The organism is Endozoicomonas acroporae (assembly GCF_002864045.1).
GTDB classification, from domain to species: domain Bacteria; phylum Pseudomonadota; class Gammaproteobacteria; order Pseudomonadales; family Endozoicomonadaceae; genus Endozoicomonas; species Endozoicomonas acroporae.
Window position 1 is genome coordinate 1 of the sequence record NZ_PJPV01000160.1, and the last position, 40,692, is coordinate 40,692.

General features: G+C 47.0%; 32 protein-coding genes and 1 tRNA gene. 21 read left to right on the top strand and 12 right to left on the bottom strand.

What is annotated here, in order from left to right; all coding sequences use genetic code 11:
• Window positions 1–156 precede the first annotated feature (156 nt).
• From CX664_RS21190 to CX664_RS21210, 4 genes are all read left to right on the top strand, one after another.
• Window positions 157–480: a hypothetical protein gene (locus CX664_RS21190; protein ID WP_101748652.1), complete on the top strand. Its 324-nt coding sequence runs from the start codon at window positions 157–159 to the stop codon at window positions 478–480.
• A 402-nt stretch (window positions 481–882) separates the two neighbouring features.
• Window positions 883–1,806 (top strand): hypothetical protein, encoded by a 924-nt coding sequence (locus CX664_RS25885; RefSeq protein ID WP_163372055.1) that lies wholly within the window; start codon window positions 883–885, stop codon window positions 1,804–1,806.
• Between the two features lie 409 nt (window positions 1,807–2,215).
• Window positions 2,216–3,025 (top strand): hypothetical protein, encoded by an 810-nt coding sequence (locus CX664_RS21205; protein ID WP_146000197.1) that lies wholly within the window; start codon window positions 2,216–2,218, stop codon window positions 3,023–3,025.
• A gap of 542 nt (window positions 3,026–3,567) precedes the next feature.
• Window positions 3,568–4,338 carry a hypothetical protein gene (locus tag CX664_RS21210; protein WP_146000198.1) on the top strand — a complete coding sequence of 257 codons (771 nt, stop codon included), beginning with the start codon at window positions 3,568–3,570 and terminating at the stop codon, window positions 4,336–4,338.
• A gap of 17 nt (window positions 4,339–4,355) precedes the next feature.
• Here CX664_RS21210 and CX664_RS21215 read toward each other — a convergent pair.
• Window positions 4,356–4,432, bottom strand: a tRNA-Arg gene (locus tag CX664_RS21215).
• 113 nt (window positions 4,433–4,545) lie between these two features.
• The gene (gene ung, locus CX664_RS21220; protein ID WP_101748657.1) at window positions 4,546–5,232 is read right to left on the bottom strand and encodes a uracil-DNA glycosylase; all 687 of its coding nucleotides are present in this window, start codon (window positions 5,230–5,232) and stop codon (window positions 4,546–4,548) included.
• Between the two features lie 219 nt (window positions 5,233–5,451).
• Here ung and CX664_RS21225 point away from each other — a divergent pair, with 219 nt between their 5' ends.
• Window positions 5,452–6,375, top strand: coding sequence for a Ppx/GppA phosphatase family protein (locus CX664_RS21225; RefSeq protein ID WP_163372051.1), 924 nt, complete (start codon window positions 5,452–5,454; stop codon window positions 6,373–6,375).
• A gap of 236 nt (window positions 6,376–6,611) precedes the next feature.
• On the opposite strand, the gene CX664_RS21230 is transcribed toward CX664_RS21225, so the two are convergent.
• From CX664_RS21230 to prfB, 3 genes are all read right to left on the bottom strand, one after another.
• Window positions 6,612–7,334 (bottom strand): TetR/AcrR family transcriptional regulator, encoded by a 723-nt coding sequence (locus tag CX664_RS21230; protein ID WP_241693334.1) that lies wholly within the window; start codon window positions 7,332–7,334, stop codon window positions 6,612–6,614.
• Between the two features lie 450 nt (window positions 7,335–7,784).
• The gene (lysS, locus tag CX664_RS21240; RefSeq protein ID WP_101748661.1) at window positions 7,785–9,305 is read right to left on the bottom strand and encodes a lysine--tRNA ligase; all 1,521 of its coding nucleotides are present in this window, start codon (window positions 9,303–9,305) and stop codon (window positions 7,785–7,787) included.
• A 13-nt stretch (window positions 9,306–9,318) separates the two neighbouring features.
• Window positions 9,319–10,417, bottom strand: a protein-coding gene (prfB, locus tag CX664_RS21245; RefSeq protein WP_101748662.1) for a peptide chain release factor 2 whose coding sequence is annotated in 2 segments (ribosomal slippage) — window positions 9,319–10,341 and window positions 10,343–10,417 — 1,098 coding nt in all. Because the reading frame shifts where the segments join, the coding sequence is not laid out codon by codon here.
• A gap of 456 nt (window positions 10,418–10,873) precedes the next feature.
• On the opposite strand from prfB, the gene glk reads away from it, so the two are divergent.
• On the top strand, window positions 10,874–11,848 hold the full coding sequence (glk, locus tag CX664_RS21250; RefSeq protein ID WP_101748663.1) for a glucokinase: 975 nt from the start codon (window positions 10,874–10,876) through the stop codon (window positions 11,846–11,848).
• Window positions 11,849–12,203: 355 nt separating this feature from the next.
• On the opposite strand, the gene CX664_RS21255 is transcribed toward glk, so the two are convergent.
• Window positions 12,204–12,587: a hypothetical protein gene (locus CX664_RS21255; protein ID WP_101748664.1), complete on the bottom strand. Its 384-nt coding sequence runs from the start codon at window positions 12,585–12,587 to the stop codon at window positions 12,204–12,206.
• A gap of 389 nt (window positions 12,588–12,976) precedes the next feature.
• On the opposite strand from CX664_RS21255, the gene CX664_RS21260 reads away from it, so the two are divergent.
• From CX664_RS21260 to CX664_RS21295, 8 genes are all read left to right on the top strand, one after another.
• Window positions 12,977–16,426, top strand: coding sequence for a hypothetical protein (locus tag CX664_RS21260; RefSeq protein WP_101748665.1), 3,450 nt, complete (start codon window positions 12,977–12,979; stop codon window positions 16,424–16,426).
• A gap of 318 nt (window positions 16,427–16,744) precedes the next feature.
• Window positions 16,745–18,892: a hypothetical protein gene (locus CX664_RS21265; RefSeq protein ID WP_146000199.1), complete on the top strand. Its 2,148-nt coding sequence runs from the start codon at window positions 16,745–16,747 to the stop codon at window positions 18,890–18,892.
• 50 nt (window positions 18,893–18,942) lie between these two features.
• Window positions 18,943–21,273, top strand: coding sequence for a hypothetical protein (locus CX664_RS21270; protein ID WP_101748667.1), 2,331 nt, complete (start codon window positions 18,943–18,945; stop codon window positions 21,271–21,273).
• Window positions 21,274–21,485: 212 nt separating this feature from the next.
• Window positions 21,486–23,861, top strand: coding sequence for a hypothetical protein (locus CX664_RS21275; RefSeq protein ID WP_101748668.1), 2,376 nt, complete (start codon window positions 21,486–21,488; stop codon window positions 23,859–23,861).
• Between the two features lie 41 nt (window positions 23,862–23,902).
• On the top strand, window positions 23,903–26,206 hold the full coding sequence (locus CX664_RS21280) for a hypothetical protein (RefSeq protein ID WP_101748669.1): 2,304 nt from the start codon (window positions 23,903–23,905) through the stop codon (window positions 26,204–26,206).
• 151 nt (window positions 26,207–26,357) lie between these two features.
• Window positions 26,358–27,050, top strand: coding sequence for a queuosine precursor transporter (locus tag CX664_RS21285; RefSeq protein WP_219622251.1), 693 nt, complete (start codon window positions 26,358–26,360; stop codon window positions 27,048–27,050).
• Window positions 27,047–27,700: an SDR family NAD(P)-dependent oxidoreductase gene (locus CX664_RS21290; RefSeq protein ID WP_101748670.1), complete on the top strand. Its 654-nt coding sequence runs from the start codon at window positions 27,047–27,049 to the stop codon at window positions 27,698–27,700. Before CX664_RS21285 ends, CX664_RS21290 begins: the two co-directional genes overlap by 4 nt.
• A 76-nt stretch (window positions 27,701–27,776) precedes the next feature.
• Entirely contained in the window at window positions 27,777–28,040 is a 264-nt protein-coding gene (locus CX664_RS21295; protein WP_101748671.1) for a DUF6482 family protein, read from the top strand.
• A 69-nt stretch (window positions 28,041–28,109) separates the two neighbouring features.
• Here CX664_RS21295 and CX664_RS21300 read toward each other — a convergent pair whose 3' ends face one another.
• Window positions 28,110–28,352 carry a DUF5062 family protein gene (locus CX664_RS21300; protein WP_101748672.1) on the bottom strand — a complete coding sequence of 81 codons (243 nt, stop codon included), beginning with the start codon at window positions 28,350–28,352 and terminating at the stop codon, window positions 28,110–28,112.
• Window positions 28,353–28,558: 206 nt separating this feature from the next.
• Here CX664_RS21300 and CX664_RS21305 point away from each other — a divergent pair, with 206 nt between their 5' ends.
• Together CX664_RS21305 and CX664_RS21310 are read left to right on the top strand one after the other, a co-directional pair.
• Entirely contained in the window at window positions 28,559–29,419 is an 861-nt protein-coding gene (locus CX664_RS21305; protein WP_101748673.1) for a PA4780 family RIO1-like protein kinase, read from the top strand.
• A 666-nt stretch (window positions 29,420–30,085) separates the two neighbouring features.
• On the top strand, window positions 30,086–31,363 hold the full coding sequence (locus tag CX664_RS21310) for an L-lactate MFS transporter (protein ID WP_146000200.1): 1,278 nt from the start codon (window positions 30,086–30,088) through the stop codon (window positions 31,361–31,363).
• Between the two features lie 173 nt (window positions 31,364–31,536).
• Here the strand turns inward: CX664_RS21310 and CX664_RS21315 are convergent, their stop codons facing one another.
• The gene (locus tag CX664_RS21315; RefSeq protein WP_101748675.1) at window positions 31,537–32,304 is read right to left on the bottom strand and encodes a hypothetical protein; all 768 of its coding nucleotides are present in this window, start codon (window positions 32,302–32,304) and stop codon (window positions 31,537–31,539) included.
• Window positions 32,288–32,881 (bottom strand): hypothetical protein, encoded by a 594-nt coding sequence (locus CX664_RS21320; RefSeq protein ID WP_101748676.1) that lies wholly within the window; start codon window positions 32,879–32,881, stop codon window positions 32,288–32,290. The genes CX664_RS21315 and CX664_RS21320 overlap by 17 nt, the downstream gene beginning before the upstream one ends.
• A gap of 222 nt (window positions 32,882–33,103) precedes the next feature.
• Here CX664_RS21320 and CX664_RS21325 point away from each other — a divergent pair, with 222 nt between their 5' ends.
• A complete protein-coding gene (locus CX664_RS21325; protein WP_101748677.1) occupies window positions 33,104–33,373 on the top strand; it encodes a hypothetical protein in 270 nt (89 codons plus the stop codon).
• Between the two features lie 197 nt (window positions 33,374–33,570).
• Here CX664_RS21325 and lolD read toward each other — a convergent pair whose 3' ends face one another.
• The gene (gene lolD, locus CX664_RS21330; RefSeq protein ID WP_101748678.1) at window positions 33,571–34,269 is read right to left on the bottom strand and encodes a lipoprotein-releasing ABC transporter ATP-binding protein LolD; all 699 of its coding nucleotides are present in this window, start codon (window positions 34,267–34,269) and stop codon (window positions 33,571–33,573) included.
• On the bottom strand, window positions 34,262–35,506 hold the full coding sequence (locus tag CX664_RS21335) for a lipoprotein-releasing ABC transporter permease subunit (RefSeq protein WP_101748679.1): 1,245 nt from the start codon (window positions 35,504–35,506) through the stop codon (window positions 34,262–34,264). Before CX664_RS21335 ends, lolD begins: the two co-directional genes overlap by 8 nt.
• A 255-nt stretch (window positions 35,507–35,761) precedes the next feature.
• On the opposite strand from CX664_RS21335, the gene CX664_RS21340 reads away from it, so the two are divergent.
• Complete coding sequence (locus tag CX664_RS21340; protein ID WP_101748680.1) at window positions 35,762–36,103, top strand: hypothetical protein; 342 nt, start codon at window positions 35,762–35,764, stop codon at window positions 36,101–36,103.
• Between the two features lies 1 nt (window position 36,104).
• On the opposite strand, the gene CX664_RS21345 is transcribed toward CX664_RS21340, so the two are convergent.
• Window positions 36,105–37,052 (bottom strand): helix-turn-helix domain-containing protein, encoded by a 948-nt coding sequence (locus CX664_RS21345; RefSeq protein ID WP_101748681.1) that lies wholly within the window; start codon window positions 37,050–37,052, stop codon window positions 36,105–36,107.
• A 173-nt stretch (window positions 37,053–37,225) separates the two neighbouring features.
• Here CX664_RS21345 and galE point away from each other — a divergent pair, with 173 nt between their 5' ends.
• Genes galE through galK form a run of 3 tightly spaced genes read left to right on the top strand, consistent with a single transcriptional unit; the run spans window position 37,226 to window position 40,505 of the window.
• Entirely contained in the window at window positions 37,226–38,242 is a 1,017-nt protein-coding gene (gene galE, locus CX664_RS21350; protein ID WP_101748682.1) for a UDP-glucose 4-epimerase GalE, read from the top strand.
• Entirely contained in the window at window positions 38,239–39,297 is a 1,059-nt protein-coding gene (locus CX664_RS21355) for a UDP-glucose--hexose-1-phosphate uridylyltransferase (RefSeq protein WP_101748683.1), read from the top strand. The genes galE and CX664_RS21355 overlap by 4 nt, the downstream gene beginning before the upstream one ends.
• 56 nt (window positions 39,298–39,353) lie before the next feature.
• Window positions 39,354–40,505, top strand: coding sequence for a galactokinase (gene galK, locus CX664_RS21360; RefSeq protein ID WP_101748684.1), 1,152 nt, complete (start codon window positions 39,354–39,356; stop codon window positions 40,503–40,505).
• The last annotated feature ends 187 nt before the right edge of the window (window positions 40,506–40,692 follow it).

Genomic DNA, 40,692 nt, shown 5'->3' on the forward strand with positions numbered 1-40,692 from the left:
TGGCTCCAGTCTATATTAAGTAGCTAACCATATGGAATCATATATTTCTGACTCCTTGTTCAGGCACTCTGCTTCGTTACAACTCTGGTCACATAGCTACGGCTATGCTCCCTCCGTTGTGCCTCGCATAGCACCTGCCCAAGTAGCCAGAAATATATGATTCCATATGGCCAGCTACTTAATCAGCTCAATACTGAATCACACCCAGCCTTATACCAACAGTTTTCTGTTGCTTCAGCTGTACCTGAGGTACAAATTTTAACTAACGTGTCTAAAGAAACATCTTTTGCTCAGTCTTCCAACTTATTTACCCATATGAATAGATATGGCCTTAAAACTATAACGCCTGAAGATACAGCAGTCTTTATCGGTACTGATGATCTTGAAATACCAGAATCAGTTCTTAATCAATATTTCCCCTTGAGCTCCAGTGATAAACCTGAAGATGAAACATTATCATTAATACCAACACTCGATTAAACAGTGATCACACTCAAAAAAATACATCACCTGCCGGAAATAAGTTGGATATTACAACTTCGGCTTCCGAACCGGGTAAATATCAGACCATCTCTCAAGGTAAGACTTGCCAGAAGGCTTACACAAGATCTGTAAAGCGGAAGGCTACCAAAGAGCTTACTATAAAGCCTTCAAGAATACCGGCGATAGAGTACAAGCAAGAATCGCTGGCAAGCAAGCTTCTACCTTGATAAGAGAATCACATAAAGCAAAAAATTTATAATAAAAAGTTCAACTATTGGAACCAAAACAGTAAATCAGCCAAAAACGTCAGATCACTTGAGATAAATTAGTTTTTTTGAGGCAGGAACTTTTTTAAAAAAATAGCGGTCTTAATCTATAATTCAAGAGTGCAATAATTCAATGGACAGACTTAACGTAGACTCACCCTTCACTTCTGTCTCTTCCTGTTTTCAGGATTCTTCAGACGTAACTGTAATACCACCTGATGATTCCAGTCCAATGCCAAGCATGACTGGCCATTATGTGCGGAAACATGATCCACCTCAAAAATTTTTTTTAGTCGATAGATTGTTTAATCAGGTCACGCTACCATCACCATGCTCACTTAATGATTTTTCAATATCTTATTCCCCATTATTTGAAAAAGAAATAATGCGCCCGGATCTTTATTCACCAGAGCCACCTGATGAAATTTTTTCTTGCGATCATTCATGCACAGATCAAACATTAACAAACGCAGAAAAAACCGCCCATCAATTACCTCCGAAAAATCCATTGGCAGGTTTGTCTCAGCCGTCATCACGCTCAGAGACTACACCTGATCTGTTGCATAAAGACACACAAGAGCAAGTTATAACTGCAACCATTGAGAGTAAGACACATGAATCGTGCAGTTCTGAGGAACCCCTGCCCCTGACACACGCAGAAGCTCACAAACAGTCCGGAAAAAGGAAGGCAGACGAGAAAGGTTATACTCAGCCCAAAAATACCAAGGCTTATAAGAAAACATACCGTGAGTCCAAGGCAGGAAAGGCTCGCATCAAAGCTTACCGTGATTCCGATAAAGGAAAGGCTAGCATAAAGGCTTACCGTGGGTCCTGCAAAGGGAAGGCTTCCCTAAAGGCTTACTCTCAATCCCGGAAACGAAAGTCTTCCAAACAAAACTGGGCAAAGTCCGAGAAAGGGAAGGCTTACATGAAGGCTTACCGGAAGGCTTACAATTCAGTTATGAACGGAGTCGATGGTAATCGGGAAAAGGCAAGAATTGCCGGAAAGGCAGCTGCCGCCATTATCCTGGATTCGTATCGCGCAATGAAAAAATGAGCTTGATTCAAGCTCTAAGTAGTTAACCAAATGAAATCATATATTTCTGACTAAGTGGGCAGTCACTCTGCGGCGTTGCAACTCCGGTCACATAGCTACGGCTATGCTCCCTACGTTGCGCCTTGCATAGTAACTGCCCACTTAGCCAGAAATATACGATTCCATTTGGCCAACTACTTATGTTCTTTCCATTTATTTTATAACTTGATCAAACAGTCATACTACGAAGTTTGCAGAACTACCGGCAATCCAGAACAGGCAAGAATCGCTGACAAGCAAGCTACCACATTGATAAGAGAATTGAATAACACTAAAAATTAACGGGCATTACTTAAAATTCAGCGATGAACTTTTATAAGAAAGAGCAGTCTTACTATAAAATTCAACAATTCAACAATTCAATAATTCAATGGAAATTTCTGATTTTTCTGCTCAATCAAACATTACTTCTGAGCCATCCCCTTATTTTAAAGGTAATAGTTATGCTTTTTCTAAAGTATCGGTTCAGGCTTTCTCCCGTGAAGTTATCGAAGCAGCTAATATTCTATGTTCGATGCGTATTGATACAACGAACAAATATGACTCTCAGTCTCCAACGGTGATTTTTCCTGAATCATCTGATAATCCAATGCTTGGAAAAAGGTCAATAGCAATCATTAATAACCCTGCAAACGAAGAGCCACCTGTAGTGAGTCCTTTATCTCAAGCCAACACTCTCGAAGATACTATATTAATGTCGTATAAAAGCATCATGGTCAATGATAAAGGATACGATAATGCCAGGAGGAACCAAGCCAGATACGAAGTATCTGATAAAGGTAAGAAAACCAAAGCCAGATACGAGGCATCTGATAAAGGTAAGAAGGCCAAATCCAGATACGAGGCATCTGAAAAAGGCAAGGAGACCAGAGCCAAGTACCGTACGTCCGACCAAGGTAAGATGGTCACATACAGGGCCAGGGCCAAATATTATTCATCCGTCAAAGGCAAGGTGAAAAAGGCCATTTATAGTGCACAGTTAATGGCCTATAAAAAAGCTATAAGAAAAGGCTTTAGTGAAAAAGTAGCAAGAGAAAAGGGAAAAGAGGCAGCTAATGCAAAACAAGCAGAACTTTCTTCATTGCTCCCCCATCCTCTGCAGTTTAATGAAAGAACAAATATCAATAATCCGGTTCAAACCCAACCTATCTTGAGTGGACGGCCAAAAAGCATAAAGTAAGCAAGTGTTGTTCTCTGTACTCTGGATAGATAGGCAGCAAAACTTTATATTTGGTTGACATAAATATTGATCAGTTTTTTTCCGGAAGGAACTTTTTTATAAAATAATGGTCTCAGCCTTTAATTCGACAATTTTATAATTCAATGTATCTATTTAATAACTTACCCCCATCCGAGCCTGCCTGTTCTGACACTCGTTCCTGTTCATTATATTCAATAGGGCAATTGATTCCACCTGACCATAACGATCAGCAGCCTTCATATCATGGTAAGTCTGTTCATGTGCTGGAATTATCTTTACCTGCTTACCATAATCAATCGGATTTTTGCCAAAATAATGTTGGTTCTTTTCATTCCCTGCTTGAATATGATATTGATAATCTGATTCTTACCGATCCAGCAGCCACTTTCGGCAATGAACTACCTGACATACAACAATCAGACCTTGATTACTATGTACCCTGGGATTCTGATAATGCACTTGTTGAGGCCAGGCTAGCACCAGAAACAGGTGTCCCTTTTATTCAACAGGCATTCTTATCGGTGAGTGAGCCTGAAACCAGAAATCCAACACCTACGAGCCATGGTTATCCAGATGATCAGATAATCAATCTTTCTACCGCACCTTTTAGCCCACAAAATCTTAATCAAACGACAAGTTATAGCCAAATACCCCAAACAGAGGTGTTCGCTGACGGTAACGCTGCAATAGTTGAGGGTCAAAGGAAGTTTCGCAATGACCCCGTCAGCGATGCATGTAAAAGGCAGAGAATCAGGAACTCCCAAAGGGTGCGTTACAAAGATCCCGCTTATGCAGAGCATTTAAAGAGAAACAGGGAGTACCAAAGGAGGCGTCGTAAAAACCCCGTTGATGCAGAATATTTAAGGAAGAAAAACAGGGATTACCAAAGGATGCGTCGCAAAGATCCCGCTAAAGCAGAGCTTGACAGGGAGAGAAGCAGGAACTATTACAGGAAGCGTCTCCAAGATCCTGCTAAAGCAGAGCTTGACAGGGAGAGAAGGAGGAACTACCAAAGGGAACGTTTCAAAGATCCCGCTTACGCAGAGTATAAAAGGCAGATAAACAAGGAATACCACAGGAAGCGTAGTAAGGATCCCGTTTACTTAGAGCGTAAAAGAATGCTGCAAAGGGAGCACATTAGACGCCGCAAACAGAATATTTTCGGTCAAGCAAATCGCCAAAGAGAGATTAGCAACCACCATGCTTACCTGGCGTATGAATGGGAGCTTCGAAAGGCTGCGCTTGACAGGAGATCAACAACTTCAATCAGCCAATTCAGCTGCAACCCCTGATGAATTATTTCTTTTGATGGCGCGCTCGGGAGGATTCGAACCTCCGACCGCCTGGTTCGTAGCCAGGTACTCTATCCAGCTGAGCTACGAGCGCGTATAGACTGAAAAGATTGCAAACTGTGTGCTACAACTGCCTGCATTGAGTGGCATGGATCATACATAAACCAATACCCTGTGTACAGTACTCATGGAACAAAATATCACCGGTCAATTCAGGGGTGGCAGTCGCCAGTCTATAGGCTGTATTCCATGACTGACCAGATAATCATTGCTCCTGGAAAAAGGTCGGCTGCCAAAAAAGCCTCGATAAGCTGATAGTGGCGATGGGTGAACAGATGTCAGAACCAGGTGTTTACCGGTATCAATAAACCGCCCTTTTTTCTGTGCGTAGCTGCCCCACAATAGAAAAACAATATGCTCTCGCTGCTCATTTAACGTAGCAACAATCCGGTCAGTGAATGTCTCCCATCCCCTGCCCTGGTGGGAAGCGGCCTGCTTATGCTCGACAGTCAACACACTGTTGAGCAGTAACACTCCCTGATGGGCCCAGTGTTCCAGAAATCCATGATTGGCTGGCGGAATGCCCAAATCTGACTCCAACTCTTTATACATGTTAACCAGCGATGGAGGAATGGCGATTTTTGGACGTACCGAAAAGCTTAACCCATGAGCCTGACCCGCCCCGTGATAAGGGTCTTGCCCAAGAATCACCACTTTGACCCGCGCAAACGGTGTCAGGTCCAGGGCCCGGAAATATTCTGCTCCCCTGGGGTAAATCATCTTGCCCTGAGCCTTTTCATGTTGCAGAAAGCGGCGCAGGGTCTGCATATACTCTTTGGTAAATTCATCCTGAAGCATGGCTTTCCAGGAAGGCTCCAATTTGATGTCTGGCATCACCCTACCTCAAATAACATTGACAAATAAATTACCTCCAACCGCATAAGAGCCAACTACACTCTTTGCCAGCCAACGCACTTTAGCACAGCAACACCTTTACTAATAACAACTCAGTCTTCGTTACGGATCGCCTTCAATACAATGCAAACTTTTAATAAAGCATCGATCAGAATTTCTGCGGTTGCAGCCCTTCTTTTTAGCTGCCAGACCCTGGCAATGCTCGAACGCAGGATGGCCATCGAAATCAATGCCAATTCTATTCACTTCGCCATCGCCGACGTAAACAATAAGACCGACAAAGTCTACCGGCACCTTGATTACGGTTCTCTGGATGCGGGTTTCTACGATGACCTGTCAGCCAGCGACAACGGTTTTTTCAGCAACTTTATGCTAAAAAAGGCTCAGAGACTCTTTCAAAAACTGCGAACCCGGCAGGAACATTTCAAGGCAGTGCAAGTAAGAGCCATTGCTACTGACATTTTCAGGGAGGCTCATAACGCCGAAGAGCTGGTGCAGAAGATACGGCGTACAACCGGTATCGATATTCGCATTCTCTCCCCTGAAGAAGAAGATCGAATGGATTTTTTCTCTGCTTTAACGGCGACCGATAATTCTGAAACGCCCGTCGTCTGGGATATCGGGAAGGAGAGTTTTCAGTTGATTATCTCCGATCCTGAAGCTGGCCCATTTGCCCACAAAGGTGATTTTGGTTCTGTTTCCTTTATGGAATACCTGAAGGAAGTTGTCCAGAATAAACCAACACATTTGCCGGGGTCGTTATCCCCCATATCAACTGAAGAGCTCGAAGCAGGTATCACCTTCGCACGATATCTTGCTCGCAGAACGCCGGTTATTATTCGCAATGAACTGAAGAAAGATCAGGTTAAAATCACCGGTATCGGCCCGGTATTTCAGGAAGGCTTCGCAGAAGATATCACCATGCACCAAATGTCTTTGGACAAGGGCAAACTGGAGAGATATATCCTGGATCAGGCCTCATCCATCGGTACCAATGAAGCCAGTCTTTCAAGTGCAATTCTGGTATTTGGTTTCATGGAAGAGCTGGACATTACGCAGATGTTTATCTCCGACCACAACAGCACTGTCGGAATGCTCGAATTTCCAATCCTCTGGCATTAATAAACGTTTTCAGATCGACGCTAAGATTCTCTCAATGGGTTTCGGATGTAACTCACAAAGAGTAAAAGGAAAAGAAAATATTTTCTTTTGCTCTTCGTCGATTGTGATCTGTACCTTTCCCTTTCATGCATTGAAAGAGTCGTGAAAGCCTGAAGAATCATGAGAGTTTACATGGTTCTGCGGGCTTTCCCACGGTGGACGAAGTTGTGTCACAAAGGCAGATTAAGATGGCCGTACTAACTGTATACACCCAGCATCAACTCTATCTGACGCTTGAGCATTACCCGGAGCCGGTCCACTGTTGTTTCGTCTTCAAAACCTGCAATTAATCCCTGGTACTCAACATGAATGATAATACTGCCAAATAGTTCAGCATCAATATCAGGATGGTTAGAGCCGATTTTTGCAAAGAATGTTTTGAGACTGTCGAGAAAGAACTTCTGGTGACTGAAGGCAATGGGCCTCAGGTTTTCGTTACGCAGGCATTCCTGCTGGAAAGCACGCTCTGCGATCAGGTAGTCTCGATGCTCTGCCAGTTGAATCAGAACATACTCAATAGCAAGATCACTGATCCGGTCAGCAAATACCTGACGACTGGCCTGATCCGATGGCACAAGCTCTTTCATGGCCATTTTCAGCATACTGTCAGACTCTTCCCAGTATGCCTTGAACTTCTGGGCACCCATCTCCACAAACAGAGTGAAGGTGTCAGTGATCAGATCCGTAATGTCTTTGAAATAATAGGTGGTTGCAGAAAGAGGAACATTGGCTTCCTTGGCAACAGCACGATGACGGACACCCCTGACTCCATCTCTGACAACGATTCTTAATGCCGCCTCAAGAATTGTACGACGACGCTGTTCACTATTGGCACGACTGGTTTTTCGCCCCTGGTATTTCAGTTTCATATCACTGTCGTGCTTACCAGAGCTTTTCATGCCTTCTGATGAGGAATCCATTGTTGAGACCATATTAAGACTGCCTTACAGTTGCCTGATTGTTTTATAGCGTTCGTCCAGTACCGTCGCTTGAACAAGCATCTTAGTACAGAAATCAACCATACGTATGAAAACCGGCCCTGCCACTATTCAGGGTTATCAGACCGCCATACCTGGAGTACTTCCCATCCTTATAGACCGATTGGACCGAGCGTATGGCAAACTCCTGGCTTCACCAGCAAAGCGCATCAACTCAACTTCAGGCTCCCGGATACTACATGAGCAGGCTTGGCCTGCTCATGTCATCAATCCTGAACTATCAGTGACTCAGAAAATAACTGAGTTAAGCAGGTAAATATTAATACGGTAACCAAACGGCAGGTTCATATAACCAATGCAAACGATACCTGCATCGTCGATTCACATATTTGACAAGTACAAACTTAAGCACAATTACTCCCGGGTCAATATCTACTGAGGACGCATATGAGGGAACAGCAACACATCCCTGATTGACGGCGCATCCGTAAACAGCATCACCAGCCGGTCAATACCAATACCCTCTCCGGCAGTGGGTGGCAGACCGTATTCAAGTGCATTGATATAGTCTGCGTCGTAATGCATTGCCTCATCGTCCCCGGCATCCTTTTCAGCTACCTGTTGTCTGAAGCGCTCAGCCTGGTCTTCTGAGTCATTCAACTCAGAGAAGCCATTAGCGATTTCCCGACCCCCCACAAAGAACTCAAAGCGCTCAGTAACAAATGGGTTGTCGTCATTTTTACGGGACAGAGGCGACACTTCGGTCGGGTAATCCGTGATGAAGGTAGGGTTAAGCAAGTGATGTTCCACCGTTTCATCAAAGATTTCCATCTGAACCTTGCCAAGCCCCCAGATCGGCTTCACATCAATGCCCAGTTTACCGGCAACCTGTGTGGCTGACTCCAGGTTGTCAATATCAGCGGCATCAAGATCCGGGTTGAAATGCAAGATAGATTCAAATACCGACATCCGCGCAAACGGCTTGCCAAAATCGATCATCTGCCCCTGGTACTCGAACTCAGTTTTACCCAGAACGTCCTGAGCCAGCTGTTTCAGCATGGCTTCAGTGTGATCCATCATGTCGGTGTAATCCGCGTAAGCCTGATAGAACTCGATCATTGTAAATTCCGGGTTATGTCTAGTAGACAGCCCTTCATTGCGGAAGTTCCGGTTAATCTCAAATACCCGTTCAAAACCACCAACGACCACACGCTTCAGGTACAGTTCCGGGGCGATACGGAGGTACATATCGATATCCAGCGCGTTGTGATGGGTCACAAACGGTCTGGCCGTGGCACCACCGGGAATCACCTGCAGCATCGGCGTCTCAACTTCCATAAAGTCCTGACCCAGGAAGTAGTTACGGATACCCTGAATGATTCTGGAACGGATCTTGAAGGTTTCCCGGGAGTGTTCACTGGTAATCAGGTCAACATAACGCTGACGGTATCGCTGCTCGGTATCGGTGAGGCCTTTGTGCTTTTCAGGCAGTGGACGCAGAGACTTGGTCAGTAGCTGGACAGCACTCATATCAACGTAAAGGTCGCCTTTGCCAGAGCGCTGAACAGCACCTTCTACACCGATAATATCCCCCAGGTCCCAGGTCTTGATGTCATCCAGGGTCTCTTTTGGCAGCTGTTTGCGGTTCACATAGAGCTGGATACGGCCAGACATATCCTGCAGTTCCATGAACGCGCCACGGTTCAACATAATACGGCCAGCCACTTTAACGTGGTGGTTCAGGCCTTCCAGGGCAGCCTTGTCATGATCCTTGAACTGCTCCTGAAGATCGCCAGCCAGCGAATCACGACGGAATTTATTGGGAAATGCCACCCCTTTTGCGCGAATGGCCGCCAGTTTTTCCCGGCGCAGGGTAACCAGGCGGTTCTCTTCATGGGCTTCAGCAGCCTTTTCTTCCTGCGCCTGTTGCGACAAAAAATGTTCTTCAGACATAATATTCTTCCAGTTACAGGCCTTTTTTCAGGCTCGCCTCAATGAACTTGTTCAGGTCACCATCCAGCACAGACTGGGTATTCCGGGTTTCTACCCCGGTACGAAGATCCTTAATACGGGAGTCATCCAGTACATAGGAGCGAATCTGACTGCCCCAGCCGATGTCCGACTTGGAATCTTCCATCGCCTGAGACTCCGCTGTTCTCTTTTGCATCTCCATCTCATAAAGCTTGGCCTTCAGCTGCTGCATGGCCTTGTCTTTATTCTGGTGCTGGGAACGCTGATTCTGACACTGTACAACAATTCCCGTTGGCCCGTGGGTAATACGCACGGCGGAATCGGTGGTGTTGACGTGCTGCCCACCGGCACCACTGGAACGGTAGGTATCAATACGCAGATCCGCCGGATTGATTTCGATATCAATATTGTCATCAATCTCAGGAGAAACGAAGACGGAAGCAAAGGAGGTATGGCGACGATTACCGGAATCAAACGGTGATTTGCGCACCAGGCGATGAACGCCGATTTCCGTTCTCAACCAGCCAAACGCATAATCCCCGTTAAACTGAACCGTTGCCGATTTGATCCCTGCCACTTCACCGGCAGAGACTTCAATGATGTCCGTTTTGAAACCGTTGGCCTCACCCCAGCGCAGGTACATTCTCAGCAGCATATTGGCCCAGTCCTGGGCCTCAGTACCGCCGGAACCGGCCTGAATATCCAGAAAGGCGCTGTTAGGATCCATTGCACCGGAGAACATACGACGAAATTCAAGTACTTCCAGTTTCCGGGCCAGCTCATCAAGCTCATCCACAACGCCCTGGACACCTTCTTCGTCTTCTTCTTCTACCGACATTTCCAGCAGTTCTTCAGAATCCCCCAGGCCACTGGTCAGCTCATCAATGGTAGAAACAATCGCTTCCAGGGTGGAACGCTCCTTGCCCAGCTTCTGGGCGTACTCCGGATCATTCCAGACGTTCGGGTCTTCCAGCTCCCGCTCTACTTCCTGCAACCGCTCACTCTTGTGAGCGTAGTCAAAGATACCCCCTAAGCACGTCAGTACGCGCTCTCAGGTCCTTGATACGCTCCTTAATGGGATTGACTTCAAACATTGCCCTATATCACTCACTTTTTCAGGTGCACACGGCACCACCTTTAATACTGCTATAGCCCCATCAAGAGCTGACCAATACCAGCCGCTCTGAAAATACAATGGGAATGAAATTGGCAACACATGGCTGCCTATGAAACACTGCTCACAACAACAGCTGGCCGACAAGGCCATTACCAAAACCTGTAATACAACTGAGTGATTTTACAACAATAGCCTGTTGGTTGGAATTGCTCCGATATCCAGCCAACAGGACCTGTCGACGCTGTCTTGCCAACATGGGGATCCAAACACTGCATACCCGCCCATTGACTCATGTCATGACATCACACTACGCCTTTACTCAACAGTAAGGTAAACTCCCGCCCGCTACTTCACCCTCACCCGTAGCCAGAGCCCCAAAGCCTTTAGCAACAGGATCGTCTGCTCTGGGTACCTAACAGAAGCACTCTTCATTATGTCACGTGACACTTTATTGAATGACTCAATGGCACTGGTAGCGGATATCGGTGGCACCAACGCAAGGTTTGCACTCTCACTGGATGGCAAGCTGCAAACAGACTCGGTACAAGTGCTGGCCTGTAATGACTACGACAACCTTGATCATGCGGTCAGCCATTACCTGAAGCATCAGCAAGTCGCCGTGGATCATGCCTGTATGGCGTTTGCCTGCCCGGTGAGTGGCCAGATGATAAAAATGACCAACAACCATTGGGCATTCAACCCGTCTGACATGAAAGACACGCTGAAGTTGCGGTCCTTCAAAGTGATCAATGATTTTACCGCCCAGGCGCTTGCCCTCCCTGCCCTGCCTGAAAACACGCTGGTCAGGATTGGCCACGGAGAGGCAATCCCGGGGGCCACCAAACTGATTATTGGACCAGGCACGGGCCTTGGCGTCGCTGCATTAAAGAAGGTAGGCGATCATTGGCTGCCTCTGCCCGGAGAGGGCGGACATGCGGCGTTTTCTCCCATATCCCCCATGGATAAGGAGATTCTCGGTATTCTTCAGCAGCAGCTGGGCTATGTTTCCTGGGAATCGGTACTGTGCGGTTCTGGTATTGAACGGCTGTATCAAGCCCACAGTATGTTGTCTGGCCAAACACAGACACTGAAAAATCATGAGATCACGGCCCAGGCCCTGAACGGGGAACCCCTCTGTCGCCAGACACTACTGCATTTCTGTGAACTGCTGGGCAGGGCCGCCAGTAATGCGGCACTGACCACCGGAGCCCAGGGGGGCGTTTATATTGCTGGCGGTATTATTCCACGCTTTCCTGAGTTTTTCGCTCAGTCGGACTTTAGAACCTCATTCGAAGTTAATGATAAGATGGCCTGCTATCTGGCTGCTATCCCAACCAGTCTGGTTATTCACGACAACCCAGGCCTGACCGGTGCGTGTGAAGCATCAGGCAACCCATTCATCCATTGATTTTTCGTGGCTGCCCCTGATCCGGGTCAGCTTCCAGGGATATTGGAAGAGCAGCAATTCGTCCACAACTGCCAGACAAATATTGTTGACTGAGAGTGAATAATCGACCGGTCAATACCTAGGAGGCTGTCCGAGAATAGACTGCCCTACTGCGGCGACAGCAAATTGGTCTAAAAATCCGCTTTTGTTCGGCAAATAGCCCCGCTATTCACCTCACAAAACGAAATTTTTATCCTCAATTTTCTGCCATCCTCGCTACGGGGTCGCCTAGACGGGCGCTATTCTCGGACAGCCTCCTAGACAGTGAGTCCCGGTACAGGTTATTACTCTCAGAAGAAGAACAATTACTTTATTTTCAAACAACCTGCTCAGGGTCATGACTGATAACCTCTGTAAGCTGTACAGGTGATTCCGTCGGGGCTACATGCCAATAGTGAACATACACATTCTCGGCGACAATACCTGCAGCACCACCTAAGACAAAAGCTGAAAAAAAACCTGCAAAACTACCTGCATAAACACCGGCAACCGCCGTAACAGGATGTCCGACACTAATTGCAACACCACAGGCTGTAGGCAGGCTAAAAGCCAGATTAACAGCTGTTCGTTCCAACAGTGAAACAGTTCGTCCCATACACGTACACTGAATAGATAACTGATCTGGGATATCTGGTAAATTAGAGGCTTCCTGAGTCTGAGGCATTTGAATAATTGATGAAATTGATGTGGATGCTTGCATTAAATTACCCTCAAAGATGTCTAGATCTTTAAGAGCCTGAATTTAGAAATTAGTTCCATAATTTTAGTGTTCCCAGCTTCGAAAGCCCCCCGTAATCCACCTGAAACGGAACCTGTTCATCATTTTGAGGTCTGATAGCGATATTTACAGTCTAATGTGAGCAGGGCTTTATTCTGAAAGCAACCACATCAACCTACGCCCACCCAAAGCCTGCTGACCGGGTTCGCCAACAAACCGTTTCAAGCAGGGTTCCTGACCGCAACGGAAGTACATTTAATGGCAAAAGCGTCTCAAACCATCAATTCCACAGGGGTATAGCCCCACACCGGGATGATCCCAAAGGTATTGAGGACGCTTTTTGGAAAAAGCAACCATTACAGGGACGGCAAGTGACCCCCACTGTGGTGCTTAACGCCTATGGAAAAGACAGAACCTCTCTCAGAGCTGGCTTTTTTCTGTCAAAACTTTGCTTACAGGAAATTCTACTCAACCGCAGAAAAGTGACCCCGGATCAGGTCATTCAGGAATTCGCCCGGAAGCCAGATCGAAATAGGTATCTGGTGGCGATAACGCGCTTCAAAGCAGAATGTTGTCAGAAAGGCCTGCTGTTGAAAGGCCGGCGGATCTCACCGGATGAGGTGGCCAACGAGTTTCAGGCCGCCCGGGCAACACTGGAGCTGGCTCGCTTTATGGAAGAATGTTGCCTGAAGGGCTTGCTGTTAAAGGGCCGACAGGTCACACCGGAAGCGGTGGTCAGGGCCTTTCCGGATAGTCTGCCAGGCAAACTGGGGATCGCGCGCTTTATGGAACAATGTTGCCTGAGGGGTTTGCCGTTCAATAGCCAGCAGGTGACACCGGGCGAAGTGGCTAACGCTTTCCCGGATAGCCCGGAAGGCAAACTGGGAAAAGCACGCTTCAAAGCGGAATGCTGCCTGAAGGGCCTGATATTGAATGACCAACGGGTCACACCGGATGCCGTGGTCAGGGATTATCAGGCAGCCAGAGCAACACTGGAGATAGCGCGCTTCAAAGCAGAATGCTGCCTGCAAGGCTTGCTGTTGAAGGGCCAGCAGGTCACACCGGATGTGGTGGTTAATGATTTCCCGGGCAGTGTGCAAGGCAAACTGGGTATTGCACGCTTCAAAGCGGAATGCTGCCTGAGAGACCTTGCACTGCATGGCCAACAGGTCACACCGGACGAAGTGGTTAAGGATTTCCCGGATAGTCCGCATGGCAAACTGGGTATTGCACGCTTCAAAGCGGAATGCTGTCTGAGGGGCCTGGTGTTGTATGGCCAGCAGGTCAAGCCTGATGCCGTGGTCAACGATTATCAGGCAGTCAATGCGACACTGGAGCTAGCGCACTTTAAAGCAGAATGTTGCCTGAAAGGCCTGCTGTTGAAAGGCAGGCACGTTACATCGGATGAGGTGGTTAAGGATTTCCCGGATAATCCGGAAGGCAGACTGGGGCTGGCGCACTTTATGGAACGATGCTGCCTGAAGGGCATGGCATTAAATGGTCAGCAGATCACACCGGAAGCGGTGGTTAAGGGGTTCCCGGATAGTCCGGAAGGCAGACTGGGGACATTACGCTTCAGCGAACAATGTTGCCTGAAGGGCCTGACGTTGCTTGACCAGCAGGCCACACCAGAGGTGGTGGTTAAGAATTATCAGGGGGCCGGGGCAACACTGGAGCTGGCGCGCTTCAAAGCAGAATGTTGCCTGAGGGGGCTGATGCTGAACGGCCAGCAAGTCACACCGGATGCGGTGGTTAAGGGTTATCAGGCAGCCGGGGCAACACTGGAGCTGGCACGCTTTAAAGAGGAATGTTGCCTGAGAGGTCTGGTGTTGAATGGCCAGCAGGTCACACCGGATGTGGTGGTGAAGGCTTTCCCGGATACCCGGGAAGGCAGACTGGGGATAGCGCGCTTTAAGGAACAGTGTTGCCTCAAGGCCCTGGCGTTGAATCACCGGCAAGTCACACCGGATGAGGTGGTCAGGGGTTTCAGGGTGGCCAGAGCGCCTCTGCCGCTGGCACGCTTCAAAGTGGAATGTTGCCTGAGGGGACTGGCGGTTAATGGCCAGCAGGTCACACCGGATGCAGTGGTTAAGGATTTTCCGGAAAGTTCGGACGGCAAACTGGGAATAGTTCGCTTCAGGGATCAATGTTGTCTGAGGGGCCTGGCGTTCAATGGTCAGCAGGTTACACCGGAGGCGGTGGTTAAGGATTATGAACGCGGTGGCTGGTTGCTCGAAAGAGCTGTTTTTTATTCTCAGCTGGCATTGAATGCAAGAGAGTTGAATAGCGTCTGTCCGGATAATCGGAAAGTACTGGCAGCGTTTAATGAAGTACCCGGGGATCACTCTGCAAAGCAAATCAGGTATCTGATTCAAAAGTTGAAACAATCTCAAAAGTACGAGGAAACCAGCGAAGCTCAGGAGACTCTTCAAGAGGCCTGGCAAATCCTGAACAGCGTATCGGTCAAAGACGATGAGCACGATCGACTGCAATGTCTATTGAAATTCATGGCTATGCAACATGGTCTACTAATTGATCATCAGGTGGTGTCAGCGAAACAGGTATTGCAATCCATCACACCCCTGAAGCACTCATTCAAGAATTCACGTATACATTTTTTCTTCCTCGCACACTGTTATATCACCAGCCAGTCTATTAATGGACAAGTCATCCATAAGGAACAGGTTCTGAATTGCCTTCAGCATTTTCCGGAAGGAAGCAAACGGCGCCATGCGTTGGTCTCCTGGTTTGAGCAACGCAACTGCGAAGTTCATAACGCCAGGATCATTGACAGTATGCTGTATAAATGGGCAAATACCATTGCCTCAGGGGGCGATAGTCCCCAGGGATACGCAGCCTCTGCCAGTCAACACAAAGCGGCTGTTCCCGTGCGCAGGAAGTATCCCGTAGCAACAGCAGGCGGACCGGGCTTCCCGGAAAGGCAGGCTTCCCGGTTAAATGTGCTCATACTGAAAACACTGGAGATCATCCAGGAAATCAATGATGCCTGTGACGTTCCCGCCATACTGGTGACTGGTTCATACGCGCGTTTTTTACAGAACCTCTGCTCATCATTCAATGATATTGACATTATTTGCACGACAGATGAGTCTGCCAGAACCCTCTTTGAAAAGCTGCAGGTACTTAACACCGACAGGGATTCAGAAATCCCCAAGAGCATGACCATCAGCCGGGTTCCGGGATGTCCGTTGATTAAACTCCCGACAGCTTACAATATTCAGCTTAAAGACGGTGATCTGGGTATGAAAGTAATGGACCTTCAGGTCAGTGTTGACGCCCTGGTAACAGACAGAAAGACAGCACGGTTGGCCATTGACGTTCCTGGCGTGAGCAGCCCGGTGTGGTGTTTGTCGTTTGCTGAAGAAACCGGATTACTGAACAATACGCTGGCATACCTTGCCGATCACCTTGACCTGCTGACAGATCGGTTGCAAAGAGGTGAGATATTTTCAATACCACGAACCATTCTGTTTAATTTTCCACAAAACCCGGAGGAGCATATTTATGGCCTGCTGATGCGCTCCCTGCTCACCCTGAATAAAGCCAGGCAGTTCATCGCTCTGCACTGTGAAAGCAAACCCGGAAAACCTGACTGCCAGACTCACCAGCGGCAAAAACAACAACAGCGCCTGCTGGTGCTGACTGAGAATCTTCAAGTGAAATTGAATAGCCATATTTACCGTCAAGCGTTTGAGCACAGAGTTAACAGCTGGCTATTGACAGCTCCGCATGAGAGTGATTACGAGATCAAAAGAAAGGACTTTATCACAACACTGCTTTCGATGATGCAGCCTGAATAACATCCAGGAGGCTTGCATAAAATGATAAGCACCCCTAAAAAGAAGTATGCCCTGAGCTTTCCAACACCTTAAGAAATGACAACAATCGCTGCCATTAAGAGGTTGCAAAATAATATGCTTGTATCCACTGCTACCCATCAAAATAGACGACTTATTGATTATAAAAAAGCCCCGAAAAACCGCCAGTACAAAAGAAAACAGCAACAGGAAAACAACAATCCCTCGAAAAAGGTCAAACTGGATACTGCCCGGATAAATCATCAGGGACATGTTAAACAGACCGGGGTAAAAAAGAAACTACCGGAATACCAGGTGGCTATGGCAAAAAGTCAGCCTGTTCAGCAAAACTCTCAGATAAGTAAACTGCAGATTGATTCAAAGCAGAGCACTGAAAGTCATTCAATTCCCACAATACTGAATAGAGTACTGGATGATATTCGTAAAATGGATATTGAGTACGCTATAGGTCCTGATAAATCCGCTCAAATGCCAAAGCATAAGAGATTATCCATTCACGGAAATTTCACCTGTGTTGAAAAGATTTATCAACACTTACTGGTACCAAAGATTCATCACTTGATACAGGAATTTTCCCCAATTAATGACTTAAAACAACGGCAGACAAAATACGCCATGCAAATAGCAGAGTTAGTCAAAACCTACAAAGTAGCCCAATGTGATGAGATGACTCATTTAATGGCTTCCTATTGCCTGGAAAATCCGACCATCAGCCTGTTCAAAATGGTTATCAACTTTTTTTTTGCAAGAACCGGGTCAAAGAAAGGAAAGCTGGATAGATCCACCACTCATGTCTGTTTGATGGTATGCCCAAAACTTTCAGGTGATAGTGTGCAGATGCAAAGCCAATGGTATGAAGCGGGATACAAACATGCCTATAGTGATCTGCATTGTGCTGACGGGAGCTACCATCAGCCGTCCTATATGGCTACTTCTGATCTTTACATTGCGGATCCGTGTCAGCATGAATATTGGCCAGGAAGCCAGTGGCAGAAATTTATCAGCAGTATTGCCGATCAATATCTCACACCAACGGGTAAAGATTTTAAGAAAATAAAGGTACAAATAACGCGTTATCACTCGGAAACTGCCGTTAACGAGCTACCGGCCGCCGATATACAGACAGTACCAGTTAACAGGGCTACCACAGACTATTCAGCCATGCCCGCCTATTTTTATCTTGAAGAGTTCGCAAACAAATTAAAGAAAAAAGTTCAGGGAGAAAGACAACGGGCTATTGAGATCACCAAGCAAAGACTGGTAAGAAATCGTGTAAAGATCCCGGCTTTCGACACCGTAAAATCAAAACACAGAAAAAAATGGTCAACAAATTTAATACGTGTTCTGGCCTGGAAAATGAACCTTAATGTTAACGTTCTGTGCCGTGAAGATCTGGCTATTATAAATCCAAAATCAGAGGACTATTATCAATATATAATTGACTTTTTAGGTCAATCAATAATCGAATCTTCAAAACATGTTAGCAATATGACCAACAGCTTTAACAAGTATGGATTTCCATTTCCTGAACCATGCAGTCGATGTTTTTTACCATCAAAAAAGTGGCTGCCGGGCCATATCAGGCATCTGCTTAGAGTAGCCAAACCTGAACGATCATTTTCGGACGGCGAACTGATTAAAGTATTGAGAGTACTGAATCCTGTGGAACTACAAGATACCTATTTACGTTATTTACATGAGTATTTGCAAAATAAGCTGGTTGACAACCAGGGGCCCCGAATACTGGAAAATGCCCTGAGCAGCATTAAAGATGGGCCCCACCCCATCCCCCTCCCTGCCATTGCAGGATTCACCAGCTGGAATATATTGACTTTACGAAAACTGGCTGATTTATGTGTAGAAAAGTTTGGCGGCATCTGGGCAAAAACGGTTACTGCCTACCCTTCTGTTAGCAAAAGAGAAGTGATACCAACCTCACCCGATGAGTTTTCCGCCTGGTTTCTCAATAAACTTACCAATAATCAATTTCATTTCAGTAATTTCGATGGCAAGCTAAAGACTGCAAACCGGATTGTTCATATCACCCCGATAGAAGGTATCACATTTAACCCCGTACCAAAGAAGGCTGACTGGATATTGTACTATGTCTATCAATACGGTTTTGACAAAAAAGAGATTTTCCATCAGACCTCTTCGACAACACTCTATCAAATGCTGAAACGCATTACCTCACGGGAAAAGCACTCAGAATTATACGATAGATTATTGTATCTCAGCTCAACATGGAGTGACCTCAAAGCCAGCAGTTATTTGACAACCTTGAGAGCACATAACATCAAACTGCCCGATGATTTAATGTATTGTACAGCCAAAAGCAGGATGATTAAGATGCATGCAAGGGCGGAAAAACTGAAGGCATCAGGCTGGCTGGCAGCGGATATAGACCTGTCACAGCATAAAACATCAAAACATAAACACGTTTTCTAACGGCTTGAGACATCATAACAATCACTGCCATTAAGAGGTTAAATCATAATATGCTTGTATCCACTGCTACCCACCAAAACACACAGCTTATGGATTATCAAAAGCTCCAAAAAAACCGTCAAAAGAAAAGAAAACAGCAACAGGATAACAACAATTCCTCAAAAAAGATCAGATTGGAAACCACCCGGATCAATCATCAGGGGCGTGTTAAACAGACGAGAGATCAAAAGAAACTACCGAAATACCAGGTTGCTATGGCAAAAGGTCAGCCTATTCACCAGAACTCTCAGAAAAGTAAACTGCAAGTTGATTCAAAGCAGAGCGCTGAAAGTCATTCAATTCCCACAATACTGAATAGTGTACTGGACGATATTCGAAAAATGGATATTGAGTATGCCATAAGCTCTGATAAATCCGCTCAAATGCCAGAGCATAAAAGATTATCCATTCACGGCAATTTTACCTGTGTTGGAATGATTTATGAGCATTTACTGGTACCGAAGATTCATCATTTGATACAAGAACTCTCTCCTGTTAATGACTTGAAACAACAGCAGACCAAATACGCCAGGCACATAGCAGAGTTAGTCAAAACCTACAAAGTAGCCCAATGTGATGAGATGACTCATTTAATGGCTTCCTGCTGCCTGGAAAATCCGGACATCAGCCTGTTCAAAATGGTTGTCAGCTTTTTTAGTGCGAGAGGCATAGCAAAGAAAGGAAGGATGAAAAGATCCACCACGCATGTATGTTTGATGGTATGCCCAAGTCTTTCAGGTGATAGTGTGCAGAGGCAAAGCCAATGGTATGAAGCTGAACACAAACATGCTCATAGTGATCTGCGTTGTGCTGACGGGAGCTATCATCAGCCATCCTATATGGCTACTTCCGATATTTACATTGCTGATCCATGTCAGCATGAATTTTGGCCAGGAACGCAGTGGCAGCAATTTATCAGCAATATTGCCGATCAATATCTCACACCAACAGGTAAAGATTTTAAGAAAATAAAGGTACAAATAACGCCCTATCATTCGGAAACTGCCGTTATGGAGCTACCGGCCGAAGAAATACAGACAGCACCAGTTAGCAGTGATACCACAGACTATTCAGCCATACAGGCCTATTCTTATCTTGAAGAATTTGTAAAGAAACCAATCAATAAACCACGGGCTGCTGATATCACCAAGCAAAGACTGGTAAGAAATAGTGTAAAGATCCCTTCATTTGAGACCGTAAAATCATCACACAGGAAAAAATGGTCAACAAATTTGATACGAGTTCTGGCCTGGAAAATGAACCTTGATGTTAAAGTTCTGCACCGTACGGATTTAGCCATCATTAATCCAAAATCAGAGGACTACTATCAATATATGATTGATTTTTTAGGTAAATCAACCATTGAATCATCAATGGATGTTATCAAAATGACCAAAAGCTTTAACAAGCATGGGTTTCCATTTCCTGAACCATGCAGTCGATATTTTTTACCATCGGAGGAGTGGCTGCCGGGCCATATCAGGCATTTGATTAGGCTAGCCAAACCTGAACGATCATTTTCGGACTACCAACTGATTAAAGTATTGAAAGTACTGAATCCTGTGGAACTACAAGATACCTATTTACGCTATCTACATGAGTATTTGCAGAATAAGCTGGTTAAAAACCAGGGCCCCCGGGTACTGGAAAATGCCATCGGCTACATTAGACGGGGAAACATCCCTCCCCCTGCCATTGCAGGAATTACCAGCTGGAATATATTGACATTACGAAAACTGGCTGATTTATGTGTGAAAAAGTTTGGCGGCATCTCCGCAAAAACGGTTGTTCCCGATCCTTCTGCTGGCAAAAAAGAAGTTATACCAACCTCACCCGATAAGTTTGCCGACTGGTTTCTCAACAAACTTACTAACTGCCAATTTAATTTCAATAGATTCAATGGCGGCCTAAAGACTGCAAACCGGATTGTTCATATCACCCCGATAGAAGGTATCACATTTGATCCCGTACCGCAGAAGGCAGACTGGATGTTGTACTATGTCTATCAGTACGGCTTTGACAAAAAAGAAATTTACCACCAGACCTCTTCAACAACACTCTATCAATTGTTGAAACGCATTACCTCACCAGAAAAGCACACAGAATTATACGATAGATTACTGTATCTCAGTTCAACATGTAGTGGTCTTCAAACTCACCATTATTTGAGAAAATTGAAAGAACACAACATCAAACTACCCGATGATTTAATGAATTACACAGTCAAGGGCCGGATGATTGAGATGCAGGCCAGAGCGGAAAAACTGAAGGAATCTGGCTGGCTGACAGCGAATATAGACCTGTCGTACCATAAAACATCAAAACATAAAAAAGTTTTCTAACGCCTGGAGAAATCATAACAACCGCTGCCAATAAGTAGTTAACCAAATGAAATCGTATTTTCTGACTAAGTGGGCAGTCACTCTGCGGCGTTACAACTACGGTCACATAGCTACGGCTATGCTCCCTACGTTGTGCCTTGCATAGTAACTGCCCACTTAGCCAGAAATATACGATTCCATTTGGATAACTACTTAACAGGTTAAATCATAATATGCTTGTATCCACTGCTATCCATCAAAACACACGGCTTATGAATTATCAAAAGCCCCCAATAAACCGTCAAAATAAAAGGAAACAGCAACAGGATAACAACAATCCCTCGAAAAAGGTTAGGCTGGACACTACCCGAATTAATCATCAGGGGTGTGTTAAACAGACGAGAGATCAAAAGAAACTACCGGAATACCAGGTTGCTATGGCAAAAGGTCAGCCTATTCACCAACACTCTCAGAAAAGCAAACTGCAAGTTGATTCAAGGCAGGGCGCTGAAAGTCATTCAATCCCCACAATACTGAGTAAAGTACTGGAAGATATTCGTAAAATGGATATTGAGTATGCCATAACCTCTGATAAATCCGCTCAAATGCCAGAGCATAAAAGATTATCCATTCACGGCAATTTTACCTATGTTGATAAGATTTATAAGAATTTACTGGTACCAAAGATTCATCACTTAATACAGGAATCTTCCCCTATTAATGACTTAAAACAACGGCAGACCGAATACGCCCTGAAAATAGCAGAGTTAGTCAAAACCTACAAAGTGGCCCAATGTGATGAGATGACTCATTTAATGGCTTCCTGCTGCCTGGATAACCCGGCCATCAGCCTGTTCAAAATGGTGATCAACTTTTTTTTTGCGAGAACCGGATCAAAGAAAGGAAAGCTGGGTAGACCCACCACTCATGTATGTTTGATGGCATGCCCAAGGCTTTCAGGTGATAGTGTGCAGATGCAAAGCCAATGCTACGAAGCTAAACACAAATATGCTCATAGTGATCTGCATTGTGCTGACGGGAGCTATCATCAACCAACCTATATGACTACTTCCGAGATTTACATTGCTGATCCGTGTCAGCACGAATTTTGGCCGGGAAGCCAGTGGCAGCAATTTATCAGCAATATTGCCGATCAATATCTCACAGCAACAGATAAAGATTTTAAGAAAATAACCGTACAAATAACACCATATCATTCGGGAACTACGGCTAATGAGCTAACGGCTGCAAAGGTACAGGCGGCAGTACCCGTTAACAGTGATTCTACCGACTATTCAGCCATGCCTGCCTATTTTTATCTTGCGGAGTTCGCAGCCAATACAGCGAAAAAAGCTGAGAAACTAAAACGACGGGCTGCTTTGGTCACTAAGGAAAGACTGGTAAGAAATGGTGTGAAAATCCCTTCATTTAACACCGTAAAATCAAAGCACAGGCAAAAATGGTCAACAAACTTAGTACGAGTTCTGACCTGGAAAATGAACCTTGATGTTAAAGTTCTGCACCGTAGGGATTTAGCCATCATTAATCCAAAATCAGAGGACTACTATCAATGCATGGTTGACTTTTTAGGTAAATCAACAATCGAATCACCACAACATGTTATCAATATGGTCAAGAGCTTTAACAAATATGGATTTCCATTTCCGGAACCATGCAGTCGATATTTTTTCCCATCCAAGGAGTGGCTGCCAGGCCATATCAGGCATCTGGTCAGAGTAGCCAAACCTGAACAATCATTTTCGGACTGTGAACTGATTAAAATATTGAGAGTACTGAACCCTGTAGAACTACAAGATACCTATTTACACTATCTACATGAGTATTTGCAAAATAGGCTGGTTAAAAATCAGGGGCCCCGAATACTGCAAAATGCCATCAGCACCATTAGACAGGGGAACATCCCCCTCCCTGCCATTGAAGGAATCACCAACTGGAATATATTGACATTACGAAAACTGGCTGATTTATGTGTAAAAAAGTTTGGCGGAATCTCCCCGGAAACGGTTGCACCCTATCCTTCTGTTGGTAAAAAAGACGTGATACCAACCTCACCCGATGAGTTTGCCGATTGGTTTATCAACAAACTTACCAAATATCAATTTAATTTCATTAATTTCGATAGCACGCTAAAGGCTGCAAACCGGATTGTTAACATCAGTCCAATAGAAGGTATCACATTTAACCCCGTACCACAGAAGGCAGACTGGATGTTGTACTATGTCTATCATTACGGCTTTGACAAAAAAGAGATTTACCATCAGGCTCCTACACACACAATCACTCAAATGCTGAAACGCATTACCTCCCGGAAAAAGCATTCAGAATTATACGATAAATTATTGTATGTCAGCTCAACAGCTTCTGGCCTTCGATCTCTCAGTATTATCAGGAGCCTGAAAAAACACAACATCAAACTACCCGATGATTTAATGGATTATTCAGTCAAAGATCAGGTGACTGAGATGCATGCAAGAGCAAAAAAACTGCAGGAATCTGGCTGGCTGGCAGCCGATATAGACTTATCGCATCATAGAATATCAAGACATAAAAAAAGGATCGGGAGCAAGTTTATGAAATATCCGGGTTAAGAGATCACAACAATCGCTGCCATTAAGAGGTTAAATCACATATGATTGTACCCACTGCTACCCATTACAAAACACGGATTATTGATTATCAAAAGCCCCCTGAAAACCGTAAAAACAAAAGAAAACAGCAACAGGATAACAACAATCCATCGAAAAAAGTCAGGCTGGACGTAAACCACCAGGGGGGTGCCACACAAACGGGAGTAAAAAAGAAACTCCGGGAATACCAGGTTGCTAAAGCAAAAAGCCAGCCTGCTCACCAAAACTCTCAGAAACGTAAACTACGGATTGACAAAAATCAGAGCACTGAAAGTCATTCAATTCCCACAATACTGAGTAAAGTACTGGACGATATTCGTAAAATGGATATTGAGTACGCCATAAGCTCTGATAAATCCGCTCAAATGCCAGAGCATAAAAGGTTATCCATTCACGGCAATTTCACCTGTGTTGAAAAAATTTATAAGTATTTACTGGTACCAAAGATTCATCACTTGATACGAGAACTTGCTCATGTTACTGATTTGCAACAACAGCAGACCAAATACGCCATGCAAATAGCAGAACTAGTCAAAACCTACAAAGTAGCCCAATGTGATGAGTTGACCCATTTAATGGCTTCCTGCTGCCTGAAAAACCCATCCATCAGCCTGTTCAAAATGGTTATCAGCTTTTTTTTTGTCAGAAACGGAGCAAAAAAAGGCGTTGTGGAAGGAACCACCACTCATGTATGTTTGATGGTATGCCCACGTCTTTCTGGTGAAAGTGTGCAGACACAAAGCCAATGGTATGAAGCTAAACACCGATCTATTCGTAGTGATCTGCATTGTGCAGACGGGAGCTATCATCAGCCATCCTATATGGCTGCTTCCGATATTTACATTGCTGATCCGTGTCAGCATGCATATTGGCCAGGAAACCAGTGGCAACAATTTATCAGCAATATTGCCGATCAATATCTATCACCAACGGGTAAAGATTTTAAGAGAATAAAGGTACAAATAACGCCCTATCATTCAGAAACTGCCGTTAAGGTTCTACCGGCCGTAGATATACAGGCAGTACCAGTTAACAGGGATACCACAGACTATTCAGCCATACCGGCCTATTTTTATCTTGCAGAGTTCGTAAATAAACAACAGGCTACTGAGATCACCAGGCAAAAACTGATAATAAATAAAGTAAAGATCCCTTCATTCAACACCGTAAAATCAGCATACAGGAAAGCATGGTCAATACGTTTAATACGAGTTATGGCCTGGAAAATGAAACTTGATAGTAAAGTTCTGTACCGTCAGGATTTAGCCATCATTAATCCAAAATCAGAGGACTACTATCAATATATGATTGACTTGTTAGCTAAATCAACAGTCGAATCATCAAATCATGTTGCCAATATGACCGACAGCTTTAACCTCCATGATTTTCCATTTCCTGAACCATGCAGTCGATATTTTTTACCATCAGAAAAGTGGCTGCCAGGCCATATCAGGCATCTGCTCAAAGTAGCCAAACCTGAACGACCATTGCCGGACTGGGAATGCATTAAAATATTGAGAGTTCTGAATCCTGTGGAATCACAAGATACCTATTTACGCTATCTACATGAGTATTTGCAAAATAGGCTGGTTAAAAACCAGGGGCCCCGAATACTGCAAAATGCCTTCAGCACCATTAAAAAGGCTAACATCCCCCTCCCTGCCATTAACGGAATCACCCGCTGGAATATATTTACATTACGAAAACTGGCTGATTTATGTGTCGAAAAGTTTGGCGGCATCTCCGTAAAAATGATTACTCCCTGTACTTCCGTTGACAAAAAAGAAATTATACCAACCTCACCCAGGGAGTTTGCCACCTGGTTTCTCCATAGACTTACCAGATATCAATTTCATTTCAGTAATTTCGATGGCAGGCTAAAGCGTGAAAACCGGATTGTTAACATCAGTCCAATAGAAGGTATCACATTTAACCCCGTACCACAGAAGGCAGACTGGATGCTGTACTATGTCTATCATTACGGCTTTGACAAAAAAGAGATTTACAATCAGGCATCGACAAGAACAATCTATCAAATGCTGAAACGCATTACCTCCCGGAAAAAGCATTCAGAATTATACGATAAATTATTGTATGTCTGCTCAACAGGTTTTAGTCTTCAATCGCTCACTGCTATCAGGAGACTGAAAGAACACAACTTTAAAATACCCGATGATTTAATGGATTACACAGTCAAAGAGCAGGTGACTGAGATGCATGCAAGAGCGAAAAAACTGAAGGAATCTGGCTGGCTGGCAGCGGATATAGACCTGTCGCACCATAAAAAATCAAAACATAAAAAATAAGAGCACTCCATAACCGATAAGACAACACTCGATGTTCTGATGGCCGGTGGCACCCATAATTCGGTATATGTTGGTATTGAAAATTGCTCTCAAACATCCGTTAATCGGCACTCGTAACAACATAACAAGCAGTTGATATCTGAGGGTACACTTGAACGAATTACTATTGATTGGCCAGCTGCTGTTATTTTACGGCATGGTCATTTTAACTTACCGCCTGTTCGGCAAAATGGGGCTTCTCTGTTACACCGTGCTGGCCATCGTGGCTGCTAATATTGAAGTACTGGTGCAGATCAATGCCTTCGGTATGGAGATGACCCTGGGCAATATCATGTTTGCCTCCACCTTCCTGGTGACCGATATCCTCAGTGAGGTGGGTGGTAAAAAATGGTCTGACTACGCAGTCAATGTCGGCTTCTTTACCTCGGCACTGTTTATTGCCATTTCCCAGAGCTGGCTGTATTTCATGCCCAATTCCCTGGATTTTGCCATGCCGCATATTCAGGCCATCTTCAGCAACACGCCTCGCCTGATGATTACCGGCCTGCTGGTTTATGCCATTACACAGCGCTTTGATGTGTGGCTTTACCACAAAATCTGGCACTGGACCGGGCTTATCGAGAATTATCTGTGGCTGCGCAACAATGTGTCCACCATGATTTCCCAGTTCCTGAATGCGGTTCTGTTTACTTTCGGAGCGTTTTACGGGACGTTCCCGGTGCCGGACCTGCTCAGTATCATCATCACCAGCTATGGTATCTTTGTGGTGACCAGCCTGTGTGATACTCCTGCCGTGTATCTGTGCAGAAAGATCAAGGTCAGGGAAATATGGGAGCGTACATGAAAGTCATTATTACCGGAGCCAGTGCCGGTATTGGCCTGGCGGTTTGTCAGCGTTTTTTGCAAGATGAGCGCATCACCGTGGTGGGTATCGATGTTAATCCCGGCGAACTGGTTAACGACCGTTATCACCATTTTTTAGCCGATGTGGCGAACCCGGAATCGCTCCCTGACATTAAGGGCGTAACACATCTGATCAACAACGCCGGGGTGCAAAACACCACACAGGACATCGCCATCAATTTAGGCGGGGTGATGAACTGTACCAGGCTGTACGGCTTGCAACCGGCGATTCAATCCATTGTCAATGTTGCCTCCGCCAGTGCTCATTCCGGTGCTGAATTTCCAGAGTATGTTGCCTCCAAGGGCGGTGTTGTCGCCTACACTAAATGGACTGCGCTGCAGGTTGCTCAATACGGTGCCACCTGCAACAGTATTTCCCCGGGAGGCGTGCTTACCGAATTGAACAGGCCGGTCATGGACGATCCTGAAAAATGGCAGGCCATCATGAATGAAACGCTACTGCCCAAATGGGCCAGTTCTGAAGAAATAGCGCAGTGGATTTACTTTATGGCGATCATCAATCGCAGCATGACCGCACAGGATATTCTGGTGGATAACGGCGAGATGGCGAAGGCTAACTTTGTCTGGTGATCAATACCAGAGACAGCCTCCCGGAACCGGTTAGGCTGCCGTTTTCTTCATCAGCGGGCAAATAAGGAGAAGATCAATGACCCTTAAAGAACTGAAAAAAGCCTTCAAAGAAAACCCTCTGCCTGTCGAGCTGCTGAGTCAGGAAGGAGATATCTATTTATGCCGGGTGGACGGGAAGCACCTGCTGAGTAATCACGATACCACCCCCACTATTTTCCATAGCATTAGTGAGGCAAAAGAGATCCTTGGGGATGATATTGCTCGTCACTTGCAGCTGGTTTATTCCGAAACCTATGATGAAATGATCCATCCTGAAAATCAGGCCAAATCGTCAAAATGAGCCCGGGCGAGGTATTCGATAATACAGTGTGGCCCGCAAAACCTCCTTGCAAATGATACAAGGCCGTGATCAACCCAACTTCTGTTTAGATGCCCAGATTGCCAGTTTGTGCTTCATGGTCACCTGGGATACCTGATCCTCTGGCAGAGGCTGGATGAGGTTATCATGGACCAGCAGCCGGTATATATATTCGATTTTCTCATTGGCAGAATCGGTCGCCTCAAATTCCACAACCCCCCGCTTCTCACCATACTTCATGCCATATTCAATGGCCTTCTTTACCAGCTCTTTTTCATTCTTCAGTTTCTTCATTGGTGCCTCATTCAATCCAGTGGTGTATTAGCACATTAGCTTTTATAAACCATTTATGGCAAATCAGGAGACTGACCAGCAACACTATTACCGGTGCTGGGTTTATTCCGAAATTCCCAAACGCATCAGCCTGTCATGCGCTATTTCCAACGGTTATTACCAAAAGCGCTATTCCCTAGCGGGTTCAAATAAGGTAAAAGTTCCTTATGAGAACCCCGAAACGAATCCAACCCCTGGTTGATGAAGGACTGGTGGATGAAGTACTCCGCCAGCTAATGAGTGGTAAAGAAGCCGATGTCTATGTGGTGCGCTGTGGCAATGATATCCGCTGCGCCAAGGTTTATAAGGAAGCGGCAAAACGCAGCTTTAAAAAGGCCGTCCAATATCAGGAAGGCCGCAAAGAGCGCAACAGTCGCAGGCAGCGAGCCATCGAGAAAGGCTCCAGATATGGCCGGAAACAGCAGGAAGAGACCTGGCAGAGTGCCGAGGTAGACGCCCTGTTCCGCCTGGCCAGAGTGGGCGTAAGAGTCCCACAGCCTTATATCTGCCTGGATGGCGTACTGTTGATGGAGCTGGTGACGGATGATGAAGGTCAGGTTGCCCCGCGCCTGGGTGAAGTGACCATGTCCGCCGAACAGGCCCGTGAAGACCACGCCACCATGATGCATTATGTCATGCTGATGCTCTGTGCAGGCCTGGTTCATGGTGACCTGTCGGAATTCAATGTTCTGGTGGATGACTACGGCCCGGTGATTATCGACCTGCCCCAGGCCGTGGATGCCTCGGCCAACAACCATGCCCGCTCGATGCTGGCCAGGGACATCAACAACATCACGGAATACTATGGACAGTTTGCACCGGACCTGTTGAACAGCCAGTATGCCAAAGAGATGTGGGCACTCTATGAAGATGGCGAACTGACCCCGGAAACCGAACTGACCGGCCTGTTCACCGAAGCGGAGCAAGCCGCCGATGTGGACTCAGTGCTGGCCGAAATAAAAGCGGTTCTGGCTGAGGAGCAGAAACGGCAGGAACGTCTGAGAGAATCTGATAACCCTGATGCCTGACTGAGATGGAAGCCAGCCCTACCGGTCAGGTGGGGCAGGCCCAATCAAAACAATGCCCAAGCGTGGGCGGCGCAGTGCCAATCGATCAGTTACTTCATTTAACTGGCAGCATGTTAATGATGTTACTGAATATCTGATTAGCCCTTTGACAACGTGTTTCAGGGAAATATCAACAATGATACAAATAATATCATTTTTAAAAACATAACACCCTGTAATTACGATAAAGATAACATCTTTTTTAATTGATTGTTATTTGACCTCTGTCAATCTTTCCAGTTGATTTAACAAATACAATCAGAATCAGAGCTTTTATCTCAGCAATGGTTATTTTTCTTACAGGACTGTTTTGAAAGCCATGATAGAGAATATATGCAGAAAATATTGATAACAGGAAACAATTGAAACAACACCTTCTTATTGTTTTCGAAAATTAGTTACAGGTGGTATCGCCATCTGAAAAGCAGGCAGGCAAAATCCTTTGCAAGGATTAACGAACAACAATGCCCTGTGCTACTTACTTTTTTTCTTTGCCGTGGAAAATTGTTTGTTTATTGCTGTTATTTGTTTTTCGCTTTTTATTTAACAGTGGTACAAGCTGTTTTATTTTGGCATTGAGATTTGGATAACAAACAAAGCATTCGGTTAGTGACAGAAATTATCAACTTGGCTTTAAGTGAGGCATTAATGGCAACTGGTAAGAATCGTGGCTGGGTCGTAGTGACGGCTGGCCTGGCGATTAACTTAATGTTCGGCAGTCTTTACACGTGGAGTATCTTCTCCGAGAATTTTATTAACACTCAGGGCTGGACCGCTTCTCAGGCATCCACGCCCTACGCAGCGGCCATTGCCGCGTTTGCGCTGGTCATGCTGGTAGGTGGTAAGCTGCAGGATCGCCTGGGGCCGCGCGTTGTGATCACCATCGCAGGTCTGTGCACTGCGGCAGGTATGTTCCTGTGCAGTGCCATGCCCACCGAGACCGGCGTTATCCTGGGTTTTGGTGTTCTCAATGGTGCAGGAATCGGTCTGGGTTATTCCGCAACAGCTCCGGCAGCAGTGAAATGGTTCAAACCGGAGCAAAAAGGGTTAATTGTCGGTCTGGTTGTCACCGGCTTTGGTTTGGCACCGCTGTATGCGGCTCCGCTGGCCAAATACCTGATCGCAGAATATGGCCTGTTTGCCAGCTTTAATATACTGGCGGTGTTCTTCGGTAGTGTGATCGTTACTGGCGCCCAGTTCATGAGTGTTCCGGAAACCACAACAGGCATGGCGACTGCGGATAAAAAGGCCAAAGAGACCCCGGTTGTTGCTGATGGCCCACAAACCGGTGAGTACAACTGGAAGCAGATGATCAGGACGCCACAGTTTGCCATGTTGTGGCTGATGTTTCTGGCAGGTTCCATGACCGGTCTGATGATGATTGGTCATATTGGTAACATTGCCAAGCTGCAACTGACCGATACCTTTAACATTACCCTGCTGGTTCAGGCGTTCTCTGTCGCCAATGCTTTGGGCCGCCCGGGTGCTGGCTTAATATCTGACAGGATCGGTCGTGCCCGCACCATGAGCATTCTATACACGTTGCAAGGTGCTGTGCTGTTGATGTTCGGTGGTTTTGATACCTTTAGCATGATCCTGATGGGTTCATTGGTTATCACCTTCGGCTATGGTGCAATGCTGGCAGTATTCCCGTCTGCAACGGCAGACTTCTTCGGTACCCGGAACCTGGGCTTTAACTACGCTATCCTGTTCAGCGCGTGGGGTGTTGCGGGCATGGCCGGTCCGAAACTGGCAGGCTATCTGCTGGACACCACGGGCGGTTATGAGAGCACCTTTATGATCTGTGCCGGAGTAAGTTTTGCAGCGGCTGCCATTGGTCTTATGGTCAAACCACCGAAAAAAGCGGCTGATTTTGTGGGAGTGCAAGCTGCCCAGGCCGCTTGAGTATTTTAATAAAGATCTTGATGGATTTCGGTAGGTTCTGATCAACAACACCTGAAATCCAGATAGAGCCGCTTGACCACGCTTCCTGATTAAAAGCCCGGCATTTTCCGGGCTTTGTTTTTCCCACTTGCCACCAGGACATGGCCAATAATAAGCAAACAATATCCGCAACTTTACGACCTGAAACCCGCATACAATAAACCAGTCCTCAGCGTAATTGACCTGGGGCTTTCACAGTCCTTGTTGCACCAATGCAATAACGAGTTTTCAACAGTCTGGATGGCAATGGGCCCTCCTGCGCCAAATTTTCCAATGCAGAAACCGGAACCTATGTAAGTCATGGAATGAATCCACTCTTGCGTATAGGTATCTGACAGATTCAGATAGCTAAATGGCTTAACTGTTTTTATATCATTGACGACAGTATCGTTATAACAGGTCATCACTTTTTTAACAGAGAATCTGTTGACTCCGCAGTGTAAAAAATGTTCAAACTGATGACAGGATGATTGCTGATTCTTATTGTCTTCGGAAGTCGTACAGTAGCTTTCCCCTTGTGAAATCCACTTGATAAATCGTTTCCCCCAGGCGACTGGAGGGTGATATTCATATTCCCTGTCATTCTGGTCTTTGGCAACAAAAGAAATATCATCATCCTGATCTTGAAAAAGCGACCTTACGTATTCATCAGCGCCCTCACCACAAATTGCTTTATAAGCCCTCCCTCCAATTTCAAAGCTGTGCATTATTGTTTTATTGGTAATAGCGGGATTAATTAATGATTGATGTGTCTGTATAAACGATTCCTTTATATAAATTTTAACAGTCTTTGCATGGCCCGTTTTCTTACCGGCAAATAAGGTGTTACTGCTGTCCTTCTGACGACTGTTTGCTGTCTGCCTGGGGTGAAGCTCCGTGATTGCGTTAGAGGGTATATTCATTATTTATGGCTTCGTGATAACTGGGGGGTGCATCGTGCATGGGTTCATACGGCGGTAGAAGGAGAGGAGGAGCAATTATGTCCTGAGCCATGGACAAATTGTTATTGTGAAACAAGGGTTGGGTATCGATAACCTCAGCTTCGGTAACCGGGACCGGTGTCTTCTGGTCTTTTGCACCAGTACGATTAGAAAGCATATTGGCCGCAATATGGTCATCTTTTTTGCCAGTACAGGTTGATAGCTGCTCACGGTTCGCGTAAAGATATCCCACCAGACCTCCTGCCAGGCCTCCGCCCATTGCCATTGCTCCGGTAATGCAGTAACAGCCACAAGCCTTAACAGTCAACGTACAACAAGCGTCTACACCCTTTGCGCTGGACATAGCGAGGCAACCTTTATTGATGCACTGCATGGCGTAGCCAACATATTGTGTACCACTGCAACCCGTTACCTGGATCCCCTTATAAATACCAAAACCGCAGCCCACCAGACTCCCGTAGTCATGGCCAACATCAACGCAGGCTTTCGGGTCCGTCATGGACCTGTGGATATTTTGGGTAGTGGGTGCAGTCAGCATGCTACTGTTTCCTCTTGCTTATATCTCCCCCAAGAATCCCTTTGACATATTCTTGCCCGAAAAATTCCCCGCCAGACACACAGATTCAGTATTCACCCTGTCGAATGTAGACAGAAAGTGCCTTTTACGAGTTTTGCGACAACGGATAAATTATTCGGACTAATCCATAGCAGGCCATGGACGATAAAAGTAAAGCCGGAAACAACATCACAGGGACGAACCATGATCATCAGAACTGCTACCACCATAACTCTTATTGCCGGATTAGCCATCAGTGCCGCATCAGCCATCGCCAACGAGAGAAGGGTCACTGGAGGTGATAATGCCTACTACATTGCTGACCATTCAGGCCCGACCTTCAGTTCCACTGACTTTGTCTGGCCAGAGAGCCGATTCAAAGGGGGTGACGGTTATGACGGACCCGAAGATAACAGCAGCGCCTTTGAAGTTTATGTCATCCATGAAGAGAAAAAAGGCGGTGATAATCAATAAGTAGCTAACCATATGGAATCATATATTTCTGACTCCTTGTTCAGGCACTCTGCTTCGTTACAACTCCGGTCACATAGCTACGGCTATGCTCCCTCCGTTGTGCCTCGCATAGCACCTGCCCAAGTAGCCAGAAATATATGATTCCATATGGCCAGCTACTTAGTTGATCCAAAAAAGCCCTCAGAAGAGGGCTTTTTTTATACTACAGGGACAAGATGCCCATCTTCCAGGCGCAATGCCCGGTCCATCTGCCGGGCAAATACCATATCATGGGTCACGACAATAAAACTGGTGGTCAGCTGTTCACTGAGGGATTTCATCAACTCATGAATCTTGCTGGCGGTATGGGGATCCAGATTGCCCGTTGGCTCATCCATCAGAACCAGGTCCGGACTGCCGACCAGTGCCCGGGCAATAGCCACCCTCTGCCGCTCACCACCGGAAAGTTCCGCCGGCTTATGGCTGGCCCGTTTCGACAGCCCCACCATGCCCAGCATTTCTTCCGCTCTCATGGTTGCCTGCCCCACGGATACCTCTTTACGCAGCAGTAAGGGCATGGCAACATTTTCCAGGGCAGTAAATTCTGGCAGCAAATGATGGAACTGATAAACAAACCCCAGGTGACGGTTCCGCAATTCGCCCTGCTGTTGTTCAGATACCTTCATCAGCTGATGGCCACAGAGTATTACCTCACCGCTGGAAGGGTGATCCAACCCGGCCAACAGCTGAAGCAACGTTGTTTTTCCTGAACCGGAAGTACCGACAATCGCTACTCGTTCAGCGGGTGATACCAACAGGTCTATGCCTCTGAGCACCTCCAGTTTTTCAGGCCCTTCAGCAAATACTTTGGTTAGCCTGCGGCACTCCAGAACTGCACGGTTTTCGGAATTATTCATAACGAAGTGCCTCCGCAGGCTGGGTTCTGGAGGCTCGCCATGCCGGATACAGGGTTGCCAGGAAACTCATCAACAAGCCGGAGACACTGATCACCGCCACATCCTGCCACATTAATTCCGATGGCAGGTAGCTGATAAAGTAAACGTCAGGGCTCAGAAAGTGAATGCCCAATAATTTTTCCAGGGCACCCACAATTTCGGAAACATTCAACGCACCGGCAATGCCCAGGGCAACCCCCAGCAGCGTTCCGATAACACCAATCAGGGATCCCTGAACCATAAAAATCCCCATAATCATTTTGGGGGTCGCACCAAATGTGCGGAGGATGGCGATATCCCCCTGCTTATCGGTCACCACCATGACCAGCGTGGAGACAATATTAAAGGCGGCAACGGCAACAATCAGGGTGAGAAGCAGGCCGACCATGGTCTTTTCCATCTGAATAGCCTGAAACAGACGGCCATGGCTACGGGTCCAGTCCTGAACGTAGTAGCGACCGGGTAAGGTAATCGCTACATCCCAGGCCAGTTTCGGTGCGGCAAACAGATCATCCATCTTCAGTCGTATACCTGTTACCCCTTCAGGCACCCGCAGAAAACGGGCCAGGTCTTCACGATGGGCGTAGGCCAGGTTGCCATCCACATCGGCACCTACCGAGAAAGTACCAACGACAGTGAATCGTTTCAGGCGAGGCAAAACACCCGCCAGGTTGACACTGGCTTCAGGCAGAACCATGGTCACTTTGTCGCCAACGGACAACCCCAGATAATTGGCCAGAATATCACCCAGCAGAATACCAAACTCTCCGGGCTGCAGGTCTTCCAATGCGCCCTGCTTCATGTGATCGGCAATAATAGAGACCCTTCTTTCGTAGCCGGGATCAATACCGTAAACCAGCGTTCCCCGTACCAGATCACCATTAGCCAGCATACCCTGGGCATCGACAAACGGTGCAGCCGCTTCGATGCCTTCTTTGTCCGGGATGGTATTGACCAGCGCCTGCCAGTCTTCAATACCACCACCGGCAGCCGTGATGGTGGCATGGGGAACCATACCCAGCACTCGCTGCTTTAGCTCCCGATCAAAACCATTCATCACTGACAGCACAATAATCAGTACCGAAACACCCAGCGTCAGCCCCACCATGGATGTTCCGGAGATGAAGGAAATAAAATGATTCCGTCGCTTTGCGCGGGTGTAGCGCAAACCGATAAAAAAAGGTAATGGTCTAAACATTTATTCTGCCAGTATTCCTTGCGCCATCGGCGTGTCAGGGGCGGATTGGCCACTTGTTTGAAAAAGCCAGTAAACTGGCATTATGCCATAAAGCCGCATAATTCCCGTCGAATTTTCCCGGGCAGATGCGGATTGTGGCTGGGACAATAATTAGAACGCACTTTCAATGAACCTCTGGCAGGAGTAGTCTCTTTGCGCTGGTATACAAGATTAACGCTTCAGCCTTCTTTTCGAGTCAAGCAGGACGCAAATATTATGAAAACACTTGTTGGTACTCTTTCTGTGACTGTAGCAATTATTTGTTCGTCGTCTATTGTCCAGGTCACTGCCAATGAGCTTGCTCCCGACCAGACTCCGTATTCCGAAGGTATCACTGTGACTCCCGTGGGCAGTCAGTCCCGGCAGTTGCGTCAATCTCTGGCTTTACCGAAACATGGTCAAACCATGGATGAAGTCAGGGAGATGCTGGGCAACGCCAGCCAGACGGAAACCATTGGTGAACCCGCCATCACCCGCTGGTATTATCCAGACCGGAAATTGACGGTGTACTTTGAAGGTAAACGGGTATTGAGGTCAGTGGTTGATAACACGCCCTGAGTTATAAAAGCTGTTTTCTGAATTGCCCTGGCGGTATACCAAAATAACGCTGAAAAGCTTCATAAAAGCGGCTGAGAGAACTGAAACCACAGGCATAGCCAATATCGGCAATGGGCCGCTTGCTGTCCATAAGCAGCAGTTGAGCTTTCTGCAGGCGCTGAAACTGCAGATACTGCTTGATAGAGACCCCCATCACACTGGTAAACAGGTTGGTCGTATAATTCTTATGCAGGCCTAGATGAGCCGCCACATCGGCGGTTGAAATAGGCCGATGCAGGTTTTCCCCGATAAAGTGAATCATGGTAGAAACATGGTGAGCACCTTTCAAACGACCACTGCCCGGATGACCGGCAGCCGGTGCCTGCTCAAGATGGTCTTCGGAGGAGACACTTTCCGAGTGATCCCACCCCTGAAAACTGATGCGCTTTAACAGCAGTGACAGCTCACCCAGAATAATCTCCTTTAATTCCGGGTGATCGCTGCGAAAATCCTCATGCCAGCGACTCAATCTCATGACCAGGTAGTCATGGTCCGGCTTTGCCAGGGCAATAGCGCCGGTCATCACCTCCTGTCGGAGTTGTCCCATCAATGGCCACTGAAGAAATTCCGGTAAAGGGATATAGAGGTTATAGAGTGTGCCTTTCCCCGGATTTTTTTCCACCAGGCCCACCAGTCGATGGGGCATGTTGGCCCAGAAGATGGCCAGCCGATTTTCAGGAATGCGCTGCTCCCTGCCATTGACAATATAAGTGGCCGAGCAACCCAGCAGATAGTTCAGCTCAACATGGCCATGAACATGGCCACTGTCCATAATATAAGGGGCCCGGTTTTCGATATAAAAAATATCCCCCTGAATATCGGAAATCGAGCCGGGCATGGGGACCACACCTTCGGTTCTGCGACCGGTTCCACGACATTGCCTGACCGACAATAGCTGCTGACTGTTCACAAATATTGACCCTTATCAAAAAGCCCCACAATGATACCCATTGCCGTGGCACAAATCTTTGTTTTCGGGAAAAACCGAAAAAAAACCGTAAAAGAAATATCCTGCTGCCTGTTCGTAAAATGACCACAATCGATTATTTACCAGGCAGACAAGCTGCCTGAACGAGGTAGACAATGAGTATCCTGATCACCGGCGGGGCTGGCTACATCGGTAGCCACACCTGCCTGGAATTATTGAATGCCGGTTATGACGTGGTCGTCGTAGATAACCTGTGCAACAGCCATGAGACCGCGCTACACCGGGTGGCAAGCGTGACGGGTAAGCAGCCCGCTTTTTATCCTGTGGATATACGCGATAAAGAGGCCCTGCGCACCGTATTCACCAGACACACCATTGAAGCAGTGATTCATTTTGCCGGGCTAAAAGCCGTTGGTGAGTCTACCCGGATACCGTTGGCTTATTTTGATAACAACGTCAACGGAACAGTGAAACTTCTGGAAGTCATGGATGAGTTTGACGTACGACACCTGATCTTCAGCTCTTCTGCCACCGTGTATGGCGACCCCCATGAAGTGCCGATCAGGGAAGACTTCCCGGTTGGCCAGGTTACCAATCCCTATGGACGCAGCAAGTTCATGGTGGAGGAGATCCTCCGTGATACGGCGGCTTCCGATGATCGATGGAATTTCAGTATTCTACGCTACTTCAACCCGGTGGGTGCCCATGAATCCGGCCTTATCGGCGAAGACCCCAGCGGTATACCCAACAACCTGATGCCGTATATTGCCCAGGTGGCCGTTGGCAAGCTGGAGCAGCTCAACATATTTGGCAACGACTACGCGACCCATGATGGTACCGGTGTGCGTGACTATATCCATGTGGTTGATCTGGCCCTTGGCCATCTGGCGGCATTGCGTACCCATTGGACCGATCAGGGTGTCCACACCTACAACCTGGGTACCGGCAAAGGCAGCAGTGTCCTCGATATGCTGCACGCCTTTGAAAAAGCCTGTGGCAAACAACTGCCTCACCAAATCCAGCCACGCCGTCCCGGGGATATCGCCCAGTGTTACGCCGACCCTGCCTATGCAGAACAAAAGCTGGGCTGGAAAGCCACCCGCACCGTTGACGATATGACCATCGATACCTGGCGCTGGCAGTCAGAAAACCCGAACGGATTTAACCAATGACACCATTTAATCCTGTTGATCACCCACACCGTCGATTCAACCCGCTGATTGGCGACTGGGTACTGGTATCTCCCCATCGTGCCAAACGCCCATGGCAGGGGCAGGTGGAAAAAACAGCGCCGGACTTTCGTCCCGTGCATGATCCTGAGTGCTTTCTCTGTCCGGGAAATGACCGTATTACCGGTGACCATAACCCGGACTACACCGATCCCTACATTTTCCCCAATGACTTCCCGGCACTGCTGACGGATACCCCGGATGCCACCAGCGGATCAGACCTGTTCCAGAGCAGCTCTGCCAAGGGGGAAGCACGGGTGATCTGTTTTTCACCGGATCACAGTAAAACCCTGCCACAGTTGACCGAACAAGAAATCCGCAAGGTAGTTGATACCTGGGCAGAACAGGTTATCGAACTGGGACAGACTTACCCCTGGGTGCAGCTGTTTGAAAATAAAGGGGCCGTGATGGGCTGTTCCAATCCCCACCCCCATGGGCAGATCTGGGCCAGCAGCTTTCTCCCCAACGAAGCACGCAAAGAAGACGACAACCAGCGTCAATGGCTGCAGGAAAAAGGCACCAATCTGCTGGTTGAATACGCCCTGCGGGAATCTGAGTCCGGTGAACGTACCGTCGTTGAAAATGATCACTGGATCGCCGTGGTCCCTTATTGGGCAGCCTGGCCGTTTGAAACGCTCCTGCTGCCCAAGCGACAGGTGCTGCGCATGCCGGATTTGACCGAAGTGGAACGTGATGCCCTGGCCGACATCCTGAAAAAACTGACGACAAGGTACGACAATCTGTTCCAGACGTCATTCCCCTACTCTATGGGCTGGCATGGTGCGCCCTGCCATCAGGGTGAGGTCAATGCCGATGATAGTCACTGGCAACTGCACGCTCATTTCTATCCACCACTGCTGAGATCAGCAACCGTTCGCAAGTTTATGGTGGGATTTGAAATGCTGGCAGAAACCCAGCGTGACCTGACCGCGGAACAGGCTGCCGCCCGTCTGCGCGAACTGTCCGATGTGCATTATCTGGAAAGCAGCTCTCTGTAAAGAAGCGCTGAGCCCGCAAAAAGCCTTTAAGATTGCTCCGAGTTATGGAAAGTAAGATGAACCAGAAACAAACCCTGACTGAACTGTTCGAGAAAACCTTCGGTCATCAGCCAACCCACTATTTCCAGGCACCTGGCCGGGTCAATCTGATTGGTGAGCACACCGACTACAACGATGGTTACGTACTGCCCTGTGCCATTGACTATCAGGCAATGATTGCGGCTTCTCCCAGGGATGACCAGAAAGTCATGGCCACGGCGCACAGTTACGACGGGCAGGTCACCGAGTTTGAACTGTCCCTGCCGGTTCCGCACAGTGAAGAAGCCTTCTGGAGCAACTACGTCCGTGGTGTCGCCACCGTACTGCTGGAAAAGGAAATGAGCCTCAAGGGTGTCAATATTGCCATTATTGGCAATGTGCCCCAGGGTGCCGGCCTCAGTTCATCCGCCTGCCTGGAAGTGGTTACCGGACTGACCCTGACCCGAATGGCCGGACTGGATGTCAGCCTGAAAGAGCTGGCATTGATTGGCCAGCAGGCAGAGAACGAGTTTGTTGGCTGCAAGTGCGGCATTATGGACCAGATGATTTCCGCCTGCGGCAAGGAAGACCATGCCATGCTGCTGGACTGCCGGTCTCTGGATACCCGACTGGTACCCATCCCTGAAAACGCGGCGGTGGTGATTATCAACTCCAATGTCAAACGTGGCCTGGTAGACAGTGAATACAACACTCGTCGTGCACAGTGTGAAGCAGCAGCACAGCACTTTGGCGTCAAAGCCCTGCGGGATATCACCCTGGACCAGCTGGAAGCCAGCCAGGGCGAACTGGATGAACTGACCTACCGTCGGGCCCGCCATGTGGTGACTGAAAATGATCGTACCCTGGCCGCTGCCGAAGCACTGGGCAGGGGTGACCTGGAAGCCATGGGCAGATTAATGGCTGAATCCCATCTCTCCATGCGGGATGACTTTGAAATTACCGTACCACCCATCGACGGTATTGTTGATATTGTCAAAGCGGTGATTGGCAGTAAAGGCGGTGTCAGAATGACCGGTGGCGGCTTTGGCGGTTGCGTTGTTGCACTGATTCCGGCGGAAAAAGTGGATGCGGTCAAACAGGCGGTTACTGAACACTACCCGACCTGCTCCAATGGCCTTGTGGCTGATATCTACGTTTGCCGTGCCTCCCGGGGGGCTGGTGAAGCGTAAGTAGCTAACCATATGAAATCATATATTTCTGACTCCTTGTGCCGGCACTCTGCTTCGTTACAACTCCGGTCACATAGCTACGGCTATGCTCCCTCCGTTGTGCCTCGCATAGTACCAGCCCAAGTAGCCAGAAATATTCGATTCCATATGGCCAGCTACTTAACCGCTAATCAATGGGATCCCTCAA

What these genes read in the sequence shown, in the direction of transcription:
- CX664_RS21320 (WP_101748676.1), bottom strand. Translation starts at nt 32,881, where the DNA reads ATGCTGACTGCACCCACTACCCAAAATATCCACAGGTCCATGACGGAC.
- CX664_RS21280 (WP_101748669.1), top strand. Translation starts at nt 23,903, where the DNA reads ATGATTGTACCCACTGCTACCCATTACAAAACACGGATTATTGATTAT.
- CX664_RS21315 (WP_101748675.1), bottom strand. Translation starts at nt 32,304, where the DNA reads ATGAATATACCCTCTAACGCAATCACGGAGCTTCACCCCAGGCAGACA.
- CX664_RS21255 (WP_101748664.1), bottom strand. Translation starts at nt 12,587, where the DNA reads ATGCAAGCATCCACATCAATTTCATCAATTATTCAAATGCCTCAGACT.
- CX664_RS21225 (WP_163372051.1), top strand. Translation starts at nt 5,452, where the DNA reads ATGCTCGAACGCAGGATGGCCATCGAAATCAATGCCAATTCTATTCAC.
- CX664_RS21230 (WP_241693334.1), bottom strand. Translation starts at nt 7,334, where the DNA reads ATGGATTCCTCATCAGAAGGCATGAAAAGCTCTGGTAAGCACGACAGT.
- ung (WP_101748657.1), bottom strand. Translation starts at nt 5,232, where the DNA reads ATGCCAGACATCAAATTGGAGCCTTCCTGGAAAGCCATGCTTCAGGAT.
- CX664_RS21265 (WP_146000199.1), top strand. Translation starts at nt 16,745, where the DNA reads ATGGCAAAAAGTCAGCCTGTTCAGCAAAACTCTCAGATAAGTAAACTG.
- lysS (WP_101748661.1), bottom strand. Translation starts at nt 9,305, where the DNA reads ATGTCTGAAGAACATTTTTTGTCGCAACAGGCGCAGGAAGAAAAGGCT.
- CX664_RS21325 (WP_101748677.1), top strand. Translation starts at nt 33,104, where the DNA reads ATGATCATCAGAACTGCTACCACCATAACTCTTATTGCCGGATTAGCC.
- CX664_RS21335 (WP_101748679.1), bottom strand. Translation starts at nt 35,506, where the DNA reads ATGTTTAGACCATTACCTTTTTTTATCGGTTTGCGCTACACCCGCGCA.
- CX664_RS21340 (WP_101748680.1), top strand. Translation starts at nt 35,762, where the DNA reads ATGAAAACACTTGTTGGTACTCTTTCTGTGACTGTAGCAATTATTTGT.
- CX664_RS21300 (WP_101748672.1), bottom strand. Translation starts at nt 28,352, where the DNA reads ATGAAGAAACTGAAGAATGAAAAAGAGCTGGTAAAGAAGGCCATTGAA.
- lolD (WP_101748678.1), bottom strand. Translation starts at nt 34,269, where the DNA reads ATGAATAATTCCGAAAACCGTGCAGTTCTGGAGTGCCGCAGGCTAACC.
- CX664_RS21295 (WP_101748671.1), top strand. Translation starts at nt 27,777, where the DNA reads ATGACCCTTAAAGAACTGAAAAAAGCCTTCAAAGAAAACCCTCTGCCT.
- CX664_RS21290 (WP_101748670.1), top strand. Translation starts at nt 27,047, where the DNA reads ATGAAAGTCATTATTACCGGAGCCAGTGCCGGTATTGGCCTGGCGGTT.
- CX664_RS21275 (WP_101748668.1), top strand. Translation starts at nt 21,486, where the DNA reads ATGCTTGTATCCACTGCTATCCATCAAAACACACGGCTTATGAATTAT.
- CX664_RS21305 (WP_101748673.1), top strand. Translation starts at nt 28,559, where the DNA reads ATGAGAACCCCGAAACGAATCCAACCCCTGGTTGATGAAGGACTGGTG.
- glk (WP_101748663.1), top strand. Translation starts at nt 10,874, where the DNA reads ATGTCACGTGACACTTTATTGAATGACTCAATGGCACTGGTAGCGGAT.
- CX664_RS21205 (WP_146000197.1), top strand. Translation starts at nt 2,216, where the DNA reads ATGGAAATTTCTGATTTTTCTGCTCAATCAAACATTACTTCTGAGCCA.
- CX664_RS25885 (WP_163372055.1), top strand. Translation starts at nt 883, where the DNA reads ATGGACAGACTTAACGTAGACTCACCCTTCACTTCTGTCTCTTCCTGT.
- galE (WP_101748682.1), top strand. Translation starts at nt 37,226, where the DNA reads ATGAGTATCCTGATCACCGGCGGGGCTGGCTACATCGGTAGCCACACC.
- CX664_RS21355 (WP_101748683.1), top strand. Translation starts at nt 38,239, where the DNA reads ATGACACCATTTAATCCTGTTGATCACCCACACCGTCGATTCAACCCG.
- CX664_RS21190 (WP_101748652.1), top strand. Translation starts at nt 157, where the DNA reads ATGATTCCATATGGCCAGCTACTTAATCAGCTCAATACTGAATCACAC.
- CX664_RS21270 (WP_101748667.1), top strand. Translation starts at nt 18,943, where the DNA reads ATGCTTGTATCCACTGCTACCCACCAAAACACACAGCTTATGGATTAT.
- galK (WP_101748684.1), top strand. Translation starts at nt 39,354, where the DNA reads ATGAACCAGAAACAAACCCTGACTGAACTGTTCGAGAAAACCTTCGGT.